This window comes from Mesorhizobium sp. M1295 (assembly GCF_040318135.1).
Classification (GTDB): domain Bacteria; phylum Pseudomonadota; class Alphaproteobacteria; order Rhizobiales; family Rhizobiaceae; genus Mesorhizobium.
In genome coordinates this window covers 55,713-109,527 of sequence record NZ_JAMYLU010000010.1, presented here as the reverse complement: position 1 = coordinate 109,527, position 53,815 = coordinate 55,713, and the positions used below count along the sequence as shown (strand labels likewise).

At 62.5% G+C, this 53,815-nt stretch carries 61 protein-coding genes (2 of these 61 only partly in view); 38 read left to right on the top strand and 23 right to left on the bottom strand.

From position 1 onward, the window contains the following. The 5 genes from NKH29_RS16140 to NKH29_RS16115 all read right to left on the bottom strand — a co-directional run. A protein-coding gene (locus NKH29_RS16140) for an acyl-CoA thioesterase (RefSeq protein ID WP_023678380.1) crosses the window boundary here: on the bottom strand, positions 1-309 show its 5' portion. It extends 87 nt beyond the left edge of the window; 309 of the gene's 396 nt are visible here — the first part of the coding sequence; it begins with the start codon at positions 307-309; its stop codon lies beyond the left edge, outside the window. Positions 310-466: 157 nt separating this feature from the next. Then, positions 467-1,438, bottom strand: a complete 972-nt coding sequence (locus tag NKH29_RS16135; protein WP_353000105.1) for an MBL fold metallo-hydrolase — start codon at positions 1,436-1,438, stop codon at positions 467-469. Positions 1,439-2,024: 586 nt separating this feature from the next. Beyond that, on the bottom strand, positions 2,025-2,477 hold the full coding sequence (locus tag NKH29_RS16125; protein ID WP_352483117.1) for a nuclear transport factor 2 family protein: 453 nt from the start codon (positions 2,475-2,477) through the stop codon (positions 2,025-2,027). A 39-nt stretch (positions 2,478-2,516) separates the two neighbouring features. Further along, positions 2,517-3,158: a hypothetical protein gene (locus tag NKH29_RS16120; protein ID WP_353000103.1), complete on the bottom strand. Its 642-nt coding sequence runs from the start codon at positions 3,156-3,158 to the stop codon at positions 2,517-2,519. A 130-nt stretch (positions 3,159-3,288) separates the two neighbouring features. Then, the gene (locus NKH29_RS16115; RefSeq protein WP_353000102.1) at positions 3,289-4,575 is read right to left on the bottom strand and encodes a LuxR C-terminal-related transcriptional regulator; all 1,287 of its coding nucleotides are present in this window, start codon (positions 4,573-4,575) and stop codon (positions 3,289-3,291) included. Here NKH29_RS16115 and NKH29_RS16110 point away from each other — a divergent pair. After that, on the top strand, positions 4,564-4,866 hold the full coding sequence (locus tag NKH29_RS16110) for a hypothetical protein (protein WP_352856857.1): 303 nt from the start codon (positions 4,564-4,566) through the stop codon (positions 4,864-4,866). The genes NKH29_RS16115 and NKH29_RS16110 overlap by 12 nt on opposite strands. Before the next feature lie 317 nt (positions 4,867-5,183). On the opposite strand, the gene NKH29_RS16105 is transcribed toward NKH29_RS16110, so the two are convergent. Next, on the bottom strand, positions 5,184-6,119 hold the full coding sequence (locus NKH29_RS16105; RefSeq protein WP_352483113.1) for a LysR family transcriptional regulator: 936 nt from the start codon (positions 6,117-6,119) through the stop codon (positions 5,184-5,186). A gap of 105 nt (positions 6,120-6,224) precedes the next feature. On the opposite strand from NKH29_RS16105, the gene NKH29_RS16100 reads away from it, so the two are divergent. Next, a complete protein-coding gene (locus NKH29_RS16100; RefSeq protein ID WP_023719150.1) occupies positions 6,225-7,016 on the top strand; it encodes an alpha/beta fold hydrolase in 792 nt (263 codons plus the stop codon). Positions 7,017-7,122: 106 nt separating this feature from the next. Further along, positions 7,123-7,707, top strand: a complete 585-nt coding sequence (locus tag NKH29_RS16095) for a GNAT family N-acetyltransferase (protein WP_036244776.1) — start codon at positions 7,123-7,125, stop codon at positions 7,705-7,707. A 16-nt stretch (positions 7,708-7,723) separates the two neighbouring features. Here NKH29_RS16095 and NKH29_RS16090 read toward each other — a convergent pair whose 3' ends face one another. Then, positions 7,724-8,404, bottom strand: coding sequence for a hypothetical protein (locus NKH29_RS16090; RefSeq protein ID WP_023719152.1), 681 nt, complete (start codon positions 8,402-8,404; stop codon positions 7,724-7,726). A gap of 322 nt (positions 8,405-8,726) precedes the next feature. On the opposite strand from NKH29_RS16090, the gene NKH29_RS16085 reads away from it, so the two are divergent. From NKH29_RS16085 to NKH29_RS16075, 3 genes are all read left to right on the top strand, one after another. Further along, complete coding sequence (locus tag NKH29_RS16085; protein WP_352483111.1) at positions 8,727-9,329, top strand: SMI1/KNR4 family protein; 603 nt, start codon at positions 8,727-8,729, stop codon at positions 9,327-9,329. Between the two features lie 142 nt (positions 9,330-9,471). Next, positions 9,472-11,088 (top strand): GMC family oxidoreductase, encoded by a 1,617-nt coding sequence (locus NKH29_RS16080; protein WP_023719153.1) that lies wholly within the window; start codon positions 9,472-9,474, stop codon positions 11,086-11,088. After that, the gene (locus NKH29_RS16075) at positions 11,085-12,296 is read left to right on the top strand and encodes a mandelate racemase/muconate lactonizing enzyme family protein (protein ID WP_353000101.1); all 1,212 of its coding nucleotides are present in this window, start codon (positions 11,085-11,087) and stop codon (positions 12,294-12,296) included. Before NKH29_RS16080 ends, NKH29_RS16075 begins: the two co-directional genes overlap by 4 nt. Before the next feature lie 105 nt (positions 12,297-12,401). Here the strand turns inward: NKH29_RS16075 and NKH29_RS16070 are convergent, their stop codons facing one another. Then, the gene (locus tag NKH29_RS16070) at positions 12,402-13,340 is read right to left on the bottom strand and encodes a diacylglycerol/lipid kinase family protein (protein ID WP_352815448.1); all 939 of its coding nucleotides are present in this window, start codon (positions 13,338-13,340) and stop codon (positions 12,402-12,404) included. A gap of 212 nt (positions 13,341-13,552) precedes the next feature. Between NKH29_RS16070 and NKH29_RS16065 the strand changes: the two genes are divergently transcribed. The 5 genes from NKH29_RS16065 to NKH29_RS16045 all read left to right on the top strand — a co-directional run bounded on the left by NKH29_RS16065 (position 13,553) and on the right by NKH29_RS16045 (position 17,762). Next, positions 13,553-14,011 (top strand): carboxymuconolactone decarboxylase family protein, encoded by a 459-nt coding sequence (locus NKH29_RS16065; protein WP_352815446.1) that lies wholly within the window; start codon positions 13,553-13,555, stop codon positions 14,009-14,011. Continuing rightward, positions 14,011-14,886, top strand: coding sequence for a sigma-70 family RNA polymerase sigma factor (locus tag NKH29_RS16060; RefSeq protein WP_353000099.1), 876 nt, complete (start codon positions 14,011-14,013; stop codon positions 14,884-14,886). Before NKH29_RS16065 ends, NKH29_RS16060 begins: the two co-directional genes overlap by 1 nt. Positions 14,887-15,514: 628 nt before the next feature. Beyond that, a complete protein-coding gene (locus NKH29_RS16055) occupies positions 15,515-15,949 on the top strand; it encodes a DUF4383 domain-containing protein (RefSeq protein WP_023719157.1) in 435 nt (144 codons plus the stop codon). A 6-nt stretch (positions 15,950-15,955) separates the two neighbouring features. Continuing rightward, a complete protein-coding gene (locus NKH29_RS16050; protein WP_353000097.1) occupies positions 15,956-17,086 on the top strand; it encodes a hypothetical protein in 1,131 nt (376 codons plus the stop codon). A 160-nt stretch (positions 17,087-17,246) separates the two neighbouring features. Further along, positions 17,247-17,762, top strand: coding sequence for a hypothetical protein (locus NKH29_RS16045; RefSeq protein WP_023719159.1), 516 nt, complete (start codon positions 17,247-17,249; stop codon positions 17,760-17,762). An 8-nt stretch (positions 17,763-17,770) separates the two neighbouring features. On the opposite strand, the gene NKH29_RS16040 is transcribed toward NKH29_RS16045, so the two are convergent. Further along, positions 17,771-19,393 (bottom strand): FAD-binding oxidoreductase, encoded by a 1,623-nt coding sequence (locus NKH29_RS16040; RefSeq protein WP_352483104.1) that lies wholly within the window; start codon positions 19,391-19,393, stop codon positions 17,771-17,773. A gap of 118 nt (positions 19,394-19,511) precedes the next feature. On the opposite strand from NKH29_RS16040, the gene NKH29_RS16035 reads away from it, so the two are divergent. After that, a complete protein-coding gene (locus tag NKH29_RS16035) occupies positions 19,512-20,009 on the top strand; it encodes a YegJ family protein (protein WP_023719161.1) in 498 nt (165 codons plus the stop codon). Positions 20,010-20,024: 15 nt separating this feature from the next. Here NKH29_RS16035 and NKH29_RS16030 read toward each other — a convergent pair whose 3' ends face one another. Both NKH29_RS16030 and NKH29_RS16025 read right to left on the bottom strand, forming a co-directional pair. Further along, positions 20,025-20,996 carry a hypothetical protein gene (locus NKH29_RS16030; RefSeq protein ID WP_352640800.1) on the bottom strand — a complete coding sequence of 324 codons (972 nt, stop codon included), beginning with the start codon at positions 20,994-20,996 and terminating at the stop codon, positions 20,025-20,027. A gap of 73 nt (positions 20,997-21,069) precedes the next feature. Then, entirely contained in the window at positions 21,070-22,107 is a 1,038-nt protein-coding gene (locus tag NKH29_RS16025; RefSeq protein ID WP_352963764.1) for a CapA family protein, read from the bottom strand. 141 nt (positions 22,108-22,248) lie between these two features. Here NKH29_RS16025 and NKH29_RS16020 point away from each other — a divergent pair, with 141 nt between their 5' ends. The 7 genes from NKH29_RS16020 (at position 22,249) to NKH29_RS15990 (ending at position 30,420) form a co-directional block, all read left to right on the top strand. Beyond that, positions 22,249-23,502, top strand: a complete 1,254-nt coding sequence (locus tag NKH29_RS16020) for a hypothetical protein (protein ID WP_353000096.1) — start codon at positions 22,249-22,251, stop codon at positions 23,500-23,502. 113 nt (positions 23,503-23,615) lie between these two features. After that, positions 23,616-26,786, top strand: a complete 3,171-nt coding sequence (uvrB, locus tag NKH29_RS16015; RefSeq protein WP_352483097.1) for an excinuclease ABC subunit UvrB — start codon at positions 23,616-23,618, stop codon at positions 26,784-26,786. Positions 26,787-26,855: 69 nt separating this feature from the next. Further along, positions 26,856-27,341, top strand: coding sequence for a hypothetical protein (locus NKH29_RS16010; protein WP_023719166.1), 486 nt, complete (start codon positions 26,856-26,858; stop codon positions 27,339-27,341). Positions 27,342-27,630: 289 nt separating this feature from the next. Further along, the gene (locus NKH29_RS16005; RefSeq protein ID WP_352963759.1) at positions 27,631-29,160 is read left to right on the top strand and encodes an ABC-F family ATP-binding cassette domain-containing protein; all 1,530 of its coding nucleotides are present in this window, start codon (positions 27,631-27,633) and stop codon (positions 29,158-29,160) included. Between the two features lie 104 nt (positions 29,161-29,264). Beyond that, entirely contained in the window at positions 29,265-29,438 is a 174-nt protein-coding gene (locus NKH29_RS16000) for a hypothetical protein (protein ID WP_023719167.1), read from the top strand. 128 nt (positions 29,439-29,566) lie between these two features. Then, positions 29,567-29,995, top strand: coding sequence for a VOC family protein (locus tag NKH29_RS15995; protein WP_352591766.1), 429 nt, complete (start codon positions 29,567-29,569; stop codon positions 29,993-29,995). Positions 29,996-30,066: 71 nt separating this feature from the next. Further along, positions 30,067-30,420, top strand: a complete 354-nt coding sequence (locus NKH29_RS15990) for a DUF1428 domain-containing protein (RefSeq protein WP_352591762.1) — start codon at positions 30,067-30,069, stop codon at positions 30,418-30,420. Between the two features lie 119 nt (positions 30,421-30,539). On the opposite strand, the gene NKH29_RS15985 is transcribed toward NKH29_RS15990, so the two are convergent. The 3 genes from NKH29_RS15985 to NKH29_RS15975 all read right to left on the bottom strand — a co-directional run bounded on the left by NKH29_RS15985 (position 30,540) and on the right by NKH29_RS15975 (position 32,805). Then, a complete protein-coding gene (locus NKH29_RS15985) occupies positions 30,540-32,174 on the bottom strand; it encodes a tetratricopeptide repeat-containing sulfotransferase family protein (RefSeq protein WP_352483092.1) in 1,635 nt (544 codons plus the stop codon). 172 nt (positions 32,175-32,346) lie between these two features. Next, the gene (locus NKH29_RS15980; RefSeq protein WP_023719171.1) at positions 32,347-32,613 is read right to left on the bottom strand and encodes a DUF1488 family protein; all 267 of its coding nucleotides are present in this window, start codon (positions 32,611-32,613) and stop codon (positions 32,347-32,349) included. A gap of 9 nt (positions 32,614-32,622) precedes the next feature. Next, entirely contained in the window at positions 32,623-32,805 is a 183-nt protein-coding gene (locus NKH29_RS15975; RefSeq protein WP_023719172.1) for a hypothetical protein, read from the bottom strand. Positions 32,806-33,139: 334 nt separating this feature from the next. Here NKH29_RS15975 and NKH29_RS15970 point away from each other — a divergent pair, with 334 nt between their 5' ends. The 4 genes from NKH29_RS15970 to NKH29_RS15955 are packed head-to-tail and all read left to right on the top strand — an operon-like array spanning position 33,140 to position 34,084. Continuing rightward, positions 33,140-33,406, top strand: a complete 267-nt coding sequence (locus NKH29_RS15970) for a hypothetical protein (protein WP_023719173.1) — start codon at positions 33,140-33,142, stop codon at positions 33,404-33,406. Beyond that, positions 33,403-33,648 (top strand): hypothetical protein, encoded by a 246-nt coding sequence (locus tag NKH29_RS15965; RefSeq protein ID WP_023719174.1) that lies wholly within the window; start codon positions 33,403-33,405, stop codon positions 33,646-33,648. Before NKH29_RS15970 ends, NKH29_RS15965 begins: the two co-directional genes overlap by 4 nt. A gap of 38 nt (positions 33,649-33,686) precedes the next feature. Then, complete coding sequence (locus NKH29_RS15960) at positions 33,687-33,824, top strand: hypothetical protein (protein WP_023719175.1); 138 nt, start codon at positions 33,687-33,689, stop codon at positions 33,822-33,824. A 35-nt stretch (positions 33,825-33,859) separates the two neighbouring features. Further along, the gene (locus NKH29_RS15955) at positions 33,860-34,084 is read left to right on the top strand and encodes a hypothetical protein (protein WP_254819206.1); all 225 of its coding nucleotides are present in this window, start codon (positions 33,860-33,862) and stop codon (positions 34,082-34,084) included. Between the two features lie 10 nt (positions 34,085-34,094). Here NKH29_RS15955 and NKH29_RS15950 read toward each other — a convergent pair whose 3' ends face one another. Further along, a complete protein-coding gene (locus NKH29_RS15950) occupies positions 34,095-34,490 on the bottom strand; it encodes a Kazal-type serine protease inhibitor family protein (protein WP_352483091.1) in 396 nt (131 codons plus the stop codon). Between the two features lie 506 nt (positions 34,491-34,996). Between NKH29_RS15950 and NKH29_RS15945 the strand changes: the two genes are divergently transcribed. From NKH29_RS15945 to NKH29_RS15935, 3 genes are all read left to right on the top strand, one after another. Further along, positions 34,997-35,209 (top strand): cold-shock protein, encoded by a 213-nt coding sequence (locus NKH29_RS15945; RefSeq protein WP_006202520.1) that lies wholly within the window; start codon positions 34,997-34,999, stop codon positions 35,207-35,209. 229 nt (positions 35,210-35,438) lie between these two features. Continuing rightward, positions 35,439-35,651 (top strand): cold-shock protein, encoded by a 213-nt coding sequence (locus NKH29_RS15940; RefSeq protein WP_006202521.1) that lies wholly within the window; start codon positions 35,439-35,441, stop codon positions 35,649-35,651. Between the two features lie 191 nt (positions 35,652-35,842). Next, positions 35,843-36,253 carry a BA14K family protein gene (locus NKH29_RS15935; protein ID WP_023719178.1) on the top strand — a complete coding sequence of 137 codons (411 nt, stop codon included), beginning with the start codon at positions 35,843-35,845 and terminating at the stop codon, positions 36,251-36,253. An 80-nt stretch (positions 36,254-36,333) separates the two neighbouring features. On the opposite strand, the gene NKH29_RS15930 is transcribed toward NKH29_RS15935, so the two are convergent. The 3 genes from NKH29_RS15930 to NKH29_RS15920 all read right to left on the bottom strand — a co-directional run bounded on the left by NKH29_RS15930 (position 36,334) and on the right by NKH29_RS15920 (position 38,510). After that, positions 36,334-36,975, bottom strand: a complete 642-nt coding sequence (locus NKH29_RS15930) for an MBL fold metallo-hydrolase (RefSeq protein ID WP_023719179.1) — start codon at positions 36,973-36,975, stop codon at positions 36,334-36,336. A 181-nt stretch (positions 36,976-37,156) separates the two neighbouring features. Next, complete coding sequence (locus NKH29_RS15925) at positions 37,157-37,471, bottom strand: hypothetical protein (protein ID WP_353000093.1); 315 nt, start codon at positions 37,469-37,471, stop codon at positions 37,157-37,159. A gap of 145 nt (positions 37,472-37,616) precedes the next feature. Beyond that, positions 37,617-38,510 (bottom strand): branched-chain amino acid aminotransferase, encoded by an 894-nt coding sequence (locus NKH29_RS15920; RefSeq protein ID WP_352483089.1) that lies wholly within the window; start codon positions 38,508-38,510, stop codon positions 37,617-37,619. A gap of 249 nt (positions 38,511-38,759) precedes the next feature. Here NKH29_RS15920 and NKH29_RS15915 point away from each other — a divergent pair, with 249 nt between their 5' ends. The 4 genes from NKH29_RS15915 to NKH29_RS15900 all read left to right on the top strand — a co-directional run bounded on the left by NKH29_RS15915 (position 38,760) and on the right by NKH29_RS15900 (position 42,687). Further along, a complete protein-coding gene (locus NKH29_RS15915; protein ID WP_353000092.1) occupies positions 38,760-39,287 on the top strand; it encodes a MarR family winged helix-turn-helix transcriptional regulator in 528 nt (175 codons plus the stop codon). Continuing rightward, on the top strand, positions 39,274-39,993 hold the full coding sequence (locus tag NKH29_RS15910; protein WP_023719183.1) for a response regulator: 720 nt from the start codon (positions 39,274-39,276) through the stop codon (positions 39,991-39,993). The genes NKH29_RS15915 and NKH29_RS15910 overlap by 14 nt, the downstream gene beginning before the upstream one ends. Positions 39,994-40,044: 51 nt before the next feature. Beyond that, positions 40,045-41,460 (top strand): ATP-binding protein, encoded by a 1,416-nt coding sequence (locus NKH29_RS15905; RefSeq protein ID WP_023719184.1) that lies wholly within the window; start codon positions 40,045-40,047, stop codon positions 41,458-41,460. A 204-nt stretch (positions 41,461-41,664) separates the two neighbouring features. After that, positions 41,665-42,687, top strand: a complete 1,023-nt coding sequence (locus NKH29_RS15900) for a glycosyltransferase family 4 protein (protein WP_023719185.1) — start codon at positions 41,665-41,667, stop codon at positions 42,685-42,687. An 11-nt stretch (positions 42,688-42,698) separates the two neighbouring features. Here the strand turns inward: NKH29_RS15900 and NKH29_RS15895 are convergent, their stop codons facing one another. The 3 genes from NKH29_RS15895 to NKH29_RS15885 form a co-directional block, all read right to left on the bottom strand. Then, the gene (locus NKH29_RS15895; protein WP_352483084.1) at positions 42,699-43,058 is read right to left on the bottom strand and encodes a tRNA-binding protein; all 360 of its coding nucleotides are present in this window, start codon (positions 43,056-43,058) and stop codon (positions 42,699-42,701) included. Between the two features lie 6 nt (positions 43,059-43,064). Beyond that, positions 43,065-43,565, bottom strand: coding sequence for a type III secretion system chaperone family protein (locus NKH29_RS15890; RefSeq protein WP_023678420.1), 501 nt, complete (start codon positions 43,563-43,565; stop codon positions 43,065-43,067). A 330-nt stretch (positions 43,566-43,895) separates the two neighbouring features. After that, positions 43,896-44,198, bottom strand: coding sequence for an accessory factor UbiK family protein (locus tag NKH29_RS15885; protein WP_023719187.1), 303 nt, complete (start codon positions 44,196-44,198; stop codon positions 43,896-43,898). A 130-nt stretch (positions 44,199-44,328) separates the two neighbouring features. Here NKH29_RS15885 and lgt point away from each other — a divergent pair, with 130 nt between their 5' ends. From lgt to NKH29_RS15855, 6 genes are all read left to right on the top strand, one after another. Next, positions 44,329-45,180, top strand: a complete 852-nt coding sequence (lgt, locus tag NKH29_RS15880; protein WP_352483082.1) for a prolipoprotein diacylglyceryl transferase — start codon at positions 44,329-44,331, stop codon at positions 45,178-45,180. Further along, positions 45,177-46,265: a class I SAM-dependent methyltransferase gene (locus tag NKH29_RS15875; protein ID WP_353000090.1), complete on the top strand. Its 1,089-nt coding sequence runs from the start codon at positions 45,177-45,179 to the stop codon at positions 46,263-46,265. The genes lgt and NKH29_RS15875 overlap by 4 nt, the downstream gene beginning before the upstream one ends. A 169-nt stretch (positions 46,266-46,434) precedes the next feature. Next, positions 46,435-47,223 carry a peptidoglycan editing factor PgeF gene (gene pgeF / locus NKH29_RS15870; RefSeq protein ID WP_352910508.1) on the top strand — a complete coding sequence of 263 codons (789 nt, stop codon included), beginning with the start codon at positions 46,435-46,437 and terminating at the stop codon, positions 47,221-47,223. Next, positions 47,223-48,374 (top strand): M24 family metallopeptidase, encoded by a 1,152-nt coding sequence (locus NKH29_RS15865; RefSeq protein WP_023678425.1) that lies wholly within the window; start codon positions 47,223-47,225, stop codon positions 48,372-48,374. Before pgeF ends, NKH29_RS15865 begins: the two co-directional genes overlap by 1 nt. A gap of 54 nt (positions 48,375-48,428) precedes the next feature. Beyond that, positions 48,429-49,049: a hypothetical protein gene (locus NKH29_RS15860; protein WP_352591747.1), complete on the top strand. Its 621-nt coding sequence runs from the start codon at positions 48,429-48,431 to the stop codon at positions 49,047-49,049. Positions 49,050-49,302: 253 nt separating this feature from the next. Continuing rightward, entirely contained in the window at positions 49,303-50,238 is a 936-nt protein-coding gene (locus NKH29_RS15855) for a ribose-phosphate pyrophosphokinase (RefSeq protein WP_023678427.1), read from the top strand. Positions 50,239-50,337: 99 nt separating this feature from the next. On the opposite strand, the gene NKH29_RS15850 is transcribed toward NKH29_RS15855, so the two are convergent. Continuing rightward, the gene (locus tag NKH29_RS15850; RefSeq protein WP_023719192.1) at positions 50,338-51,219 is read right to left on the bottom strand and encodes an AraC family transcriptional regulator; all 882 of its coding nucleotides are present in this window, start codon (positions 51,217-51,219) and stop codon (positions 50,338-50,340) included. A 129-nt stretch (positions 51,220-51,348) separates the two neighbouring features. Here NKH29_RS15850 and NKH29_RS15845 point away from each other — a divergent pair, with 129 nt between their 5' ends. After that, positions 51,349-52,590 carry an MFS transporter gene (locus NKH29_RS15845; RefSeq protein ID WP_353000088.1) on the top strand — a complete coding sequence of 414 codons (1,242 nt, stop codon included), beginning with the start codon at positions 51,349-51,351 and terminating at the stop codon, positions 52,588-52,590. Between the two features lie 100 nt (positions 52,591-52,690). Here the strand turns inward: NKH29_RS15845 and NKH29_RS15840 are convergent, their stop codons facing one another. After that, positions 52,691-53,368 (bottom strand): ArsR/SmtB family transcription factor, encoded by a 678-nt coding sequence (locus tag NKH29_RS15840; RefSeq protein WP_352787744.1) that lies wholly within the window; start codon positions 53,366-53,368, stop codon positions 52,691-52,693. A 94-nt stretch (positions 53,369-53,462) separates the two neighbouring features. Between NKH29_RS15840 and NKH29_RS15835 the strand changes: the two genes are divergently transcribed. Beyond that, positions 53,463-53,815 carry the 5' portion of a DUF2938 domain-containing protein gene (locus NKH29_RS15835; RefSeq protein WP_023719195.1) on the top strand. It continues 142 nt past the right edge of the window, so only the first 353 of its 495 coding nucleotides appear in the window; its start codon is at positions 53,463-53,465; the stop codon falls past the right edge of the window.

The window sequence follows — 53,815 nt, the reverse complement described above, 5'->3', positions numbered from 1 at the left end:
GTCGGAGAGATAGCGCTGCGCCCAGGCCTCGACCTTGAGCGTCATCGAGGTGCGGCCGACCCGTTCGACATGCGTATAGATGCACAGCGTGTCGCCGATCTTCATCGGCTTGGCGAAGGACATTTCCTTCACCGCCGCCGTCACCACGCGGCCCTTGGCGCGCTCGGCGGCGCGGATGCCGCAGGCGAGATCCATCTGCGCCATCACCCAGCCGCCAAAGATATCGCCCGCCGCATTGGCATCGGAAGGCATGGCCAGCGTCCTGAGCGTCAGATCGCCGATCGGCCGCCCGTCCGCGTAATGCACCATTTGGCCAATCCTCTCGAAGCCGATCGTCCGATCCCGTATCGTCATGGCACGGACAGGTCAACGCCACTGAATAGTGTCGCGGCCTGACGTTCGGCGATGCACTCTATGGCCGAGGTGAGAAAGCTGGCGCGCCCGAGCGCTTACCAATAGGTGCGCTTTACAAAGCGGGCCACGGCGTCGGGACGTAGGCGTAGGCGTTGCCTTCGCGGATCACATGACCGATGCCTGGGAAGGGCAGGTGCATGCCTGCGACGAGCAGGCCATCCGCTGACACCATGTCGAGCACCTTCTTGCGTGTGGCGATTGCGGCCTCCTGGTCCACGTCGAAGGCGATTGCCCATTCCGGATGCGCAAATTGCAGCGCGGAGGCGTGGATTACGTCAGTGAAGAGCAGCAGGTTGGCATCACCAGAGCCAATCCGAAGCGCGAGATGCCCCGGCGTATGTCCGGGCGCAGGCAATGCCCTGATTCCGGGCGCGATCTCGACCTCGCCTTCGATCTTCCTGACTTTGCCATCGTAAGGCACCAGCGATTTGCGCGCTATTTCGAAGTACGGCTTCATCTGGTCGGGCGCCTTGGACCGGATCCCGTCATCGTGCCAGAAAGCGAATTCCGGCGCGGCAACCACGACCTCCGCTGCCGGGAAGGCGGCCTTGCCGCCAATCCCGACAAGGCCGTTGGCATGGTCGGGATGGAGGTGGGTGATGATTACCCTGTCGATTTCTTCCGGCCTGACGCCGGCGGCGGCGAGCGCCTCAGGTATATGTCCCAGTATAGGCCCCATCGCCGATGCCGTGCCGGTATCGATCAGCACCCGCCTGTCGCCCCTGGTGACAAGGTAAGCGTTGACCGAGGTCGGGAGTGCCTTTGGCAGGAATGCCTTTGCCAAAAGCGCTTCAGCGGCAGCCGGATCGGCGGAAGGGAAGAGTTCAAGGCCGAGATTGAGATAGCCGTCGCTCAGTGCTGTGATTTCGAGGTCGCCGAGCATGAACCTGTGGGCACTCGCAAGCGAAGCCGGAGACGGGGCGGCGATAGCCGCAGCGTTGCTCCCAAAGAAGCTGATCGGGGAAAGTAGCAGGGCGCCGGCACTAAAGGTCCCGAGGCCGAACGTTCGACGGTCGATATTCATGGTCTTGTCCTTCGAATTGCAGATGAAGCTAGTCCCAGACTACGTCGTCGCTGCCAGTGCGGATGCCGACCCCTCGGACCACTCTTCGAGCGGGGTCGGCGCGGGTCATGGCGAACTCTTTGCGACATCAATAATGCGCCTCACAAGCAGCTGGAATAGCGACGGGATGCAGTTCACTGCTGCAAATTATGCAGCAATCAATTTAGGCGGGTAAGGCCGCTCGTTTGGCCGTCCGCTGAACGGCCTGGCCGAGCCCCGGCTTTGCCTACTGGACAGGCTTCCGAGGCTCGAGCGCTCGACGCAACGTCGGCGCCTCTTGCTCGATATGATCCCACAGACGGTTGGAGATCGGCCCGTGCGGCCGGTCGCGGCGGCGCGCCACCGCGAACTCCTCGGTACGGCCTGGCAGATGACGGCCGGACGCTCCACGCGAACGCAAGGAATGGCCGGATTGCTGGACTAGCTGGACGTTGAATGTGGATCAATTCGGGCTGAAAAGAAGCAAAGTTCTGGCTCCATGACGGCGGCAGAGCCGATGGTCCCGCCAGCGCAATTCCTTTCCCTGCCCGTTTCGGACCGACGCTTTTCAGAACGCGAAATCCGCGGACTGAACGACATCGGCTGGGAGCCAGGTTTCATGAACCTGCAAGATCTCGGGCCCGCGGCTGTAGCCGCGATCGCGGACCACCATCGTCGTGACCCGGCCATTGTTCGGTTCATCGGAGTCCTTCGCGTCGCGTTGCCATTCGTGGTAGTTCACGACCGCCAGGTCGGCGCTTTGATGGCTGATCCGGATGTCGCGTATTTTGATACGGAAGGCCGGATTCGATCCGTAGATGCTCTTCATGTAACCTGCGAAGTCTTTTTTCCCGAACGCCCTGCCGCCTGGCATGATGGCGACCAGATCGTCGCTGATCCGGTCGAGCGCGTTCTTCTTGAACGTCGCGTCGTCGCCAGGGCATCGGCCCGCCACCCAGTCGGTGAAGAATTCGTGGATGTCGTGGATCGTCGCCTCGATTTCCTTCGTTTGAAGGGACATTTTTTCCTCCTGTCTCAAGATGATGCTGGATCAGGCGCTTTACGCCGTGGCTTGCCCCGACCGGACGCTGCTTGAGGACAGCCCGTACCACGCGAGCCACAGGCACATGAGAAGCGAGGAAACCAGCCAGATCGGACCCCCGATGCCGATCCCGAGCTGCTCACCGAGTGTCCACCCGGTTGCCGAAAGGATACCGAACGCCGAGCCGACGATCGCGGCCCATCGGGGCAGTATCCCGACGTTATCGCGGGCGTCGTGATACGCGACAAGCGCTGTCGCCAAGGCCAGCGCCCAGAATCCGTTACCCATGCCGCCGGAAAACGCCCACCAGGTCATGAAGGCGTTGGTGTCACCCCGGTCGGCCACGACCGCGACCACCGATGCCTCGGCGACTGCGGTGGAGAACGTGGTCAGGGCGCCGAGAGCCATCACCATCCAGGCGGAACTCAGCATCGGCGAATGCCGGACCCGGGGATTGAGCGCCAGGTTCAGGAACGAAGCGCCGGCGATCAGGAACAGCGCCGCTGCCGCCGTCCAATGGACCGTAGCCCATCGCCCATGGCCCTCGGCGATATTCTGCATCTGAACAGACAAATCCGCGTCCGGTGGCCCGTGAAAGACGAGCGCAGCCGCCAGCAGCAGCGTTCCGGTGGCGAGCCAGACACCGCCGGGCCCGCTCATGCTGTTATTATTCGTTTGCATCGGGAAAACCTCCTGTGGCCTTTGCCACGCCATGAAGTTTAGACCCGCGCCACGGTTGCCCGCTTCGGCGTAAATACCCACGCAGCGAGAAATTTTGGCTTGGGTAGGATTACCCAGATACGCCCATGCCGATCAGGCCGTGCTCGACCGCAAAGGCCGTGGCTGCCGCGCGCGTGCGCACGTTCAGCCGCGTCAGGATATCGCTAACGTGACGGTCTACCGTCCGCTGGCTCAGACTGAGCTCGCCGGCAATTTCCGGGTTGGTCAGGCCTGACGCGATCAGGCGCAGAACCTGCGTCTGTCTGGGGGTGAGAGCTTCGCTGCCTGTCGCCGTCATGATAGCCCGCAGCTTGCCGGCAACGGCTTCGTCGGGGCGCGCGCCGAGCTCGCGGAAAAGTCTTATCGCTTCGTCCAGTTCGGTCTGCGCCGCTTCAGTATCGCCGGTTGCGAGACAGGCCCGCGCTGTCAGCACCCGCATCCGGGCAAGATGATAGGGCGCCCGAAGGTCCCAGAGGATCTCCACTGCGCGCCGGATATGGGCCAATGCCTCCGCGGCTCGACCAGCATGGATCAGCACCCGCGCGGTAGCCTCGGCGGCTGCGGCGCGGACTGCATCCGCGGAATATTGGCGCGCGCAGTCGCGCAGTGTTTCGCACAGTTCCCAGGCGTCATCGGCCGAACCGACAGCGAGAGTGATTTCCACCGCAGCCGGCAAGAGGCGGAGTTTGCCCGGCATGTCATCGACCGACTGCAGTGCGGGGCGGATCGCCGAAAGGGCCGGCTGCTCGTGCCCCTGCTGCAATCGCATAAGCGCCAGCCCCGGCTGCGGATCGAACCCGAGCCTGCTCGCTGCGCGATAAGCGGCATCGGCCTCGTCCCATTGGCCGCGGAGGCGAAAGACCTCGCCCTTCTGGTAGAATGCCGGACCGGCGTGGTGCTTCAAGGGCCCCTGCTGAAGACGGATGCTGGCGACACTGGCCTCGCGGCCGGCCTCGTCCCAGTGGCCGTCGAGGATCAGGATTTCGGCCCGGTGGATCAGGCATCGGCCGGTGAAGGCAACGATGTCGGGCTGTCCCGCGCACCATCCGATCAGCGCCGATGTCCATTCCCTCGCCCGGCTCGTGGCATGAAATTTCTGACAGGTCTCGATCACGCTGCAGTAGACCAGCCCGGTAACGATCGGTGAGAGCCGGCCCGAGGTGACCGAAACCATCGCTTCGTCCAGCAGTTCGAAGCCTCGCACATAGTCGCCGCGCACGATCAATATCCGACCCTGAAGGTGGCGCGCGATAGCCAAGAGGTCCGGATCTTCGCAGCGCTGTCCGATCTCCGCGGCACGTGTTGCGTGGGTGAATGCTTCGTCCGGACTGTCGGCGGCGAGGCATTGTTCGACCATTGGGAGCTGAAGGTAACCTTGTTCTGCACATTCCGGCACATGATCCGCGACCAACCGGTTGGCGCGGGTCAGCCATCCGCTGCCTTGGGCGAATTCGCCGCGAAACATCAGGGTGAGCCCGATCCAGAAGCCGCAACGCGCTGCGGATCGTTCGCGTCCGTTCCGGAGATGCTCTTCGAAAGCCCTCTCGTAGTCCCGAACGAATTCCTCCTCGCGCCCAAGCATGTAGGCGGCTTCCCCGAGGCGCTGGAGCTCGGCGCCGCCAAGTTCACTGCGGCGGTCTCTGTCTGACAGTTCGCGGTGAAGCCTGGACCAATCTCCGCGATTGGCTAGCTCCGCATACGGATCCGATGCAACTGCACCGTCTTCCGGCGACTTGTCGGGTGATCGGTCGGAGGGCGCGGGCATATCCTCAGAATAGCACATATCTTGCTGAGGAGGTGGCGGCAGGTTACCGACATGGCAGAAGTTCGTTTCGGGCTCAATCGAGCCGTTCATCGCGTCCGCCGCCGAGGACCGGGAAGGGTCGCACCCTGCCGTCTGCAAGGTGTTTGTCCAGCGACTGTTGTGTGGCGAAACCGGCTAAAATCCCAGTCGTGTGAAACTTGTCATGGCCGCTTAGGTGTCATTTCGCCCTCTACCGGAACCGCCCCCAACGTCGGCGCCTCTTGCTCGATATGATCCCACAGACGGTTCGAGATCGGCCCGTGCGGCCGGTCGCGGCGGCGCGCCACCACCAACTCCTCGGTGCGGCCTGGCAGATGACGACCGGCAATGGATTGCAGGCGTCCGTCGCGCAGTTCTTCCTCGATCAGGAAGCGGGGCATGTGGCCCCATCCGAGGCCTTGCAGGATGATTTCCTTCTTCATGCCCTGATCGGCCACCATGCATTGAGGCGCACCCTCGATCATGAAGTAGTCTTGTTGCGGTGAATGGCGGGCCGTGTCGCGCATGACACATTGGGTGAACGCGTGCATCTGATCCGGCGTGATGGGGTGCTTGATGCGCTCCGGCAGAAAGCCCGAAGCCACCACGGGAACGAATGGCACCTTGCACAGATCGATCCATTCCACCCGCGGATCGCTCTTGTCGATCCAGTGCAGGATCAAATCGGCTTCGTCATCGAAGAGGCGCTCCCACGGGCCGCCCACCGCCTCGAAATGCAGGTGCAGGCGTGTGCCCGGACACTGGGCGAAGAACCGTCCGAGCATGCCCAGTGCCTGCGGGCGCGGGCAAAGATCGCCGATCACCACATGGATCTCGCTTTCTTCGCCCATTGACAGCTGAGCAGCATGAAGCCGCAAGCCCTCGAGCTCGCGCAGCAGCGATTGTGCCCTGCGATGGAACGACAGCCCTGCCTCGGTGGGGCGCACGCGATAGCCGCTGCGATCCAAGAGAACGAGGTCGAGTTGCCGCTCCAGCTTTGCAACGGCTGCGAACACCGCCGGGTGCGAGCGATGCAGCATGGCCGCCGCAGGCTGAAAGCCGCCGCAGCGGACCACGGCATCGAAGCATTGCAGGTCGTGCAAGGTGAATTCGGCCATGTCAGCTTACATTACAGAGATTATCCCATCTTTGTAATATCATCAAAAGCGTGCCGCCGCTAGGCTTTGCCACGTTCAACGCTCCAAAAGGAAGGTGTATTCACCATGAATGAGCTGGATTTCGTGACCGTCGGCGATGGCACGCGCATCGCCTACCGCATCGACGGCGACGCCGGGCAGCCTGTGTTGGTGCTGTCGAATTCCATCGCCACCACGCTGCGGATGTGGGACATGCAGGTCGACGAGCTGTCGAAGCATTTCCGTGTTCTGCGCTATGATTTTCGCGGCCACGGAGGGTCGAGCGTTCCGGCCGGCGCTTATTCGCTCGACCGGCTTGGCCGCGACGTGATCGAGTTGCTCGACGCCCTGGGCATTGAACGCGTACACTTCCTCGGTCTGTCGTTGGGCGGCTTCGTCGGGCAGTGGCTCGGCATCCACGCGCCCGAGCGGATCGAGCGCTTGATCCTGAGCAACTCCTCATCCTACCTCGGACCGGCAAAGCAGTTTGACGAGCGGATTGCCGCCGTGCTGCAGGCGCCGGATATGCCCGAAACCGCCGAGATGTTCCTGGGCAACTGGTTTCCTGCGCGTATGCTGGCGGCCAACGAGCCCGTCATCGAAGAATTTCGCGCCATGCTGCTGGCTATCGACCGGCAAGGCTTGGCTGGCTTGTTCGCGGCGGTTCGCGATGCGGACCTTCGCCGAACCATAGCGCTGATTTCCAGGCCAACGCTGGTAATCGCCGGCCGGCACGACACTGTGACAGCCGCCAGCCATAGCGAGCTGATCGCGGCGACGGTGCCCGGCGCGAAACTGGTTGTCCTGCCCGCGGTTCACTTGTCGAACGTCGAGTACCCCGTAGAATTCATGCAGGCCGTGCTTGGTTTTCTGCGCTGAGATGGAGCACTGAGTGAAACCCCGTTTTCGAACATCCCCCGCATGGACCGCAACCTATGATGCACTAACACGTAGCTCAGGCTAGACTGGGCAAGGTAGGTAGCGGATGACGGCTGACATGGAACTTGGCTTTCGCCCTCTGACGCCCGATCTGTGGCCGGCGCTCGAGGACCTGTTCGGTGACAGCGCCGTCTGCAGTCGCTGTTGGTGTATGCACGGACGGATCGGTCGTTCTTACCGAAAGAGACCCGGCGAGGAAAACAAGGCCGCGTTCCGGCAGGACGTCCAGCATGGTCCGCCTCCAGGCGTACTTGCTTTCGACGGCGATACGGCTGTCGGATGGTGTCAGGTGACACCGCGAGATGCCCTGCCCTGGCTCGATCGGCTGTGGCAGCTCAAGCGTGTGGATGATGCGCCGGTCTGGTCCTTGTCCTGCCTCTACGTGCGAAAACGATACCGCAGGCGGGGCGTAACATTCCAGCTGATTGCGGAAGCACTGGAAGTCGCAAGGCGCGCAAATGCTCCTGTGCTCGAAGCCTATCCTTTCGACGCCGACGTATCGCCGAGCGCTTCCGGCAGCGGATATGCCTCCACCTTCGCGCGCGCCGGGTTCAGGGTCGTCGCTCGCAGAACGCCGGCCCGCCCGATCATGCGCTATGATTTCAAGCAGATTGCCGATCATCGCCTGTGATCGCAGCTTGAAGTTGTCATCCAGCCGCTATTGCGCCCGCTTCTCTTCTCGCTTTTGCGAGGATGGTCGTCTCCGGCGCAACGGCAAATTGCTCACAAAATGCATCGATGTGATGCTGGCCCCGACCCGCGTCTCCAACGGCAACAAGGGCCAAGCCCCAGGCGAGGTCTGTTTGCACATAGTTTTCCAACGAAAAACGTCGAAATTTCATCTTGGATCGTCGTTCGAAACTAGCAGCAACGTCCTTTAGTGCGGTGATTCTGGACCAGTCCTGCTGGGCAGCATTGAGCGCCGCCAAAGCTGCGCGTTCAACCTGATAGGAGCTATCGCTACTATAGAATGAGCACCAGTTGGGAATCCGGCCCGATGAATCTATCGGGTCAATGCAAAGGTCAAAATTCGCTGACTTCGCCGTCCTTTTCCACCGGAGGCTTCCGCCTCTGAAAAGTGGCACAAAGTCGATCGAGACGCCCCAACAGGCGGAGAAGGTCATGCCTTTCAACATCTGAAATTTCAGCAGATAGCGTATGTGATCTGTTGGACGGCCAACCCAGAACAAATCCCCTACTCGTTGAAAATCGGATGCCAAGCCGCCTTCCAATGCTCCAGCGGCAATGTCGCCCAACGCTTTACCACGCTGAGGCGCACGACGGAGGTCTGGCTGCCGACGAAATCTTTCGATCAAGCGGGAGAACATCTAACCTCTTCAACGGCAATCGTAAATGTTGAGAGTCACCGGCGAACATTACTGAACGCAAACAGATTAATCAAAGCCGTAGCGAGGCTCACCGACATTGCAACAGCAAGACTAGACTTCGGTAGCGGATCGCAGCTTGGCAAGTCTCACGTCTCCGGCCGAACGAACTGGCTGGCGACCTTAGGTTGTAGGCGCGAAAGTCACCGTCGGGCGTGATTACCAACTCTGTGGTGTTCGCCCGTTGTTTTCGATGTGATAGATCAGGTTGACAAGGTAGACCCTAGAACCCGTCAAAAGTGGGTAAATGGAGCTATTAGGGACAATGCGTTCGCAGGAAGAATGGTCAAGCAATGAAGACGCTCGTGCATACAGAGAGCTCCGAACCCTAGTCGATAAATGGAAACGCCTTGGGACGAAGACCTATCCGGATGGAACGGAGTGGATCGGACATACGCCAGATCGGGCTCCTGAAGCATATTTGCACCAGCTGTATGCTCCGCTTGGCGCCGTCGGAGTTGGGCAGATGGAGTCTGAAATTTCGTGCCGACTTCCAGATAATTTCCGTTGCTTTCTCATGCTCCACAACGGGATAGGTCTGTTTGCGAATTATATAAGCGTCTATGGGCTGCGACGTAGCTGGTCACGCACGAATTTGGTGGAGGCGGGTCAACAACCCTTCTCCATACTGGAACCAAATATAAAGAGACGACCAGGCAATGCACCAGACGATGTTCTCTTTATTGGTGCGCTAGGGGACAATGACGATTTAATTGGCATGAATCCGGACGGGAGGGTCTTTCGCTGGGAGAGTGATGATCCTCTGTCCGGTTCGATTAAGTCCTACACGAGCGTGTTCACCTTCCTGCTGGAAGAAGCCAATGAGGTGGCGGCCCTGTTCGACCCGGATGGGCGCGAACACGACTGAACTCGGGCAGCAGGCGACAGGCTGACATTCAAACCGAATATCACCAGTCGCTTTTTTCACATCGGATGCCGGAAGACCCGGCGACGCCGCGTCGCGCCCAAGCCTAGGTTAGAGCCGAATTCCGGAGCCAGCCGCAGCCACCATGCAAACCTATGACTTCATCATCGTCGGTTCCGGCTCGGCCGGCTCGGTCCTGGCCGAAAGGCTGTCGGCTTCCGGCCGCTTCTCGGTGCTGGTGCTCGAGGCCGGCGGCAGCGACCGTCGCTTCTACGTCCAGATGCCGCTCGGCTACGGCAAGACCTTCTTCGACCCGGCGGTCAACTGGAACTACAAGGCCGAGCCGGATCCGGGTCTGGCCGGCAATGTCGACCACTGGCCGCGCGGCAAGCTGCTCGGCGGCTCGAGCTCGATCAACGCCATGGTCTGGATCAGGGGCGCGCGCGAGGATTTCGACGCTTGGGCAGCGGCCGGCAATCCCGGCTGGGGCTTCGATGACCTGCTGCCCGCCTTCAAGGCGCTGGAGGATAACCAGGCCGGCGCCGACCAATGGCGCGGCGTCGGCGGGCCGCTGCATATCACCGACTGCTCGACCTCCGTCCATCCGCTCACCAAGCGCTATCTCGCCGCCGCCAACCAAGCCGGCCTGCCGCTCAACCCGGATTTCAACGGCGCCTCGCAGGAAGGCGCCGGCGTCTACCAGATCACCACCAGGAACGGCCGCCGCATGTCGGCGGCGCGCGCCTTCCTGCGCCCGGCGATGAAGCGTAAAAACGTCCGCGTCGAGATCAACGCCCTGGCGACAAAAATCCTGTTCGAGGGCAAACGCGCCGTCGGCATCGAATATCTCCAGAATGGCGCGACGAAAACCGCCCGCGCCGGCCGCGAGATCATCCTGTCGGGCGGTTCGGTCAATTCGCCTCAACTTCTCCAGCTTTCCGGTGTCGGCCCGTCGGCGCTTCTTGGCGCGCTCGGCATTCCCGTCGTTCACGCCAACGAGAATGTCGGGGCAAACCTGCAGGACCACGTCGGCATCAACTACACGTTCAAGGGCAGGCTGCCGACGCTCAACCAGATCCTGCGCCCGTGGTGGGGCAAACTGCTGGTCGGCATGCAGTACGTGTTTTTGCGCTCGGGCCCGCTGTCGCTGTCGATGAACAATGCCGGCGGCTTCTTTCGCACCGATCCGGCCACGGCACGGCCCAACATGCAGCTCTATTTCCAGGCGTTTTCAACCGTCATTCCGAAGAGCGGCGAACGCCCGATCCTGACGCCCGATCCATGGCCGGGCTTTTCCATCGGGCTGTCCAATTGCCGTCCGTCGAGCCGCGGCGAAATCATGATCCGTTCCGCCAATCCGCGCGATTATCCCAAAATCGTCGCCAATGCCTTTTCGACCGAGGCGGACGTCGCTGAAATGCTGGCGGCGGTGAAATTCGTCAGGAAGATCGCCTCGATGCCGGCGATGGCCGAGATCATCGAGGAAGAGGTTTTGCCCGGTCCCTCGATCACCTCCGACGCGGATCTCATTCAGGATTTCAGGAAGCGCTCGGGCACCGTCTATCACCCGGTCTCGACCTGCCGCATGGGGCCGGACGCGGCGCACGCCGTCGTCGATCCGCGCCTCAAGGTACACGGCCTCGAGGCGTTGCGCGTTATCGACGCCTCGATCTTTCCCGACAACATAACCGGCAACACCAACGCCGCCGCGATCATGACCGGATGGAAGGGCGCCGAACTGGTTCTGGAGGATCAGAAATGAAAATCACCGACGTCAAGACCTGGGTGGTCGGCAATCCGCCGCCCGGCATCGGCGGCAAGTATTTCATCTTCGTCAAGCTCACCACCGATGGCGGCGTCGTCGGCTATGGCGAGGCCTACAACGCCACCTTCTCGGCTCATGTCACGGCGAAAATGGTCGAGGACATGGCCGAGCGTTATCTGATCGGCCGCGACCCGCACGATATCGAGACCTTCTTCCGCCGCGCCTATTCGTCCGGCTTCACCCAGAGGCCCGACGTGTCGGGCATGGGCTGTTTCTCGGCGCTGGAAATCGCCTGCTGGGACATTATCGGCAAAGAGGCCGGCAAGCCGGTCTACAAGTTGCTCGGCGGCCAGGTGCATGAAACGCTGCGTTCCTATACCTACCTCTACCCGCACAGCGGCAGCGTCCACACCGAGGACGCCCGCGGCAAGAACGTCTACAACGACCCCGATCTGGCCGCCGCCTGCGCGCTCGAATATGTCGAGCAGGGTTTTGATGCGGTCAAGCTCGACCCGGCCGGCCCCTACACCGCCTTTGACGGCCACCAGCCGCGCCTCGTCGACATCGACCTCTCCGCCCGCATGGTCAAGGCGATCCGCGAGGCGGTCGGCACGCGCGCCGATATCCTGTTCGGCACCCACGGCCAGTTCACAGCTTCGGGTGCGCTGCGCCTCGCCCGCGCCATCGAACCCTACGATCCGCTGTGGTTCGAGGAGCCGGTGCCGCCCGACATGCCCGAGGTCATGGCTCAGGTGGCGCGCGGCACGTCTATCCCGATTGCCACCGGCGAGCGGCTGACCACCAAGTTCGAATTTGCCCGCGTTATCGAGAACCGTGCGGCGACCATTCTGCAGCCCGACCTCGGCCGCTCCGGCGGCATTCTCGAAACCAAGAAGATCGCCGCCATGGCCGAAGCCTATCACATCCAGGTCGCGCCACACTGCTATTGCGGGCCGATCGTCGGCGCCGCCAACATCCAGCTCGCGGTGACGCTGCCCAACTTCCTCATTCTGGAATCGCTGAAGCAGTGGGGCGGCTTCCACGAAAAGCTGCTGAAGAAGAAGATCGAATGGCAGGACGGCAACGTCATCCCGTCGAAGGAGCCAGGCCTCGGTGTCGAACTCGACGAAGCCGTCTGCGAGGCGCATCCCTGGACCGGCAAGGACCTGCATTTGCAGATGATGCAGACGCCGCTGATGCCGTGAGTTGTCCAGCGGGACCTACCAACAATGTCACGCGATTTCAACGTGTTGGACCTAGGATCGGAATCACCGCCGAAACAACTTGAATCAATCCCTCAACGGCTTGATTCAATATCTCAGCGTCAATGCGCCGGGCAGGATCTCGAAGGTCGCCGGTATGCGACCCGGCGATTCGCCGTCTATGTCGATCAGCGCGGCGTTCTTTTGCACATCGCCGAGCGGCTCGACAACCACTTTCTTGCCGCGCAGGATGGTGATCGCCGGATGGTTGCGGTGCCGCCCGCCATAGAGCAGGCGGATGTCCCAGATCAGCTTCAGCTTGCCGGCGGCGCGCAGGATAACGATGTCGAACTCGCCGTCGTTAAGCTCGGCGTCGGGCGCGATCATCATGCCGCCGCCAAAGAATTTTCCGTTTGCCACCGCCACCAGCGCCATGCGCGCCTCGACCGGGGCACCGTCGTCGACAGTGATCGCAACCTCCTGGAAGCGGTAGCGGAGGAACTCCCAGACCGTGCGCCAATAGAACAACGCCTTGGCCGAAACCTTGCCCTTGCGCTTGTCGGCATTGACCGCGCGGTCGGCGGCGCCGGAAAGCCCGAGGCTGGCGATGTTGATGAAATGGCGGCTGGCCAGCGCGCCATGGTCGTCGACATAGCTGATGCACCCGGCATCGACCTTGCGCCCCTTGGCCTCGGCAATCCGCTTCAGTGTCAGGTCGACATTGTCCGACAGGCCGAGCCCGCGGGCGAAGTCGATGCCGGTGCCGCAAGGCAGCAGCCCGAGTTCGGCCGTCCGGCCGCTTTCCCGGAAAGCCTTCAGCAGCCCGTCGGCGACCTCGCTGGCGGTGCCGTCGCCGCCGGCCGCGATCACCAGCTCGAAGCCGATGGCGGCAAGGTCGAGCGCCAGCCGTTCGGCATCGCCCTCGGCCTGCGTTTCACGCAGCTCGAAATCGCCGAAATGTCTTTTCAGCGAAGCCGCAACCTCGGGCCAATGCCGCTTGAGCCTGCCGCCGCCGGCGATCGGATTGAGAACCACCGCGACCTTCAAGCCTGCCTCCCCAAGGCCATCGAACACGCCTTCCACTCATTTGCCGGCATTGAAGCCCGCGCCGGCCCGCGGGGCAAGATCGAATGTCTGACAATGCGATCGAGCATGAAAAGCGATTTCGGCTGAGACTTGGCTGAAAAAGAGTCCGGCCCATGTCACATTCGGCAAATCCAACTCGTCATGTCTCCGGAAACCCTTGAAAGGAGATCACGATGGCACCCAGGCTAAACCCCTTTACCGCCAGCCCCGCGGCAATGCGGCCGTGGATCGAGCTGGGAAAAACAATTCAGACCAGCGGTCTCGAGCCCTTGTTGAGGGAACTTGTCATGACGCGGGCATCACAGATCAACGGATGCGCCTTCTGCATCCACCATCACGTTGAAGATGCCCGCAAGTACGGAGAGACCGAGGACCGGCTCCATCTTCTCAGCGCCTGGCGCGAGTCCGCGCTATATTCCGACCGCGAGCGAGCCGCGCTGGGCTGGACCGAGGCGCTGACGCTGGTGTCGGAGACCCGTGCGCCTGAGGATGCCTACCAGGCGCTGCGCCAGCATTTTACCGAGGACGAGCAGGTGAGGCTCACCTTGCTGATCGCGCAAGTCAACGCCTGGAACCGGATCAGGATCGGCTTTCGTTCCGTCCACGCGGCTGAGGAACGGCAGGCCGCCTGATGGCACCCGCATCGGGCCAGGACGCCGCTGTCGTCTTCGATCCCCTACGTCCGACCCTTGTCCGCGTTGCATATGGAATGCTGGGCTCGATCGCGGACGCGGAGGACGTTCTCCAGGACGCTTTCTTGCGCTGGCTCGATGTCGACCGAAACGCGGTGCGCGAACCGGAAGCTTTTCTGCGCCGGGTCGTCACGCGTTTGTGCCTGGACCGGCTCAAGTCGGTGCGGCGTCGGCGCGAGACCTATGTCGGCCCGTGGCTGCCTGAGCCGGTTATGGAATCGGCTGAGGACGAGACCGATGACGTAACCTTGCCCTTGCTGATGGCGCTGGAGCGCCTGTCGCCGCTGGAGCGCGCTGCCTTCCTGCTTCATGACGTGTTCGGCCTCGACTTCGCCGAGGTCGCGGCCACGATCGGCCGCGAGCCCGCCACCTGTCGCCAGCTCGCCAGCCGGGCGAGAGCCCACGTCCGCGCCGACCGCCCTCGCTATCCCGTGCCGCGGGAACAGGGCCTGGAGATCGCCGAAGCCTTCTTCGCCGCGTCCCGCGACGGCAAGCTGGACAGCCTGCGCGCACTGCTCGCGGCGGACGTCACGCTCTACGCCGATGGTGGCGGCAAGGCACCGGCGCGAAAGGCGCCGGCCATTGGGCTCGATGATGTCATGCGCCAGTACGCGACGTTCGCGTCTGTCTATGCGGTGAGCCGATCTCGCCTGCTGCGCTATGGCTTTATCAACGGCCTGCCGGGGTTCATCACCATCGAGCGAGGCGACATTCTCCAAACGACTGCGCTGGAGATTGAGGATGGCCGCGTCGTCGCCATCTATGTCGCGCGCAACCCCGATAAGCTCAGGCACATGGCTGACACCCTGCATTGACGGCCTGGCAGGCGGGCACCGCCAATCAACTGCCCACGAACCCCTCTGCGAATACGCGCCTTAGTCCCCGATAATCCCGCTATCCACAGGCGCGCGGCAGTTTCGCCAAACGCTTATCCGGCGTACATTAAACCCATCTCAGGCGGCTACCGATCGCCACGCCGAAAGGCAAAGCGGAACGGCGGATTTCCTGAGGCCCGTACGGCCCTGAACGAGAACAGGCTTGCTTGTTGGAGGGATGGAAGCCGAGACCTACGGGGCCGCGGAAAGCGTGCGAACGCCAACGGCGGACCGATGCTGCCATGAAGGACGGCAAAAACCTTCGATGGCGCGCTGGGCAAAGCTCGCAAGAGTGGACACCGGCGTGGTCCGGAACGGACGCTGCCCTCGGGTGGCGACTGGCAGGACCGTCAAAATCAAGGCCGGCATGGCGCGACATCTTTCGGGAGTTGCCGCCGCGACCGTGTCCTGATCTGACAGGGAGGCGCTGGGAGAAATCCCGGCGCCGACTGTCTTTGTGGCTCCGCCTGACGATTTTGCCGGCGACGCTTCACCCTGCGCCAAAATCAGCTACTATCCATTAGCCGTCGGGGGCCGTTTGAGAAGGCTGACGGCAGGGGGATACTTCATGACGCTCATCCAGAAGCTTGCTGTTGCCTATGCTTTCCTGTTCTTCGGTGTTGTTGCGATCGGCTATGTGCCGGCCTTCAACGATGCCGGCGGCAATCTGTTCGGCCTGTTCTCGCTGCAATGGTATGACGATTTGCTGCACGCCTTCTCCGGCGTCTGGGCGCTGGCCGCCGCCTTCATCTCGCACCGCCAGGCGGTGTTCTATTTCAAGCTGTTCGGCTCGGTCTATCTGTTCGACGGCGTGCTCGGCCTGGTCACCGGTTCCGGCTGCCTCGATGGCGGCATTTTCATCAACGGCTTCCGCTCCTTGAACGACATCGAATTCCCGGCCCGCTTTTTCGCCAACCTGCCGCACATCGTCATCGGCGGCTTCGCCGTCTATGTCGGGTTCTGGCTGTCGAAACGCGTGTACGACCATTTCGCCACGGCCTGACCGGCCATGTTCCTGTTCCGCTGGCTGAAGCGCATCATCAAGGCGATCCTCTGGCTTGTCGTCATTGTCGTGTTGATCCCGATCGCCGGGCTGGCCTACGGCTTTCTCACAACGCCGTCGCTGGACACAACACCATTGCCGGGGATCGCCGAGGGTGCCCCGCCAAAGGCGCTGGCCGACAAGGTACGTGCCGAGATCCCCGGCTACCAGCGGCCGGAGGAATCGACCTTTCTGACCTATCCGGAATGGGCCATCGTCTACGCCGCCCGCGAATATGCCGGCTTCGTCGACAAGAACCAGCCGAGCGGTTTTCCCTATCTCTCCTATATCGGCCGCTTCTGGCAGGACTATGCGATGGTGGTCCGCGCCAGCTCCGCCTACAAGTTCAACCTCGACAACCACCAGATGCTGGTGATCATCGGCACCAGCCACACGATCGAGCACGCCATCCAGTGGGCCTATGAAAATACGGTCGGCCGCATTACCGAAGCGACGGCCGGCAAGCGCACCGCCGTCGACATCTACCAGGCCGAGGTGGCGGCGGAGTATGCCGGTTTTCTCGACCAGGTGCCGTGGTACCAGTTTCCCTATGCCGAAAAGCGTGCCGGCCTGTTTGCCGTCCAGCCGGCAGCGGACGACAGCGCCGTCCGCACCAGCGAACGCAAGCTCGCCTTCGGCCTCGCCTACACCATCAAGCAGGGTTACGCCGATCTGATCAAGTCGGCGCTCGCCGCCACCACCGACCCGGCCTTGCTCGACATCCACGTCTGGGCCAAGGGTCCGGTCAGCGAGGTGACCCGCAACGAGCCCGACACCTTGCTGGAGCGCGATCTCGGCGCCGACGGCACGGTCTTCGTCACCAGGCGCTATCAGGTGTTCACCGACATGATCCCGCGCCTGATCGGCAAGGGCGTCTCCTTCGTCGAGATCGGCGGCAATGACGAGATCATGGTCACCATGCTTTCCAATGACGAGATCAATGTTCCCCAAGGCGCACGCACCTTGTTCAGCTACCCGCTTCCGGCGGAGCCTTCGACGCGCCGCACCGGCCTGACCGTCGCCGTGCGCAAGCTGCACATCGTGCTGCCGGCGCTGATGACGGCAGGCGCCAGGCTCGAGCACGTCTACGACTACTGAGGCCTTTCGGTCACAGCCGGCCTCGGCAAGACGTTGCGTGATGCTCCGCCACGCTCATTCCACAATCGCGGCCAAATCCCGCCTTGTTCCGCAACGATTGATGATGCCGTAGCACTTTGATCTTGCGCACATGCGCCGGGCAATTCGGAGGGACAAGACCGTGATCAAGACCGCCCTTGTCGCCATGACCATCGTCGGCTGCGACTGCGACGCCAGGCTTTGCGAATATATCGGCGAGACGCCCGCCAAGTGGTCGACCATCGCTGAATGCGAAGCGGCGATGAAAAGCCAGATGCTGCACGAGCGCAATTTCGATTATCCGCTGGTCTCGGGCATCTGCCGGACACAGAACTCGTCTTCGTCATCGCAGCTCGCGGCGACCACTTCGGAGCCCGAATTGACGACGGCCAGTACGGCCGCGACAGAGCCGCTGCCAGCAGAACTGAGCCATCGGCCCAGTGCAGCGGTCGGAACGCAGGCGACGGCGACGGAAACAGAAGCCGTCCGGCCGGTCGCCTACGAAGCGGCGGTCGATGGCGGCAGCGCCCTGCTCTACCGCACGAAGACCGGTTACGCCGTGGTCAAGACCGATCTCGGCCGCGCCGCGTCGGCAACGATCGGCATCGCCAGGCGCTCGGCGAACTGGCTGGCGGCGAAGCTGCCTGACGGTCTGTAACCGGCACTTCAGGCCGTGCCGATCAGTGCCTTGATGGCGCGGTAAAAAGTCGAGGAAAACAGCTCCCCCGGATCGTATTGCCGCTTCTTCGCCAGGAAGGACGGCAGTTCCGGATAGGAGGCAAGCAGCTCCTTGCCCGTGTAGTGGAGTTGGTAGGGCAGGAAAAAACGCCCGCCATGCTTGATCGTCACGTCGATCAGCGCCCTTGTCAGTGCCCGCATCCTGGCATTGCCGTCGGCGTCGGTCGGCTGATTGATGTAGAGCACCAGCGAATAGGCCGGCTCCGGCGCATAATTCAGCGCCACATCCTCCTTGTGGACGATGCGTACCGACGCGTTGAGCACCGGCAGGCTCTGGTTGCGCAGGATCTCGCGCGCTTCCGCGATGAACGGGTTATAGGCCGCCCGCGGGATGAAATATTCGTGCAGTATGTCGGTCTCGTCGAGCAGGTCGTTGAACAGATAGGGCACTGAATCGTGCATCGGGTTGTTGCGCGTGACCAGGCAGGCCTCGCCCTCGGCCATTGCCGTCGTCCGCGCCACCGTGCAGCTCTCGAATTGCGGCTCCAGCGTCTTTTCGGTGAACCATTTCAGCTCCTGGAACAGGCTGCCCCATTTCGCCAGGTTGATGATCACCCGCTTGAGCCCAACCGAGCCCGGTTCACCGATTGCCGGCTGGTCGGCCGGCGGCTGGTCGGCGACCTTGTCATAGCGATAGACGATCATATCCTCGAGGAAATTGCCCGGCGCAGTCGACAGATGCCCATAAAACAGACCAATCGCCCTGTTTGGCTCCAGCACCTCGGCGAAGAACGTCGGGAAATCGTCCGATTTGATGATCTCGCGCGAGGTGCGGTAGACGGCGTTGTCGACGATGTCGAGTGTCGCCTCCAGCACCACGCCGAACAGGCCGTAGCCGCCGACGACGTGGCGGAACAGCTCGGTGTTTTCGGCCGGTGAGCAGGTCGTCACCGAACCGTCGGCCAGCATCACCCGCATCGAACGGATCGAGCCGGCGACCGAGCCGGCCTGATGGTCCATGCCATGCGCGTTGACCGACAGCGAGCCGCCGACCGAAAAGATGTCGGTCGACTGCATCGCCTTCACCGCGAAGCGCGGGTGCAAAAGGTTCTGGATGTCGTGCCAGCGCGCGCCCGGCTGCAAGGTCATCGCCTTCGCCGCCGCATCGACGCTGATCTTGTTGAATTTGCGCATGTCGAGGACCAGTGCGTTATCGTCGAAGGCGTGGCCGCCCATCGAGTGGCGCACCGCCGCGACCGAGACCTTCAGGCCATTGGTGCGGGCAAAGGCCAACGCGCTCGCAATGTGGTTTTCCTCGCTGACTTCGATAACGCCGTAGACCGGCGTCATCGAAAGGCCGCTGGCATCGTTGATGTCGCCGCCCTTGGTCAGCCATGGCAGCGACGGATCGTAGGCTGGCGCGTTCTCCAGCGGCTTCAGCGCCAGGTCGATGCCGTCAATGTCGGCAATGCGCCCGGAATTCTTCTGCGCCGACGGGCCGCGGGCCAGCCGCGCCACGGTCGTGCCGCCCCAGACCATCGCGCCGCCGACCACCGCCGCACCCAGCAGCAACCGCCGCGACAGGCGAAACCCCTTGCGTTCCTCGATCATAGCCCCACCCCACTGTCCCAGGAATAGCGCCGGATGGAGACAAAAACCAGTTGCCAATCAGACGTTCGGCGAATGATGATCCGGTTTGTCTGGCGGAAATGTCGAAAGCAGTCTCACCATGAAGCTTGCAGCCCGTACCGCACTTGCCATGTTGCTCGCGTTTGCTCCGGCATCATCAGCCGGCGCGCAGACTCCTGGTCAAGGCGACGACAAGGTCGTCAGCGTAGCTGGCGACGATCCGGAGATGGCGGCCGCTATCGAGCAGGCGCGTGCCGGTCTCGACGACTTCCTGGCATTGGCCGACGCGCCGCCATCCGGAACGGCCGACTTCCAATTGAAAGTCATGGTCAGGGATGGGGACGCCACTGAACATTTCTGGGTCATTCCCTTCCACCGTACGGCGGCCGGATTTGCGGGAACCTTGGACAACGAGCCGCAGACCGTTCACAACGTCGTGGCAGGCCAGGAGATCGAATTCAGCCGGGACGATATTTCCGACTGGGGCTATATGAAGAACGGCCGCCGGGTGGGAAGTTTCACTGTCTGCGTTCTCTTCAAAAAGATGTCGAAGGATGACGCCGACTATTATCGCCAGAACTATGGCTTCGATTGTTGACGGCTGAATTCCAGTTCAACCGGCTTCTACATCCTTCACGCCGATCTTTCGTACCAGTGCCGCGGTCGCCAGGATCGCGCCCATGTCGGCGATCATCGGCGCGACGTGTTTGGTGTAGTCGAGACGCGTGGAGATATCCGGCAGCTCGAAGAAATTCCTTTCCTGCGGCAGCAGCAGGAAACCGTCACTGCCGCTGAGCGCAACGCGTGCCGGATCGTTCGGCCGGGTTTCGCCTAGCCATTGCAGCGCCTGCGCCAGCCGGCCGGTCACCAGCGGCCGCGCCGCCTCGATATTGTCGGTGCGGAACTCGTAGGCGGCATCGAGCTCCGGCACGCCGCTGGACAATTCCTGCATCTTGCTGCCGAAGATGCCGCGGAAGAAGCCGACGACCTTGTTGGTCCGGCGCGCGGCGACCAATGTGCCGGGGAACGGCACGATCGTCTCGAAGGCGACGATGACGCCCTTGAACACTGCCGTCGTGCTCTTGCCCGTCCCTTCCCGGAGATCTGCTTCGTAAAGCTCGAACGGAAACCCTTCATAGCGGCCGGAAAAAACATCGTCGAAAGACTGCCGGTTGAACGGGCCAACCGTCTCGCGCGGCAGCCGGTCGAACGAATTCGGCTTGATATTGTGCCGGTACCGCATGTCCTCGATGAAGCCGAAGACGATCGGCAGCAGCGTGCTGCGGAACGACTGCTGCAATTTGCCCGCCGGCTTGATCGCCTGGAAATAGAGCAGGATCGCCGCCAGGAAGCCGCCGATATAGAGGAACACATGCGGGGTCGAGAACCACTGCTCGTTCGGGTCGGCAACCCCGTTGAAAAGCCAGGCCACAAGCGCCACGAACACCAGCAGCAGTCCGATGAACATCGGCACCCGCCAGCGCGTCTGGCGATGGGCCGAAGCTCTTTCGGCCTCGTAGGCCTCGATGTTCTTCCTGATGCCGGCGATCACCGCTTCGCTCGGCATGAAATCCGCTGTTTCCATCGCCCACCCGCCGCCACAAGCCTGCCCGCGTAGCGCATGATAGCCGGTTTTGTGGACCGCGTCAGCGCAGCCGTCAGCGCGCGGCGAAGATCGCATCAAGGCGGGCCAGAACCCTTTGCCTCGATTTTCCCGCCAGCGCTTCAACCGGCACCAGCCGCTCATGATCGCCGGTGCGCAGCCGCATGAAGGCATGCAGCCGGTAGGCGGCGATGGCCCCGCACGTGCCGGGATCGGCGCTGATGTCGACGACGAGAATGGCGCCGATACGGCTCGGCCATGGCTGGCGCGCGAAGGCGGTGCCGAAGAAATCGCCGAGCCCATAGGCGACGAGCGTCTTGCCGAGCCGCTCGATCGGCTGCACGACATGGGCATGATGTCCGGCGACCAGGCCGACGCCATGTTCGGCCAGAAGCCGCGCCAGTGCCCGCGTCTTCGCACGTGGAAAATGCCGGAATTCCCAATCCCAATGCGGTACCGCGCAGAGGAGGTCGACACTCTCAACTGTATCGCGTGGCCATTGTCCCGGATCGCTTGCCATCGAGACACGGCCCGCGAACTGGACCGCGTCGGCATTGCGCCACAAGGTAAAGGCGGCAAGGCCGATGGTCAGTTCCCCGACTGCAAACCGCTCGACTGGAGCCCCAGCACCGATCGTGCGGATGCCGAGCCGCGCCAGCGCGGCAACGGTCTCGTCGAAGCCGGCAATGCCCTGGTCGAGCACATGGTTGTTGGCCAGCGACAGCACCAGTCTTTCCGGCGAAATGCCGGCGGCGGCCAGCGCCTCAGCAAGAAACCGCTCGCTCATCGCATGGTGCGTGCCAAGCCTTGTGCCCCAAACAGCGCTCGGCCGTTCCACCACCGGGCTTTCGCAATTGCCGACTACCAGATCGGCCGAGGCGAGCAGCGCCGCGATCGCCGGATCGCATTCCGGCGCGCTGCGATTGGCCACCGCCGAGATGTCGCCGACGAAAGCCAGCCGTACCGTCCGCACCGGCGCCGGTTCGAGCAGGGTTGCCGCCATCGGAGCGAAGCCGCGAGCCGCGCCGCCGAGCGAAGGCCGGAGGAAACGGGGAAGCCAGGACAGTTTGTAGGAAAGCGGATAATTCGACACGCGACGCCCAATCGTTTGCTCTGTGTAGACCGTCCGCCGGATTGATTGAAGCTTCGACTGTTATCGGTGAACCACAGGGCTACAGGCGCGCGAACCAAATGCGTGTATGATCCACTGCGGAGCGACGAAGGGGCGATCACGATGACGCGTTTTTCCAGGCTGGTGGCATGCGCCATCGTTCTTCTCCTGCCGCTGTCCGCGGCCAGCACCGCAGCTCCCGAACCGGCGGCCCTGTTCGAGGCAAAAACCGTGGCCGAGCGCGACAGCGCGCTAGCCGCGCTGGAAGCCGCCGCGCCCGGCGATCCTGCATCGGCCTACGCCACCGGCGCCGGTGAATTCTTCACCGCGCTGGAGATCCTGGCCGGCGGTCTGTACCGCCACGGTTTCGAAAGCCCGCAATCGTTCATGCTGCCGCTGATGCGGCTGCCGGTGCCGGACAATGCCGATCCCGAGCCGCTGACCTACGAACAATTCCGCGCCATTCTCGTCGCCTTCCGCGACCGGTTGGAGAAATCCGCAGCCACGCTGGGCTCGGTACCCGCCGACGCCGACATCGGCATGGTCATCGACCTGACCTGTCTCGGCATCGACCTCAACGAGGACGGCCAGATCGCGCCGGACGAAAGTGCCGCCGCGGTCATGGCGTCTCTGTCACGCGGCGGCGGTGCGCCAGACGCGGCCGCACCCGCCCTCACCTTCCGCTTCGACCGCGCCGACGGCTACTGGCTACAGGGCTATTCCGAATTCCTGATGGCGCAGGCCGATTTCTGGCTGGCGCATGACTTCAGCAACACCTTCGACGGTTCGTTCCATGTGCTGTTCCCGCGCGCCAACCTGCCGCTGCAGGACACGCTCGTTCCGCCGGACGGCGGCATGAGCGGCGGCATGTTGTCGTCCGAATGGCGCATCGCCGATTTCATCTCGCTGGTCCATCTCGTCAACTGGCAAGTGGTCGAGCCGGAGCGCCGGCAATCGGCGCGCCGCCATCTCATGGAAATGATCCGGCTGTCGCGCGAGGACTGGAAAGCCATCCGCGCCGAAACCGACAATGACCGTGAATGGCTGCCCGGGCCGCAGCAAAAAGGCGCCAGCCCGCTCACCGGCCTCGACGTCGGCGAGCAGCAGGTGCAGGCCTGGCTCGCCGCCTTGGCCATGGCCGAGGATCTTCTGGAAGGCCGCACCTTGCTGCCGCATTTCCGCATCGCCGACAAGGGCATCAACATGAAGCGCTTCTTCGACGAGCCGAAGCCCTTCGACCTGGTGCTGTCGATCACCGGCCCGGCCATCGCGCCCTATCTCGAGCGCGGGAAGATTCTCACCAGCGAGGAGTTCGACCAGATCCAGCGCCAATTCGGCGGCGCCGGGTTTCTGACGTTCGCGTTGTGGTTTAATTGAGCGGGAAGCTTGGAGGATGCTCCTGACACCCTGCTGTCAGCAGCCAAATTGCGCGCAGCACCCCTCACCACTCCGCTCTTTCCATTTTGGCCGATACCTCCCATATTCGGGCCATGGCCAGACTCTCTGACAAGAAAACGCCGCCGCCGGCGAATGACGATCGCGCTTCGCCGCCCAAGCGGCGCAGCCCGCTGACCGATTTCCTCGATGCCTCGGAGCCACTGCACGGCTTTGCCGAAGCGCCGCAGGCCGAGTTCACCGGCGCGCCGCTAACCGGCTCGATCGCCGACTGGGCCGAGCAGATCGAGCAGGAAGCCGAGAAGGAAGGGCGCGTTTCCGGCAAAGTCGGCGGCAAATTAGCGAAGCCGGCGAAAAAGATCCCCGAGCGCTCGTCTTCCCCCGGCCGTACGGCACGCGGCACGTCGATGGGCGGCGCGGCTTCGGCGCGGGAGCGCACCGCGGCCGGTCTCAATCCTGTCGCCGGCCTCGATGTCTCACTGGAAGAGGCCGAGACCATGGCTTCGGGCGGCGTCACCGCCACCGTCGCGGCGCTGTCGGCGCTGATCGAATCCGGCAATCCGCTGCACAAGGACGGCGTGCTGTGGACGCCGCACCGCCCTGCCCGACCGGAGAAATCCGAAGGCGGCATCGCCATCAAGATGGTCTCGGATTTCGAGCCGGCCGGCGACCAGCCGACGGCGATCAAGGATCTGGTCGAGGGCGTCAACAGCAACGACCGCACCCAGGTTTTGCTCGGCGTCACCGGCTCCGGCAAGACTTTCACCATGGCCAAGGTGATCGAGGAGACGCAGCGCCCTGCTCTGATCCTGGCCCCCAACAAGACGCTTGCCGCGCAGCTCTATTCCGAGTTCAAGAAATTCTTCCCGGAAAACGCCGTCGAGTATTTTGTCAGCTACTACGACTATTACCAGCCTGAGGCCTATGTGCCCCGGACCGACACCTACATCGAGAAGGAATCCTCGATCAACGAGCAGATCGATCGCATGCGCCACTCGGCGACGCGCTCGCTGCTCGAGCGTGACGACGTCATCATCGTCGCCTCGGTCTCCTGCATCTACGGTATCGGCTCGGTCGAGACCTATACGGCGATGACCTTCCAGATGCAGATCGGCGACCGCCTAGACCAGCGCGCGTTGCTCGCCGACCTCGTCGCCCAGCAATACAAGCGCCAGGACATAAACTTCGTCCGCGGCTCGTTCCGGGTGCGCGGCGACACGATCGAGATCTTCCCGGCCCACTTGGAAGACCGCGCCTGGCGCATCTCGCTGTTCGGCGACGAGATCGAAGCGATCACCGAATTCGATCCGCTGACCGGCCAGAAAACCGGCGAGCTGAAGAGCGTCAAGATCTACGCCAATTCGCACTATGTGACGCCGCGCCCGACCTTGAACCAGGCCATCAAGTCGATCAAGGAAGAACTCAAGCATAGGCTGGTCGAACTCGAACGGGCCGGTCGGTTGCTGGAGGCGCAGCGGCTGGAGCAGCGCACCCGCTTCGACCTGGAGATGCTTGAGGCGACCGGCTCCTGCGCCGGCATCGAGAATTACTCGCGCTATCTGACCGGCCGCCAGCCGGGCGATCCGCCGCCGACCTTGTTCGAATACATCCCCGACAATGCGTTGGTCTTTGTCGACGAAAGCCACGTCACCGTACCGCAGATCGGCGGCATGTATCGCGGCGACTTTCGCCGCAAGGCGACGCTGGCCGAGTACGGGTTCCGCCTGCCGTCCTGCATGGACAACCGGCCGCTGCGCTTCGAGGAGTGGGACGCCATGCGCCCGCTGTCCGTCGCGGTTTCGGCAACGCCCGGCGGCTGGGAGATGGAGCAGTCCGGCGGCGTCTTCGCCGAACAGGTCATCCGCCCGACCGGCCTGATCGACCCGCCGGTCGAAGTGCGCCCGGCCAAGAGCCAGGTCGACGACGTTGTCGGCGAAATCCGCGAGACCACCAAGGCCGGCTACCGCACGCTGGTCACCGTGCTGACCAAACGCATGGCCGAGGATTTGACCGAATATCTGCATGAGCAAGGCATTCGCGTGCGCTACATGCACTCCGACATCGACACGCTGGAGCGTATCGAGATCCTGCGCGACCTGCGCCTCGGCGCCTTCGACGTGCTGGTCGGTATCAACCTGTTGCGCGAAGGCCTCGACATTCCCGAATGCGGCTTCGTCGCCATTCTCGATGCCGACAAGGAAGGTTTTCTGCGCTCCGAGACATCGCTGATCCAGACCATCGGCCGCGCCGCCAGAAACGTCGACGGCAAGGTCATCCTCTATGCCGACCAGATCACCGGCTCAATGGAGCGGGCGATGGCCGAGACCAACCGCCGTCGCGAAAAGCAGATGGAGTGGAACGCGGCCAACGGCATCACCCCGGAATCGGTCAAGTCGCGCATTTCGGACATCCTGGACTCGGTTTACGAGAAGGACCATGTCCGCGCCGACATCTCGCAGTTCACCGACAGCGCCGGCGCGATGATGGGCAACAATCTGAAAGCCCATCTCGACGCGATGGACAAGCAGATGCGCGACGCCGCCGCCAACCTCGATTTCGAGAAGGCGGCCCGCATCCGCGACGAGATCAAGCGGCTGCGCGAGATGGAGCTGTCCATCTCCGACGACCCGCTGGCCAAATATGCCGACATGGAAAGCCCGGTTTCGGGCCGCGAAAAGGGCAAGCACAACAAGGGCGTGGCCAAACATCGTACATCAGAGGAGCGGGAGCGTTTCCGCAGGCTCGACGAAGCACATGCCGCTGAAGAAGCGGCCAAGGCTGCCCGGCCCAACCTCTTCCGCAAGCCGGCGCTGGACGAGATGGGCGCCGACGGTGCCGTGCCGGTGAAGAAGCCGCTATTCGCCAAACCCTCGCTCGACGCCATGGGACCGGGCACCGACATGCCGACGCTGGCCGGCGCGGTGTCGCGCTCGCTGTTCAAGAAGCAGTCGGCATCGGAAGCACACGGCTCCGACTTCGGCATCCCGGGCGAGCCAAACAAGCCGCTGTTCAAGAAGAATTCGCTGGACGAAATGACGGTGCGGCGGACGGAAAAACCGGTCGAAGGAAAAGTGCCGGCCAAGCCACAGCCGATCTCCCCCCTTGTGGGGGAGATGCCCGGCAGGGCAGAGGGGGGCGCGAAGGATCGCGACGATTCCGTCAAGCCAGTCGTTCGTCAGCGCGCCGGCATCGGCTCCTACGAAGATCCAGGCGACGCCCACCGCGAAAAGCGTCGTCCTGGCAAGACTGGCAGACCAGGGAAATAGCAGCGGTTCTACCCATGGCGCTCCTCAAGCGACACATGTAACTTCACGCCACCGCTTGGGCGGCTACAGATGATGACGCGTCGTTTCTTTGGACTTCTCGCCGCCGTTGCCGCAGCCTTCCTGCCGTCACGCGCGACGTCTCAAACAACGAGCGCGCCGCGGCGCTTGCAGGACGACATTCCGGTCGCCGCGCAATGGATATCCAGCGCATTGCAAAGTTCGGGCTATCGCGTCGATTTCACGCCACGGAGCATATCGGAGGTAGAACGGTTCTTTCGCGAGCAGACGAAGGATGGAGAACCCATCTCTGGCGGGTTGATTTCACAAGATGTCGGGCCACGCCTGTTTGCGTTGGGATGTTACTGCGGTGAGGTGCTCCGCAAGGAACTCGGTGGGCATTGGCTGACGGATGACAACGATCCCGAAGGGGAAATCAACGCGGCCCTCGAAGTTGCAAGTGGAGTGACCTGCTGGCCCATGCAACGGGTCATGAAGCGGCTGCGCAGCAGCGAGGAGGACTTGGTGGCCTGGGCCGAAGGGATCAGGCGAGGCTGACACCCCGCATTCCACCCCTCCCTTGCCATCCGCCCTGCCTTTGGTGTAATCGCTTCCCCTCACTCAAACTTCTTGAAAGGAGGGCTGCGTGTCTTTCGACCACCATCGTCAGCGTGGCCCGATTTCTGCCCTGCGAGCTTGCTTGCAGGGCTGACCAGGGACGGTCCGGGTTTTCCCGCTTCGATTTTTTGGTCTGCCCTTCGTGGTGCCGCAACGCCGAGCCTGATGGCCAGCACGCGCACCGTCAAAGTGCATTGAGCCGGACTCCGGCAAGACCAGAGAAATCAAAATGGCCCTGATCAGCCTCAAGTCCCTCGGCGTCACCATGAGTGCGCCGCTCTTCTCCAACCTTGATCTCACCATCGGCGCCGGCGACCGGCTCGGCATCGTCGCCGCCAACGGCCGCGGCAAATCTACCTTGCTGAAGTGCGTGGCCGGCGAGATGGAGCCGACATCAGGCGACATCACCCGCACGCGCGGCCTGCGCGTCGGTTATGTCGAGCAGGTCATTCCCGCAGCGCTGGCCGGGCGCAGCTTTCATGAGGTGGTGGCCGACGCCTTGCCAGCCGAGCACGCCGAAAGCGAGCTGTGGCGCGTCGATGTGGTCCTCGATTCGCTCGACGTACCCGAGCCGATGCGCGAGCGGCCGATGCGGGCATTGAGCGGCGGCTGGCAAAGGCTGGCGCTGATCGCCCGCGTCTGGGTCACCGATCCCGACGTCCTGCTTCTCGACGAGCCGACCAACCATCTCGACCTCGGCAAGATCAGCCAGCTCGAGACCTGGCTGAACGCGCTGCCGCGTGAGGTGCCCGTGGTGATCGCCAGCCACGACAGGGCGTTCCTCGACGCGACGACCAACCGCACGCTGTTCCTGCGCCCCGAACAGTCGCCGGTGTTTTCGCTGCCCTATTCGCGGGCGAGGCTTGCGCTGGACGAGGTCGACGCTTCGACCGAGCGCAAATTCCAGCGCGACATGAAAGTGGCGCAGCAGCTGCGCCGGCAGGCGGCCAAACTCAACAATATCGGCATCAATTCCGGCAGCGACCTTTTGACGGTCAAGACCAAGCAGCTCAACCAGCGGGCAGAGCGCCTGGAAGAAGCGGCGGCGCCGGCACACCGCGAAAGATTGGCGGGCACGATCAAGCTCACCAATCGCGGCAGCCATGCCAAGGTGCTGATCACGCTGGATGATCTGGTGGTCGGAACGCCTGACGGCACGGTTCTGTTCAGCACCGGCAAGCGCCACATCTGCCAAGGCGACCGCATCGTCCTGCTCGGCCGTAACGGCGTCGGCAAATCACGGCTGATCGGCCTGATCCGGAACGCCATCGTCGAGCCGGAAATGGCGGCGCAAAGCCTGAAGGTGACGCCGTCGACGGTGCTCGGCTATAGCGACCAGGCATTGTCGGGCATCAGCGGCGACGACACGCCGCTGGCGATGCTCTCGCACAGATTCGACGTTGGCGAGCAGCGCGCCCGCTCGCTGCTCGCGGGCGCCGGCGTCAGCATCGACATGCAGGAGCGCAGGATTGGCGTGCTGTCGGGCGGACAGAAGGCGCGGCTGATGATGCTGGCGCTCAGGCTCGCCAATCCCAATTTCTATTTACTCGACGAGCCGACTAACCACCTCGACATCGACGGCCAGGAGGCACTGGACGCGGAATTGCTGGAACATCAAGCAAGCTGCCTGCTTGCCTCGCACGACCGCTCCTTCATCCGCGCGGTTGGCAACCGCTTCTGGCTGATCGAGAAACGGCGGCTGACCGAGGTCGACGACCCGGAAGCTTTCTTCCGGGAGGTTGCCGAGGCCGACGGTTGAAAAATTGTGGAAAAAAATTCCGGCGCTCTGTCGGATGATGATCGCATGCCACGTCCTTGGGTTGCCGACACGGTGATGCCGGCGCCAATCGAGGAGAAAGCATCATGTCTATTCTGTCATCCATAGGTCACGCCGTGACGCGTTACTCGGCGGCTCGCGCCCGTTATCGCAGCGAACGCGCCATCCTTTCATTGCCGATCGAGTTGCGCAAAGATATCGGCTGGCCGGAAATCGTCGTCGACGCGCAAAACAGCCCGCGGATTCGCATCGAAGGTTGAAAGGTGGCAGTTGGCCGTTGCGGCAGGCGCCATTTCGAATCCAAAAAACCATCGGCCGTGTAGGATCGTCGCCGTTCCGTTCGTCCTGTGGTTCGCAAAGGCAAATCAGACGCAAAGAGGAGCATGACATGAATGACCAGGCGCAGACCCAGCCCGCCGCCAAGGTGCTTGGCGGATTGACGCCCTACCTTCAGCTGGACGGCGCTTTCAAAGCCTCCGAATTTTACCAAAAAGCCTTCGGTGCCGAGCAGGTCTTTGCCTATCCGCCGGACGAACAGGGCCGTACCATGCATATCCATCTCCACATCAACGGTTCGACGCTGATGCTTTCCGACTTCTATCCCGAGCATGGAATGCCCGCTGTGAAGCCGCAGGGCTACACCATGCAGCTCCATCTCGGCAGCGACGACATCGACGCCTGGTGGAAGCGGGCCATCGAGGCTGGCTGCGAGGAAGTCGTGCCGTTGCAGGTGATGTTCTGGGGCGACCGCTGGGGCAATATGCGTGATCCGTTCGGCGTCGAATGGGCAATGAACGCGCCGGTGAAAGCGGCTTAGGATCCCCACACAGGTATGTACCGGAAATCACCGCTCAAGAGGGCGGAAAACAATCGCATGGAGGAAATCAGATGTCTTATGTCGATGGTTTCGTACTTGCCGTGCCGAAGGCAAAGCTCGATGCCTACAAGAAGCTGGCGGAAACCGCCGGCGCCGTCTGGAAGGAGCACGGTGCACTTGCCTATGTCGAATGCGTCGGCGACGACGTCCCTTATGGCGAGCTCACCTCGTTCCCGCGCGCCGTACAGGCCAAGGACGACGAGGTCGTCATCTTCTCATGGGTGGTCTATGAATCGCGGCAGAGCCGCGACGCGGTGATGGCCAAGGTGATGGCCGACCCACGCCTCAAGTCGGACTGGTCGACGATGCCGTTCGACGGCAAGCGCATGATCTTCGGCGGCTTTCAGCCGTTTATGGAGCTTTGATGCATGTCGCGCAAAAGGGCGCAGCGGTTTTACGATAACGACATGCATAAAAACAAGGATCTAAAGCGCGTCGCATGAGGCCGATCGAGCGCGACGCGCTTTTAAGGCCCAGCGGCGCTCTAAGCCAGCCTGTCGAGCAGCGGCTTCAGCCGGTCGCCATAGCGCTTCCACAGATCGACCGAGCCCTGATACATCGGCTGCCGCACTTGCGCGGCGGACGCCGTGCGCACCGGCCGGTCGGTCCGGTGAAACGACAGCACGGCGTCATCCCATGGCAGGCCGAGATGGGCGATCAGTGCTCGCGACTGGCCTTCCTGGTCGGCGACGAAATCCTCGTAGCGAACGTCGTGCACGACATCAGGCAGCACGGCGTGCCAGTGCGCCATGATGTCGGTGTAGAGATTGTGGAAATCGGCGAGTTCGCCGAGATCGTAGCCGTAGCGGTGGCTGTCGCCGCGGAAGTGCACCTTGTAGATCGACAGGCAGGTCGCTGCCGCATCGCGCGCGCAATGGATGATCTTGGCCTGCGGCAGCATCATGTGGATGAAACCGACCAACAGGAAATTGCCGGGCATCTTATCGGTGACGTGCCGGAACCCGGGATAGCGGGCGTGCAGCATATCGAGATAGGCCTGGCCGGCCTCGGCATAGGCCTTATCGGACATGTCGGCGATGCCCCAGGGAAAGCCGCCCTTCATGCTGAGCGGAAACTGCTTGCCGACCGCCGTCTTCAATATGCTGAGCTCGCCAGCGCCATAGACTTGCGGGTGGCTGGCGATGATCTGCTCGACCAGCGTGGTACCGGAACGAGGCATGCCGACAATGAAGATCGGCGTGTCGTCGGTAATCCCGCTCGGCCTGTGCTTTTCAAAAAAGGCCTTGTCGAACACCGCCTTCATCGCCTCGAACTCGCCGCGCGTCTTGTCGGCGTCGTAGTCGATGCCCTGGCGGCGGATCGCGTTGCCTTCGGCGAAATAGTCGAAGGCGCGACCATAATCCCTGAGGTCGTCATTGGCCTTGCCGAGGCCGAAGGAAAGCTGCATGCGCGGCAGGCTGCCTTGCGGCGCCCTGGCGTGCTCCGCCTCCATCCGGGCAAGCTCGGCGTCGCGCTCCTTCTGGCGCTTGACCTGGGTGAGCATTAGCCAGGCCCTTGCCATGCCGGGATCCACCGCCAGCGCCTGCCTGAAAAGATCCGCAGCCTCGTCGAGACTGCCCTTTTCCATCAGCCCGACACCCAGGCCATGCAAAAGATCGGCATCCTTCGGCCGGATCGTCAGCGCCTCGCGAAAAACAGCTAATGCCTCATCCAGCCGGCCCGCTTCCTGCAGCGTCTCGGCAAGCCCGACACGGGCGCGGACATGGAACGGGTTGCGGCCGATCGTACCGCGATAAATATCCTCGGCGCCTTCGAATTGGCCGAGCTGCTTCAGCGACGAGCCGAGATTGTCGCGCGCCGCCAGTTGGTCCGGCCTGGTTGCCACCACTTTGCGGAAGAGATCGGCTGCGGCCGCGACCCGGCCGAGGTCGCGCAGCACGGTGCCGAGATTGTTGAGGAAATCCGGATTGTTCGGCTGCAGCCGAACCGATTGTTCGATCAGCGCCAGCCCCTCGGCGCTGCGCCCGGTCTGGTGCAGCAGAAGCCCGAGGAAATGCGCGGCGGCCGAGTGGTTAGCCTTTTGCGCCAGCACCTGACGGTAAAGCGCCTCGGCCTCCTGCCGGCGCCCCGCCTGGTGCAGCTGCAGCGCCTGCTGCACGTACTGGTCAAGCCCCAGCGGCGGCTGCCCGCCTGAGCCGTAACGTGCGCCTGCCGGTTGTCTCGGATTTCTGTTGATGGGAAACCTGCCGTGTTGTCCGCCTGCCGCGATCTAGGCCATCGCTGCGGCGCGTGCAAGAGCAGACGACGGGCACTATGGAGCAAACCCCAAACTAGCGGAAGTCGGCCGGCGTCAGCACATACATGTTCCTGCGGCCATGCGAGTAGGCTTCGCGCGCAATATCGTGGATCGACGAACGCTTGGCGTCGAAGGCGCTGAGAAATTCGGCTTCGGCTCCGCTTGCGGCCGGGTTTGCCGCCGAAAGTGCCGCAACCTCGACGAAGAACGGGACTTCGAACATGCCGTCATGGCCGACGAAACGAATGCGCTTGGCCGCCGCGTCGTAGGAACGGCTGGGATTGGGAAAATTGAGTGTCATGGCTGCGCGTCAAATCAGGCGGTTGCTTTCGGCAAGCTGGCGCGCCCGCCGCACCGTGCCATCGGTGTCGGCAAGCCTTCGCCTTGCCGCCTCGTCGCTTCTTATCGTGAGGCGCGGCGACATAACCTTTATCGGCTTTGCGACGGGATTGACTGCAACTGTCGGGACATCCGGTGTTCTTGCGGAATTCATGACTCTCTTCCTTTCATACCTAAATAAATACAAATGCCGGAGGAATTTTTCCGGAAGTTCTTCAAACAATTTTTGAGGTGCACCGGGATCGTATCATCGTTCTGCAAATAACTATAGAAAAGTAATTTTGCGTTGGTAGGGGTAAGAGGCCGGAATCTTCTTGAATAAGCCGCATTTTCGGACTAATGGTATGAAACCGTTTTTGGGTCATGCTTGGGCCCTCGCGGCGTCAGGGTTCTCGGCCCGCCAAACTGATCCAAATCGCCGACACCTGGTACCGCAATGCAGGCTCCGCTTTCGGAGCCAGGCCGGAAAGAAACTTCAAGGCACGAGAATGTCTGCCCGCACCACTCATTCCATCGCGCATTTCGCGGCACCTTTCGTGCTTGGCGGCCTGGATGGCATGCAGCCGGCCGGCGACTATGACATCGACCACGACGAGGAACTGATCGACGGCATGTCGTGGCTTGCCTGGCGCCGCGTCGCCACCTTCATCCATCTGCCGGCAAGGACGGTGAAAAGCCCAACCGGCCGGCTTGTCGCCGTCGACCACGCCGAACTCGAAGCAGCGCTTCGGCACGACCAGGAGAATGCCACATGATCCGCTTCCAGCAGAGTGCGCGGCGCACGGACACGCCCTCGCATATCTTCACCGTCGGCCAGACTGTTCGCATGAAGAGCCGCACCGGCCTTGCCCAAAAGACCGCGGAGCTGTTCCAGATAAAGAGCCGGCTGCCGGTCAAGGACGGCTCGCCGCAATATCGCATTCGCAGCGATCAGGAGACCTATGAGCGGGTCACCACGGAAGACAATCTCGAACCGGTCGACAACCCGGCCAACTGAGCCGAAAGCAATCCGCAACACGTATAAGGGATCAGAAAATGGCCAAGGGTCAACAGCGCAGCAATCGCGAGACACGCAAGCCCAAGAAGGACAAGGTGGCGGCAAAACCGGCCTCGCCCTTCGGCTCGGCGGTCAAGCAGGCGGAGACCGCTGTGAAACCCAAGTCCAAAGGCTAGGGTTCGATCGCACGACAATCTGCCTGGAGGCGTGCTTGAACTTCGTCATCGAGTTCTACCGCTCGCGCGATGCCGACGAAGCGACACTCGATCGAGTGTCGCTGGAGGCACCGAACCTGCGCGCCGCCCTGCAAGGCGCCGCCACGCTGCTTCACACGCTGATGATGCCGCAGATCCCCGATCGCCTGCGCATCTCCAACGAGGACGGCGCCGAGCTCTACGTCGGCCCCGCCGATGGTGCCTATCCGGACGAACAGTGAGGCCGGTGCGCTAGCACGGCCCATCATCGACGACCCGATAATCCGCCGCGCGGGCCTCGCATTCATTGGGGAACGTGCGCAGTTCGCCATGGCGACGGGCACAGACCGGGCGGTATTCGCGGGTACAGAATGTCTGCTCCCCGCCGCCGCCACCGCCACGGCACTCGCCTTCACGGATGATGCGGTATCCGGCCCGTTCGGCAAGGCAGGCATTGGCGAAGGTCTGGCGGTCGCCGCCGCGCCTGGCGCAGACCGGGTCATATTGCCTGGTGCAGAATTGCGGCCCCGGCCGTGGCGGGCGCGGCCCTGGCCCCTCATCGACCACGACGGTGCAGGCCGCAAGAATTGCCGACAGGAACAAGATGGAAAAACCCTGCCGCGAGAAGATTGCCGCAAGAAGCCGCATAAATATTCCCTCCCTCGAAACTCCCGCCCCCGCGTAATCGCGCCTGCATCGGGCCGATCTTCGTCAATCTCGCCATTCTGCTGCGAAATGCAACCCCGTTTGCAGCCTGGCGCATGCAAACCAAGGCGGTATGCCGGCGCAAGTCCAAAACAGCACCGGCCCAGCTTGCTGGACCATGCCTGGGTTGCGTCTGGCCGATGACCGCGCGGAGAACCAGTTCTATCGGTGCGATGCGTCGGGATGCGCCTGTTGGGCCGCCCGCGGCTCTATCTTGCAAGCATCACGTTTCCGTGCGATAAATTTTGTGTTCGGGCATTTGCGACCCGGAGAGCGGAACGTTTTGGACGACCTTTCCCCGATACTGTGAATCTCTGACAGCCCCGTTTTCGGCGGGGGGTTTTACCATGCGCCAATGCATGACTGCCGAAGCAACCACCGGGACTTGCCCACGGCGCCAGGCGGCGGGCGGAACCACCAAGACTGACACGGGTGAAGGAGTTTCCCCAATGGCCCAGACCGGCACCGTTAAATTCTTCAACGCTACCAAAGGCTTCGGCTTCATTACGCCCGATGGCGGCGCCAAGGATGTATTCGTCCACATCTCGGCGATAGAGGCTTCCGGGCTGCGCACGCTCGTCGACGGTCAGAAGGTCACCTTCGATGTCGAGCCCGACCGTATGGGTAAGGGTCCGAAAGCGGTCAATCTCCGCGCCGCCTGAACGGCGGCGTGCCGCGCGTCCTTTCGGGTGTGTGAGGATGCTGCAAGGCTTTTGGTGTGAACTCGAATTTTATAAAGGCGCGGCGGTTTTCGTCGGGCCTTTTGTGTTCCGGGATGCTTGCCGGCACCCGCAAAACTTTCTCTTGCCGATGGCACTAAAATAAAGGACAAATTTCCGTCCGGGCATTTGCCGGCCCGAGACTGGACTTGTGGGATCAAAGGAGCTTCCCATGCCGCAGACCGGCACCGTCAAATTCTTCAATCACGCCAAGGGCTTCGGCTTCATCACGCCGGACGACGGGGCAAAGGATGTCTTCGTCCATATTTCGGCCGTGCAGGCGTCGGGTCTTCCCGGTCTTGAGGATGGGCAGAAAGTGACATTCGACACCGAGCCGGACAAGCGCGGCAAGGGTCCGAAAGCCGTCAACCTGTCGATCGGCTGAACCAGCCCCGGACAGAATGGACGTGGGCCGGTCTGGCCTGCGGTGTTTGCCGCATGTTTGAACCCCAGTTAAATGAACCGCTTGGTCAAATTTCGTTCAGCCCCCGTTCAGCCACGGTCGCATATTAATCTTCGTTAAAGCCGGACCGCATCCCCCCGAAAACGACCCGGGCCGGCACGAAGGAGACCGACATGAACGGAATTTTCAAGACTGCCATCCTGTCCGCCGCGGTCGTTGCGACCACGCTTGCGACCTTGCCTGCGGCCAGTGCCGATGAATGGCGCCATCACCGCCGCCACCACGGCCACGGCGACGCCGTTGCGGCCGGCGTCCTTGGTCTTGCGGCCGGTGCCTTGATCGGCGGTGCCCTCGCCAGCCCGCAGCCCCGCTATTACGACCCGGCCTATGATGATGAATACTACCGGCCTGCCCCGGTGCGCCGTTATTACGTGCAGCCGCGAGTAGCCTATGCCGAAAGCTATGCGGAGCCGTGGACCCGCGGCTGGTACGAATACTGCTCGGACCGCTACCAGAGCTTCAACGCGCGTACCGGCACGTTCACTGGCTATGACGGCGAACAGCATTTTTGCACCGCCAATTAAGACAGTTTTCCTGTCCTGAACAAAAGCGCTGCCCGGTGGGTGGCGCTTTTTGTTTTTCGCGGTTTCAGACCAGGCCGGCTTTAGACCAAATAAGGATTGCTCCGCCGCTCCTCACCAAAACGGCCGCCGGGACCATGGCCACAGATGAAGCCGATGTCGTCGCCCAACGGCAACAGCTTCTCCTTGATCGAGGCGATCAGCGCGGCGTGGTCGCCGCCCGGCAGGTCGGTGCGGCCGACCGAACCGCGGAACAGCACGTCGCCGACATGGGCGAACTTCGCCGCCCGGTTATAGTAGACGATGTGGCCGGGTGCGTGGCCCGGACAATGGAATACCTCAAACACCTGTGAGCCAAACGAAACGGTCTCGCCCTCGGCGAGGAACCGGTCGGGGACACAGTTGCGCACGGGATCGGTGATGCCGTAGCGCTTTGCCTGGTTCTGGAGATTGGCGAGCAGCGGACGGTCGGCGGCATGCGGGCCGATGATCTCGATATCGAGCGCCTCCTTCAGTTCCATGGCCCCGCCGGCATGGTCGATATGGCCATGCGTGATCCAGATCGCGCCGGCAGTGATCGCATTGTCCTTGAGCGCCGCCAGCACCTTGTCGATGTCGCCGCCCGGATCGACGACGACGCCCTGTCTGTCGTCCATGTCGAAGAGGATGGTGCAGTTCTGTTGGAACGGCGTGACCGGCACGATGCCGGCGTTGAGCTGACCCATATTTGTCCTTTCACACTGTCGGAGCTCCGCGCGTCCCCTCGAACGCGTCAGGAAAGCTCTAACCTTGTTGAATCAGGCCCTGATGTAGAGACACACGCGGACGGCGTCCACCGCTCCCGCAAACGGCAAACGAAATGGGCGGCCGAAGCCGCCCATTTGAAAAGCCTGAAACGTCGAAAGCTTATTTCTTCATCGCGTTCATGACCGCACCGATGATGCCGGTCAGGATGGCGCCGCCGCCGGCACCGCCAACGATGTTGGGAATGTTCAACGCGCTGCCGGCCCCTGCCGCCGTGGCGGCTGTTGCCGGATCGACCGCCCCACCGCCCAGCAGGCTGCTGAGGATGGCCGCCCCGCCGACGCCGCCAACAGCGCCGCCCAGGATTTTGGGAAGCTGACCCATCGCCGCCGTCTTGATAGCCGCGCCCACCGCCTGACCACCGATGATACCCGTAATCACCTGAATAATGATCGGAAGAAGCGTGTTCATATCCATATTTCCAATCCCTCCATAGCTGCCAGCCTCCCGGGCCGACGCCATCATGAGACGCCGAATTGGACGAAAGTCAAATGCGCAAACGCTTAAATAAAAGGGGCGGCCCGAAAACCGCCCCTACTTGATAAAAAAGCTGTGACTTTCGTTATTCTGCAGCAATCGCGTGGTTGGGTTGAACGGCTGCAGAATAGTCATTCATCAGCGTCTTGGCGATCTCACCGACCTCGAATCGGTACGGGCCGATCTCCGAAACCGGCGTCACCTCGGCCGCTGTCCCGGTGAGGAAGCACTGCTGGAAGCCTTCAAGCTCTTCCGGCATGATGGCGCGCTCGATCACCTCCAAACCGCGGTCCTTGGCAAGGCCGATGACCGTGCGGCGGGTGATGCCGTCGAGGAAGCAATCGGGCTTGGGCGTATGGATCTTGCCGTCCTTGACGAAGAAGATGTTGGCGCCTGTCGCTTCCGCCACCTGGCCACGCCAGTCGAGCATCATGGCGTCGGCATAGCCCTTGGCCTCGGCGGCATGCTTGGACATGGTGCAGATCATGTAGAGGCCGGCCGCCTTCGATTTCGACGGTGCGGTGCGCGGGTCGGGGCGGCGCCATTCGGCCATGTCGAGGCGGATGCCCTTCAGCTTCTGCGCCGGGTCGAAATAACTCGGCCACTGCCAGATGGCGATGGCGCAGTTGATCCGGCTGTTCTGCGCCGAAACGCCCATTTGTTCGCTGCCGCGCCACGCGATCGGCCGGACATAGGCGTCCTGGAAACCTTGCTTCTTCAACAGCGTGCGGCAGGCGTCGTCGATCATGGCGACCGAGTAGGGTATCTTGAAGCCAAGCAGGCGCGCCGACTCATGCAGGCGTTCGGTGTGGTCGGTCAGCTTGAAAATTTCGCCGCCATAGGCGCGCTCGCCCTCGAATACCGCGCTGGCGTAGTGCAGCCCGTGGGTCAAGACGTGGATCTTGGCGGCGGCCCATTTGACGAATTCGCCGTTCATCCAGATAAAGCCGTCCAGTTGGTCGAAGGGAACGGATGCCATGGTAACCTCCCGCGGGCGGCAGCCCGCACATCATTGTGTCGTTGCGTGTTTCGCCTCGGCCGCCGCGGGCGGCCATTGTCTCAAAGCGTAGGCGGATATTTAAGGTCTGGCAAACTCAGGAAGTTCCGGAAAAAAGGGCTTCGTTTGCCTTTTCGTTCGCAATCCGCCGAAAAGCTTGCCAAAAATTACCATCGCGCGGAAAATACGTCAATAGTGCTGACATAATTTCCTGCTTCACACGGAGAAAAGATGACGAGCCACGCAGCCGCAGAGCCGATCAGGACGGCGATCACCGACGAGGATGGCATCGATTTCGCCATCATCGAGTTGTTCTTCTTCGCCTATCGCGACTTTACCTCCGATCCGGACCAGATCCTGGCCGACTACGCTTTTGGCCGTGCTCATCACCGGGTTCTGCATTTTGTCAATCGCCGGCCCGGCCTGACGGTCGCCGAGCTCCTCGACGTGCTCAAGATCACCAAGCAGAGCCTGGCGCGCGTGCTCAAGCAACTGATCGACACCGACCATATCGTGCAATTGCAGGGCCCTCGCGACCGCCGCCAGCGCGAGCTTTATCCGACGGCCAAGGGCCGTGCGCTGGCGCTGGCACTGGCGCGGCCACAGTCGCGCCGCATCCATGCTGCATTGGAGGATTCCGGAGCCACCGAACGCGCCGTTATCGAACGGTTCCTTGAGGCGATGGTCAATCCGGAACTAAGGGCGCAGATCGACATTGTGCCCGCAAAGATGTCAGGGAAAAGCCATGGAGACCATTGAGAGGGTTGATCATCCGACAGCACCGGAAGACGACGCGCCGCATCTGCTGGTGGTCGACGACGACACCCGAATCCGCAATCTTCTGAAACAGTATCTGACCGAAAACGGTTTTCGCGTCACCGTTGCCGGAAATTCCGGCGAGGCGCGGCGCAAGCTCACCGGCCTCGATTTCGATCTGATCGTGCTCGACGTCATGATGCCGGGTGAAAGCGGCGTCGATCTCACCAAGGCGCTGCGGGCGGAAAAAAACGTACCGATCCTGATGCTCACCGCACTGTCCGAAACCGACAGCCGGATCACCGGGCTCGAGGCCGGCGCCGACGACTATCTGCCAAAACCGTTCGACCCGCGCGAGCTGATCCTGCGCATCAACAATATCTTGCGCCGCGGCGGCCCCGCGACGACGCCCAAGGTCGAACAGCTGGTCTTCGGCCCCTATACCTTCCAGATCGCCAGGCGTGAGCTGAAGCGCGGCGGCGAGGCGCTCAAGCTGACGGACCGCGAGCAGGAAATCCTGGCGATCTTCGCTGCGCGTGCCGGCGAAACGATACCGCGGCATGAGCTTGTCGGCGACGAGTCCGAGGTCGGCGAGCGCACGATCGACGTCCAGATCAACCGGCTGCGCCGCAAGATCGAACGCGATCCGTCCAATCCGGTCTGGCTGCAGACCGTGCGCGGTATTGGGTATCGGCTCAGCGTGGAATAGAATGCCGCCGACAGCGGTCCTTTGCTGGGCCGCCGGTGAGCGAAAAGACGAATGGCGACCACGCAACTCGAACGGCCGGAAGATGGCGGCTTGAGCGCCCGCGCGACGCGGGCGCTGAAGGCCGTGCCGCGCGCTTGGAACCGTTTCTGGCGCCTGGTGTCGCTTTACATGCCGAAGCGGCTCTATGCCCGCTCGCTGATCATCGTCATCGCGCCAATGATCATGCTGCAGTCGGTCGTCGCCTTTGTCTTCATGGAGCGCCATTGGCAGACCGTGACGCAGCGCCTGTCGCAGGCCACGGTGCGCGACATCGCCGCCATCATCGACCTGATAGAGACCTATCCGCACGACGCCGACTACGCCAACGTCATCCGCATCGCCCAGGATCGCATGCAGTTGAAGGTCGACCTCCTGCCGCCAGACCCACTGCCGCCACCCGGGCCAAAGCCGTTCTTCTCGATCCTCGACGAGATCCTTTCGTCCGAGATCACCCGCCAGATCAACCGTCCGTTCTGGATCGATACGGTCGGCAATTCAAATATCGTCGAGGTCCGCGTCCAGCTCGAGAACAAGGTGCTGCGGGTCTTCGTGCGCCGCAGCCAGGCCTATGCATCGAACACCCATATTTTCCTGATCTGGATGGTCGGCACCTCACTGGTGCTGCTGATGATCGCCATTCCCTTCCTGCGCAACCAGATCCGGCCGATTCTGACGCTGGCCGAGGCGGCCGAGAGCTTCGGCAAAGGCCGGCCGATGCCTCGCGATTTTCGCCCGCGCGGCGCCGAGGAAGTCCGCCGCGCCGGCTTTGCCTTCATCCAGATGCGCGAACGCATCGAACGCCAGCTCGAGCAGCGCACCGCCATGCTGAGCGGCGTCAGCCACGATCTGAGGACCATCCTCACCCGCTTCAAGCTGCAATTGGCGCTGGCCGGGACCAAGGCGGCCGACACCCAGGCACTCGACCAGGATATCGACGACATGCAGTCGATGCTGGAAGGCTACCTTGCCTTTGCACGCGGCGAAGCATCGGAAGACGCCGGCCGGTTCGACCTCGAAGCCTTCTTCGACAAGCTTCGCGAGGAAGCCGCGCTGCGCAAGCGCAAGCTGTCGACCGTGCTTGCCGGCGATCCGCATGTCCATGTGCGCCCCAATGCCTTTGCCCGGCTGCTGTCCAACGTCGTCGGCAATGCATTCCGCTATGCCAAGACGGTGGAGATCAATGCCAATCATGGACGCGGTTCGCTGCTCGTCACTATCGACGATGACGGTCCGGGCATTCCGCCCGAAAAGCGGGAGGATGTATTCAAGCCTTTCGTGCGGTTGGACGAGGCCCGCAACCTCGACGCCAGCGGCACCGGCCTTGGCCTTTCCATCGCACGCGACATTGCCCGCAGCCATGGCGGCGACATCGTCCTCGAACGCAGCCCGCTCGGCGGCCTGCGGGCGGTGATCAAGGTTCCGGCTTGACGGGAGCGAGGCCGGCCTTCATCCGCCCGTCATGAAACCATGGTGAAGAGCGCCAATGAAGCGCGCGATCCTGATTGATTCGGCCCTGCGGCCTCATTTCGACCCCGCGCCTGCCCGGGTGCGCTGGTGCGAGGCCAGAGCGGCGGCGTGGTCGCCGTTCAGGCATCGCGGCAAAGCAATCAAGCTCTCCGCCAAGGGACCGCCATGCGCATCCTGATGGTCACCGATGCCTGGCGCCCGCAAGTCAACGGCGTCGTCCACACGCTGGAGCGCCTCTCGGAGACTTTGAAATCCTTCGATGTCGAGACGGACTTCCTGACGCCGAACATCTTTCGCACCCTGCCTCTGCCGACCTATCCCGACATCAGGCTGGCGCTGACGACGCCGCACCGCGTGGCGCAGCTGATCGAGGCACGCAAGGCGGATCACATCCATATCGTCACCGAAGGACCGCTCGGCATTATGGCGCGGCGCTACTGCCGCAACGCCGGCCGTCCGTTCACGACCAGCTATCACACACGTTTTCCGGAATATCTGAGCGCGCGTCTGCCGGTGCCAGAAGCATGGGCCTATCGCTGGCTGCGCGATTTCCATAATTCAGGACAGGGCACGCTGGTCGCCACCCAGTCGCTTGCCGACGATCTTGCGGCACGCGGCTTCACCAAGCTTCGGCCATGGACGCGTGGCGTCGATACCGATCATTTTCGGCCGGATAAAAGAAAGGACCTGGGGCTTCCGGGACCGATCTTCCTCTGCGTCGGCCGCGTCGCGATCGAGAAGAACCTGCCGGCTTTCCTCGACCTGGACCTGCCCGGCAGCAAGGTGGTTGTCGGCGAAGGGCCGGAATTGGCGAAGCTGAAGGCCAGATATCCCGATACCCATTTTCTCGGCCATCGCCCGAACGACGAACTGGCCGAGATCTACGCCTCGGCCGACGTCTTCGTCTTCCCCAGCCGCACCGACACATTCGGCAACGTCATTATCGAGTCGTTGGCCAGCGGCACGCCTGTCGCAGCCTATCCCGTCACCGGGCCGATCGATATTGTGGGCGACGGCATAGGCGGCGCAGTCTCGCAAGAGCTGAGGCAAGCAGCGCTCGCCGCGCTTCTCGTCGACCGCACCGAGGCGCGGCAACGTGCTATGCGCTACAGCTGGAAGGCCTGTGCAGAAATGTTCATGGAAACGGTCGAAGGAGCACTGGGTACCACGCGAAAACTGGCCGCCTGAGCAAACCGCAGTTAGAATAACCTGCCGCCGTCCGGCACCTTGTGCTCGATCGCGCCGAGGACGACGGCGCCCTCTTCATCGGGAAAACCGAGCGTCAGCACTTCCGACATGAATGGCCCGATTTGACGCGGCGGGAAATTGACCACCGCGAACACCTGCCGGCCGATCAGGCTTTCAGGTGTATAGTATTTCGTGATCTGGGCCGAGGATTTCTTCACCCCGATCACGGGACCGAAATCGATTTTCAACTTGATCGCCGGCTTGCGCGCCTCGGGAAAAGGCTCGGCCTCGACGATCGTGCCGGCGCGGATGTCGACGCGGTCGAAATCGGCGAAGCTGATCTCGGTTTTTCTCGCGTTGCTCGAACCCATCGACGGTCAGGCGTTTCCGTAGGTTTCGAACAGCACGCCGGCCAGCGCGTCCTTGGCCGAAGTCCCCGACCAGACGACGAACTGGAAGGCCTGAAAATAGCATTCGCAGGCTTCCAGCGCCGACGACAGCAGCACCTCGACCTGCTGGCTCGACGGCTCAACCCCACCGGCCAGCAGCAGCGACTGGCGGAACATGATGGCGCCTTCCTGCTCCCAGAGGTCGAAATGCCCAAACAGCATCTGTTCGTTGATCAGCGAAAGCAGCCGCATCACCTCGAGCGCGCGCGCCTCAGGCACCTTGATGTCGAAAGCGCAGGCCAGGTGCAGCGCCTCGTAGTCCTCCATCCAGGAGAATGAAACGTGGTAGTCGGTCCAGCTTCCGGCGACCGAGATCGAGATCTCGTCATCGCCGGCCCGCTCGAAGGACCAATCGTTGTTGTGCGCCACCTGCTCGATAACATCCACCGGATGGATTTCGCGGGAGAATTCGAGTTCGAGAAGTTCCATGAAATGCTTCCTGTCGTTCTGGGAGCGCCACCACACGCTCCGCGGGAGAGGCACACTCGAACAATTCTGCCTAGAACTCGGACGGCCAGGACTTCGTCAACGCAAAGACCCCGGACCGGACCCCACCGCCCGGCGCATGACCCTGCTCCGAATCATGCAACAAATTCAGTCTATTGATCGGGAGTCGCGTGACCAGCCCAATTTTTCGCACTGCGTCATTCGCATGTGGAAAGGCGCTGTCGGAAAGATCCACGCAGTACCGGTAAGCGATTCACGACAAAGCGCTTTTTGCGATCCGGCTTTGTGGAAAAGTTTAACGAATATTTTTTGTTATTTTTTTGCACGCGGCTTTGCCGAAGCCGCAGGCGCTGCCTGACCGGTCATTTCGGCAAGCTTGGCCTCGAGCGCTTCGATGCGAGCAGCGAGGCGGGTGTTTTCTTCCCTGGCCTTCGCCGCCATGTCGCGAGCGGCCTCGAATTCCTCGCGCTGCACGACGTCCATGGAGTTGAGTATCCGCTCGGCCTGGCCCCTGAAGGCGGTCTCCACCTCGCGCCGCACGCCTTGCGCGGCACCGGCTGCGTCGGTCATCAGCTTGGCGAATTCATCGAGAATGCGGTTCGGTCCGGTCGCCATGGCAAATCCTCGCTTGGTCGAATTGACGTAGTGGCGCACGATGCGGAATGCAAGCATATGCTCGCCTTGACCCTGCCAAAACCCTGCCGCATGGTCCGCGCCCGAACCTGACCGGAACCGGGAGACCCTGTTGAGCGAATATTTGCTGCCGCTGGCTGCCCTGCCCTTCCCCAACATCGATCCGGTCATCGTCCGGATCGGACCGCTGGCGGTGCATTGGTACGGCGTCGGCTACATCGTCGGCATCCTGTTCGCCTGGTGGTATGCCAAGCGCCTCGTCACCAACCCGAAACTCTGGCCCGACGGCACCCTGCCGATGAAGCCCGTGGATCTCGACGACTTCATCGTCTGGGCGGCCATCGGCGTGGTGCTCGGCGGACGCACCGGCTACGTGTTGTTCTACGACCTGCCGCGTTACATCGCCAATCCGCTCGATGTCGTCGCCGTCTGGCAGGGCGGCATGTCGTTTCATGGCGGCCTGCTCGGCGTCATTCTCGCCATGACGCTGTTTTCCCGGGCGCGTGGCATCCGCACATGGTCGCTGTTCGACGTTGTTGCCGCCGGCGTGCCGGTGGGGCTTGGCCTCGTTCGCCTGGCAAACTTCATCAATTCCGAACTATGGGGCCGGCCGACCGACGTTCCATGGGCATTCGAATTCCCCAATGGCGGCCCATTTGCACGCCATCCGAGCCAGATCTACGAGGCGCTGCTCGAAGGGCTGGTGTTGTTCCTTGTCCTGCGCTTTCTCACTCATTCGCGGCTCAAGCTGAAGACGCCGCGCTTCGTCGGCGGCGCCTTCATTGCCGGCTATGGCGCCTCGCGCGTCTTCGTCGAATTCTTCCGCGAGCCCGACCAGCAGCTCGGCTATCTCCTTGGCACGAGCTGGCTCACCATGGGCATGGTGCTGTCGCTGCCGATGGTGCTGGCCGGCATCTGGGCGATGGCTACAGCCAAGCCGGTGACAAAACCGCAGCCCGCATGACGCCGCTGAAGACACGCATCGCCGAGCTGATCGGTGCGGTGGGACCGATCCCCATCAGCGAATACATGGCGCTCTGCCTGTTCGATCCGCAGGACGGCTATTATACGACACGCGAGCCGTTCGGCGCCGCCGGCGACTTCGTCACCGCGCCGGAGATCAGCCAGATGTTTGGCGAGCTGGTCGCCGTCTGGCTCTACCAGGCATGGCTGGCGATCGGCCGGCCGACGCCGGTCGCCATCGCCGAAATAGGCCCCGGCCGCGGCACGCTGATGAGAGATATGCTGCGCACGCTTTCGCGGCTCGATCCGACGCTTACCGCCAGCGCATCATTCGCCTTGATCGAGACCAGTCCGCGGTTGACCGAGGTCCAGAAACGGACGCTTGCCGGGACGTCGGCCACCATCGCCTGGAATGAAACCATCGACACACTACCGCAGGGGCAGCTTCTGATTGTTGGCAACGAGCTGTTTGACGCGGTGCCTATTCGCCAGTTCGTCCGCGCCGGAGCCGGCTGGCGCGAACGGATGATCGGTCTCGACGATGCGAACCGGCTGCGCTTTTTCGTCGGCGCCGGCTCGCTCGATCCGATGCTGCTGCCGGAGGGTGCCGAGAATGCGCCGCAAGGTGCGATCGTCGAGGTGGCGCCGGCCCGCGCCGCTCTGATGGCGGCCATCGCCGGGCGACTTGCCGGATTTGGCGGCGCCGGCCTGTTTCTCGACTACGGTCACCTCCAGCCCGGCATCGGCGACACCTTGCAGGCCTTGCGCAAGCACGATCATGAGGACGTGCTGGCCAATCCGGGGGAGGCCGATCTCACCGCCCATGTCGATTTCGCTGCCCTCGCGGCAACCGTTCGGGCACACAGCCTCGATGCCCACCTCTCCACGCAAGGTGAATTCCTGCTCAAAATGGGGCTTCTCGAACGAGCTGGCCGGCTCGGCGCCAATGCCGATCAGGCAGCTCGTGAAAAGATCGCGGCCGACGTCGAGCGCCTCGCCGGTCAGCAGGCCATGGGCGAGCTCTTCAAGGTGCTTGCCATCCTTCCTTCCGGCATTGCCGTTCCGCCGTTCGCAAGCGCGGATTGACTTTTCGCTGTCGCCTCTACCACTCTCCCCTCTCCGGCTGCGCCCGACATCAACTGCACTCGCCTTCAACTGCGCCCGCCTTCAACTCGCCTACCTTCAACTTGCCTACCTTCAACTCGCCGCCTTCAACGCGCTTGACGAAATCGCCCATACGGACAACAAAGCCGCCATGCTGAATCAGACCAAACCGGATCCCGTTCGGTCGCCCTTGCTGGAAACGGCGCAAGGCATCCGCCACGGCTACTTCACACGCGTCGGCGGCATTTCCAGCGGCATCTACCGGGGCCTCAACATCGGCACCGGATCGAGCGACGCCCAGACGCTGGTGCGCGAGAATCGCCGCCGCGTCGCCGAATGGATGGGCGTGGCGGCAAGCCATCTGCTGACTGCTCATCAGGTTCATTCGCCGGACGTCGTCATCGCCAGGGAACCTTTTGCCGGCGAGCGTCCCAAGGCCGACGCCATCGTCACCGACCGGCCGGGCATTGCCATCGGGGCCTCGACCGCCGATTGCGGACCGGTCCTCTTCGCTGACGCCGAGGCGTGCATTATCGGAGCCGCCCATGCCGGCTGGAAAGGCGCTTTCACGGGAGTGCTGGAAAACACCATCGCGGCAATGGAAAGCCTCGGCGCCCGGCGTGACCGCATCGTCGCAGTGCTCGGTCCTTCCATCGGCCCACAGAATTACGAAGTCGGACCGGAATTCGTCGCCCGCTTCGTCGACGCCGATGCCGGTAATGCCCGCTATTTCGCGCCCTCCGCAAATGCCGGACACGCGATGTTCGATCTCAACCGCTACACGGTCGACCGGCTGACCAAGGCTGGCGTCAATGCCGAAGGGCTCGGCCGCTGCACCTATGCCGAGGAAGAGCTTTTCTACTCCTATCGGCGCAGCACGCATCGCAACGAGCCCGACTACGGACGGCAGGTTTCGGCAATCGTTTTGGAGACTGACTGATGGCGCTGCATTTCGAACGCTCGGAATTCGACGCGCGGCGCGATCGACTGATGATCGAGATCGCCGAAAAGAAGCTCGACGCCGTCCTGCTGTTTGCGCAGGAAAGCATGTATTGGCTAACCGGCTACGACACGTTCGGCTTCTGCTTTTTCCAGTGCCTGGTGGTCAAGGCCGACGGCTCGATGGTACTGCTGACGCGTTCGGCCGATTTGCGCCAGGCACGCCACACCTCGATCATCGACAACATCGTTTTGTGGACGGATCGCAACGGCGCCAATCCGGCGGTCGACCTGCGCAATTTGCTCAACGAGCTTGACCTGCTCGGCGCCCGCATCGGCGTCGAATACGACACCCACGGCCTGACGGCATATAATGGCCGGCGCCTCGACGAGCAGTTGCAGACCTTCGGGCAGATCGCAGATGCCTCTGGCATTGTCAGCCGGCTGCGGCTGTTCAAGAGCCCGGCCGAAATCGCCAAGGCGGAAAAAGCCGCAAATCTGGCCGACGACGCGCTGGACGCAGCACTGCCGCTGATCAAGCAGGGCGGCGATGAGGCGCTGATCCTCGCCGCCATGCAAGGCGCGATCTTTGCCGGCGGCGGCGATTATCCGGCCAACGAGTTCATCATCGGCTCGGGCGTCGACGCCCTGCTCTGCCGCTACAAGGCCGGTCGCCGCAAGCTCACCAAGAACGACCAGCTGACACTCGAATGGGCCGGTGTCTTCCATCACTACCATGCGGCAATGATGCGCACGGTGTTGACCGGCAAGGTATCGAAACGCCACCAGGAATTGTTCGATGCCGCCCGCGCCGCGCTACTTGCAGTCGAGAAGGCGATGACACCTGGTAATACGTTCGGCGACGTGTTCGACGCCCATGCCCGCACGCTCGAAGCCCACAATTTGACCAAGCACCGGCTCAATGCCTGCGGTTATTCGCTCGGCGCCCGCTTCACCCCGTCCTGGATGGATATGCCGATGTTCTATCAGGGTAATCCCGAACCGATTGCGCCGAACATGACGCTGTTCGCCCATATGATCATCATGGACTCCGAAACCGAAACGGCGATGACGCTTGGCCGCACCTACCTGACGACCGAATCCCAGCCGAAGCCGCTGTCCCGCCATGATCTCGACTTGATCGTGCAGTGAATCCATAATGGAAAAAGTGTGAGGGGCGTTCGTCGCCAAGGAGTTTTCAGGCTAATGAGACGATCGCATGTGACGACCGTGTCATTGCTCGCGGCGCTGGCGCTGGCGGCTTGCACCAATGCGAAGGACGTTCTCGAACCCTCGGCCATCGCCCCGCAATCGACCCAATCCCTGCCCGGAGCCGGCGGCGCCGCAACGCCCCCCTCAACTGCGGCGCCGTCTTCCGGCACCGCGCCAACTGCAGATACAGCGCAGCCTCCGGCGGCAGCAGCCGTGCCGCCCGCCAAAAGCGCCGCTGCCATTGCGCGAACCCGGCTGCAGGTGGCGCCGATCGTCGGCGCCTCGGTAGAAGCCGCGACACCGCTGACCGCCGAGCTTCAGACACGCGCCAGGCAGCGTGGCATCACCTTGGCCGGTAGCACCGACCAGACCCCAACGCACGTGCTCAAGGGCTATTTCTCGACCATGACGGAAGGCAAGGACACCACCGTCATCTATGTCTGGGACATCTATGACCCGGCCGGCAACCGGCTGCATCGCATCAACGGCCAGCAGAAGGCGCCCTCCGTCGGTGGCGGCGAAGGCTGGGCGGCGGTCGCGCCGGCGACCATGCAGGCGATTGCCGACCAGACAATCGACCAGTTCGCCACCTGGCTTGGCGGCGGCGCCGGCTGACCTGGAGCATGATTCCGAAAAGTGGAATCCGGTTTTCGGAAAAGAGCATGCTCAGACTGAAAGATAGAAGCTATCCCGATTCTGTCGGCATCGAAGTGGACCTATCGCCGCATCGTCAAGCCGTAAGCGATTATTGAGATTAGCCGGCGGATTCCCATTCACGACGCTTGCAATACCGGCGCGGGCCGCTAAAAGCCCGACTAAGAGGCTGGAGTGCTATCGGAGTCTCTCAATCCTTCGCCAGGAACGGTGCATGAAGCTCTTCGCGGGCAATTCCAACAGGGTGCTGGCCGAATCAGTCGCCCGCTACCTCAACATTCCGCTGGGCAAGGCCAGCGTCAGGCGCTTCGCTGACCAGGAAATCTTCGTCGAGATCCAGGAGAACGTGCGAGGCGAGGACGTCTTCATCCTGCAGTCCACCTCGTTCCCGACCAACGATCATCTGATGGAACTGCTCATCATGATCGACGCCTTCATGCGCTCCTCGGCCAAGCGTATCACTGCGGTTATTCCTTATTTCGGCTATGCCAGGCAGGACCGCCGCGCCTCCGGCCGCACACCGATCTCGGCCAAGCTGGTAGCCAACATGATCACGCGGGCGGGCGTCAACCGGGTGCTGACGCTGGATCTGCATGCCGGGCAAATTCAGGGCTTCTTCGACATCCCGACCGACAATCTGTTTTCCGTGCCGGTGATGGCGCGTGACGTGAAGGCGAAATACAAGCAGCTCGCCAATGTCATGGTGGTGTCGCCGGATGTCGGCGGCGTGGTCCGCGCCCGTGCCCTCGCCAAGCGCATCGATGCCCAGTTGGCCATCGTCGACAAGCGTCGCGAGCGCCCCGGCGAATCGGAAGTCATGAACGTCATCGGTGACGTGCGCGGCAAGGATTGCCTGTTGATCGACGACATCATTGATTCGGGCGGCACGCTATGCAATGCGGCCGATGCGCTGCTTGCCGACGGCGCCACCAGTGTCACCGCCTATACTACCCATGGCGTTTTGTCCGGCGGCGCCATCGCCCGCATCGGCGCCTCGAAACTGCAGGAACTGGTCATCACCGATTCCATCCAGCCGACCCAGGCAGTGCTGGACGCCGCCAATATCCGCGTCATCTCCATCGCCGAACTGATGGGCGAGGCGATCTCCCGCACGGCAACCGAGGAATCGGTGTCGAGCCTGTTCGATTAATACATGTCGCGCAAAAGTGAGCAGCGGTTTTGCGACAACGACATGCATAAAACAAGACCCTAAAGCGCGTCGCATGAGACCGGTCGAACGCGACGCGCTTTAGGGCTGCGACTCAGGCCGAGCCGGACCGCTTATTCGCCGCACACCTTCACCAGCATCACGGGCGCCGCGCATGTAACCGCGTGGCGAGGCTCCCAGCATGCGCTTGAACATGGTGATGAACGCCGGCACGCTGTCATAGCCGAGATCGAGCGCCACCCTTGTGATCGGCTCGCCGTCGGCCAGCCGTGGCAGCGCCGCGAACAGACAGGCCTGCTGGCGCCAAGTCGACAGCGACAATCCGGTCTGGCGATGAAAGGCGCGGGTGAAAGAGCGGCGGCTCATGCCGACGATAGCGGCCCATTCATCGATCGTCGCGTGCGGTGACGGTGCCGAGACGAAGCGCCGGCACAGCGCTGCCAGCCTTGCGTCGGACGGGAACGGCAGTCCGAGTGGCCGTTGCGGCAGGTTCGGGATTTCGTGCAGCAGGAGCTTCATGATCAGCCCGCCCCGCCCCTCCAGCTCGGCGCCCTGCGGCAGCTTTTCCGATTCCACGATCAGGCTGTGCATCAGGTCGGTGATGCCGACGACGCGCAACCCGTCCGGCAGGCCGGGAATGGCCTCCGGCATCACATAGACGGAGCGCATGCTGACGTCGCCCAGCATCTCAACCGAGTGTTCGGTGCCGGCTGGGATCCACATCGCGTGGTCGGGGGGCACCATCCAGCGCCCATGCCGCGTCGTCACCAGCACGACACCGACCAGCGCGTGCAGCAACTGGCTGCGGCTGTGATGGTGCCGCGGCACGTGATAGCCGTCCGGATATTCGGTCGGCAGCGCCACCGCCGGCCCGACGGCCTGCTCCAGCCATTGCCAGCGACGCTCATGCAACAGCCCAAGATCGGTATCGCCCGCTCTGAACATTTCCCTGCCATGCGGCATCAGCTATGGCCCACTTGCGAAACTATTGGACCAAACCACGAAAGAAGTCGCATGACAAGCAACGTATAAGGCAGCCGGCCCATAAGACCGCCTGCGGGAGCGCCCGCCAAAAAGACCACGGAGCCTGCCTTGACCGATACCACAGCAACCGCCGACGCCAAGCCGGCAGCGGCCAGCCACATTTCAGCTCAGGCGACGGCCTTCACCGTCATCCTGGCGGTGAGCTTCTGCCATTGCATCAACGACATCATGCAGTCGCTGCTGTCGGCGATCTATCCGCTGCTGAAGGACAATTACGGTCTCGATTTCTGGCAGATCGGCCTTTTGACTTTCACCTTCCAGGTGACGGCATCCTTGCTGCAGCCGGTGATCGGCATGATTACCGACAAGCGGCCGATGCCGTATTCGCTGCCCTACGGCATGGCCTCTTCGTTGATCGGCCTGGTCGTGCTGGCCTATGCTGGACATTACTCGCTGCTCCTCATCGGCGCCTCGCTGATTGGCATTGGCTCGGCGATCTTCCACCCGGAATCCTCGCGCATCGCGCGCTTCGCCTCTGGTGGCAGGTTCGGCCTGGCACAGTCGCTGTTCCAGGTCGGCGGCAATTTCGGCCAGGCCATGGGGCCGCTGCTGGCAGCCTTCATCGTCGTGCCCTTCGGCCAGACCAGCATCGCCTGGTTCGCCGGCGGCTCGCTGATCGGCATCATCGTGCTGTGGCAGGTCGGCGGCTGGTACAGCCGCCTGCGTGCCGCGCAGAGCACCCGCAAGACGGCAGGCTTCGTCTCGCCCTTCCCGCGCCGCAAGGTGATGGGAGCGCTGCTGGTGCTGACGCTGCTGGTACTGACCAAGAACGCCTATATTTCCAGCCTTGCCAGCTATTATACCTTCTATTCCATCCATAAATTCGGCGTTTCAGTCCAGATGTCGCAAGTCATGCTGTTCCTGTTCCTCGGCGCCTCGGCCCTGGGCATCCTGCTCGGCGGCCCGTTCGGCGACCGCTACGGGCAGAAGGCGATGATCTGGTTCTCGATCGTCGGCGTGCTGCCCTTCACCCTGGCCCTGCCCTATGCCAATTTCGAGTGGACGATGGTTCTCACCGTGCTGATTGGCCTGATCCTGTCCTCGGCCTTCTCGAACATCGTCGTCTTCGCGCAGGAACTCGTGCCCGGCCGGGTCGGCATGATCGCCGGCATCTTTTTCGGCTTCGCCTTCGGCATGGGCGGCATCGCGGCCGCCGTGCTTGGCGTCGTCGCCGACATGAAAGGCATCGATTTCGTCTTCCAGGTCTGCTCGTATTTGCCGCTACTCGGGCTGCTGACGGTTTTTCTGCCTAACATGAAGGAAGCGAGGAAGGTGACCACGGTCGGGTGAAGCCCGGGTTCGGTTTCTAAGCGAATCCCCTCTTCCGACGCGCCCGTCCAGCCGCCTGCGGTTATTTGGGCCAGGCCCGGCGACGCCGATTTGGCGGCCGTCAGCCGCTTTCGTAGTTCGTTCCCTCTACACCCAGGCCTGCAGCTGCCCACTCGGGCAAGCCGCCTTCGAACCGGCGCGAGGCCCAGCCTCGTGCCCTCAGGATTGCCAAAGCGTCGGCCGACAGAACGCACTGGACCCCACGACAATAGGCGACAACGACCTTCTCTCGTGGAAGCTCCGCAAGCCGCTGCTCCAGCTCATCAGCGGGAATGTTGATCGCACCCGGCAAATGCCCCGTCGCGAATTCGTTCTGCGGCCTGACATCGAGCAGCACGACTTCGTCGTTTCGCATGCGGCGCACGAGTTCCTCGCGCGAGATGTTTTCCAGCCTGTCCGGCTGGCTAATGCTGTCGTTGATAAACTCACGGATCTGCTCGCGTCTATGGTTTGCAAGGCTTCGCAGCGCCGCGAACACGTTTTCGATTGGGCCATCTGCAAGCCGGTACAGAACGCGTTTTCCGTCTCGCCGGGTCTGCACCAGGCCCGCTCGCTTGAGATGTTGAAGATGCTGCGACGTATTCGCCAATGCGATCCCCGAAAGCTGCGTCAGCTGCTCGACGGCCAGTTCGCCATCGGCAATGTGACGCAGCAGAACCAGCCGGTGGGCATGCCCCAAGGTGCGGGCGAGATCCGCTACTTCGTCGAAGATCGGGTGGTGAACGTCCGTGCTTTTCATATGACTTGGCTAGCATTAATCAATCAATCAATCAATATGTTGAATGATTGATTCTAATTGGTTAATGTCTGACGGGTGAAACAGGAGAGCAAAAATGTTGGAGTTCGTTGTCCGTGCGGCCGTCATTGGTATCGGCGCGACAGCCCTGATGGACCTTTGGGGATGGTTTCTGAAGCGAATGCTCGCGATTCCATCGCTTGATTACGCCTGGGTCGGCCGCTGGATCGGACACTTTCCGCGTGGCCGTTTCGCGCACGCGAATATCGCGCAAGCTGCTCGCGTTCGCGGCGAAACCGCCATTGGATGGAGCGCACATTACGCGACCGGCATCGTATTTGCCGCGGCGCTGATTGGAGTGTGGAGCCTCGACTGGGCACGGCACCCGACAGTGCTTCCGGCCCTGTTGGTCGGCGTCTGCACCATCGTCGCCCCGTTCTTCGTGATGCA

What these genes read in the sequence shown, in the direction of transcription:
- NKH29_RS16000 (WP_023719167.1), top strand. Translation starts at nt 29,265, where the DNA reads ATGTCTATTCTGTCATCCATAGGTCACGCCGTGACGCGTTACTCGGCG.
- NKH29_RS15940 (WP_006202521.1), top strand. Translation starts at nt 35,439, where the DNA reads ATGCCGCAGACCGGCACCGTCAAATTCTTCAATCACGCCAAGGGCTTC.
- NKH29_RS15915 (WP_353000092.1), top strand. Translation starts at nt 38,760, where the DNA reads ATGACGAGCCACGCAGCCGCAGAGCCGATCAGGACGGCGATCACCGAC.
- NKH29_RS15920 (WP_352483089.1), bottom strand. Translation starts at nt 38,510, where the DNA reads ATGGCATCCGTTCCCTTCGACCAACTGGACGGCTTTATCTGGATGAAC.
- NKH29_RS15865 (WP_023678425.1), top strand. Translation starts at nt 47,223, where the DNA reads ATGGCGCTGCATTTCGAACGCTCGGAATTCGACGCGCGGCGCGATCGA.
- NKH29_RS15860 (WP_352591747.1), top strand. Translation starts at nt 48,429, where the DNA reads ATGAGACGATCGCATGTGACGACCGTGTCATTGCTCGCGGCGCTGGCG.
- NKH29_RS16120 (WP_353000103.1), bottom strand. Translation starts at nt 3,158, where the DNA reads ATGAGCGGGCCCGGCGGTGTCTGGCTCGCCACCGGAACGCTGCTGCTG.
- NKH29_RS15925 (WP_353000093.1), bottom strand. Translation starts at nt 37,471, where the DNA reads ATGGATATGAACACGCTTCTTCCGATCATTATTCAGGTGATTACGGGT.
- NKH29_RS16005 (WP_352963759.1), top strand. Translation starts at nt 27,631, where the DNA reads ATGGCCCTGATCAGCCTCAAGTCCCTCGGCGTCACCATGAGTGCGCCG.
- NKH29_RS15970 (WP_023719173.1), top strand. Translation starts at nt 33,140, where the DNA reads ATGTCTGCCCGCACCACTCATTCCATCGCGCATTTCGCGGCACCTTTC.
- NKH29_RS15890 (WP_023678420.1), bottom strand. Translation starts at nt 43,565, where the DNA reads ATGGAACTTCTCGAACTCGAATTCTCCCGCGAAATCCATCCGGTGGAT.
- NKH29_RS15950 (WP_352483091.1), bottom strand. Translation starts at nt 34,490, where the DNA reads ATGCGGCTTCTTGCGGCAATCTTCTCGCGGCAGGGTTTTTCCATCTTG.
- NKH29_RS15900 (WP_023719185.1), top strand. Translation starts at nt 41,665, where the DNA reads ATGCGCATCCTGATGGTCACCGATGCCTGGCGCCCGCAAGTCAACGGC.
- NKH29_RS16100 (WP_023719150.1), top strand. Translation starts at nt 6,225, where the DNA reads ATGAATGAGCTGGATTTCGTGACCGTCGGCGATGGCACGCGCATCGCC.
- NKH29_RS16060 (WP_353000099.1), top strand. Translation starts at nt 14,011, where the DNA reads ATGGCACCCGCATCGGGCCAGGACGCCGCTGTCGTCTTCGATCCCCTA.
- NKH29_RS15990 (WP_352591762.1), top strand. Translation starts at nt 30,067, where the DNA reads ATGTCTTATGTCGATGGTTTCGTACTTGCCGTGCCGAAGGCAAAGCTC.
- uvrB (WP_352483097.1), top strand. Translation starts at nt 23,616, where the DNA reads ATGGCCAGACTCTCTGACAAGAAAACGCCGCCGCCGGCGAATGACGAT.
- NKH29_RS15905 (WP_023719184.1), top strand. Translation starts at nt 40,045, where the DNA reads ATGGCGACCACGCAACTCGAACGGCCGGAAGATGGCGGCTTGAGCGCC.
- NKH29_RS15930 (WP_023719179.1), bottom strand. Translation starts at nt 36,975, where the DNA reads ATGGGTCAGCTCAACGCCGGCATCGTGCCGGTCACGCCGTTCCAACAG.
- NKH29_RS16105 (WP_352483113.1), bottom strand. Translation starts at nt 6,119, where the DNA reads ATGGCCGAATTCACCTTGCACGACCTGCAATGCTTCGATGCCGTGGTC.
- NKH29_RS16035 (WP_023719161.1), top strand. Translation starts at nt 19,512, where the DNA reads ATGAAGCTTGCAGCCCGTACCGCACTTGCCATGTTGCTCGCGTTTGCT.
- NKH29_RS15975 (WP_023719172.1), bottom strand. Translation starts at nt 32,805, where the DNA reads ATGAATTCCGCAAGAACACCGGATGTCCCGACAGTTGCAGTCAATCCC.
- pgeF (WP_352910508.1), top strand. Translation starts at nt 46,435, where the DNA reads ATGCTGAATCAGACCAAACCGGATCCCGTTCGGTCGCCCTTGCTGGAA.
- NKH29_RS16030 (WP_352640800.1), bottom strand. Translation starts at nt 20,996, where the DNA reads ATGGAAACAGCGGATTTCATGCCGAGCGAAGCGGTGATCGCCGGCATC.
- NKH29_RS16135 (WP_353000105.1), bottom strand. Translation starts at nt 1,438, where the DNA reads ATGAATATCGACCGTCGAACGTTCGGCCTCGGGACCTTTAGTGCCGGC.
- NKH29_RS15840 (WP_352787744.1), bottom strand. Translation starts at nt 53,368, where the DNA reads ATGAAAAGCACGGACGTTCACCACCCGATCTTCGACGAAGTAGCGGAT.
- NKH29_RS16065 (WP_352815446.1), top strand. Translation starts at nt 13,553, where the DNA reads ATGGCACCCAGGCTAAACCCCTTTACCGCCAGCCCCGCGGCAATGCGG.
- NKH29_RS15980 (WP_023719171.1), bottom strand. Translation starts at nt 32,613, where the DNA reads ATGACACTCAATTTTCCCAATCCCAGCCGTTCCTACGACGCGGCGGCC.
- NKH29_RS15885 (WP_023719187.1), bottom strand. Translation starts at nt 44,198, where the DNA reads ATGGCGACCGGACCGAACCGCATTCTCGATGAATTCGCCAAGCTGATG.
- NKH29_RS16125 (WP_352483117.1), bottom strand. Translation starts at nt 2,477, where the DNA reads ATGTCCCTTCAAACGAAGGAAATCGAGGCGACGATCCACGACATCCAC.
- NKH29_RS16115 (WP_353000102.1), bottom strand. Translation starts at nt 4,575, where the DNA reads ATGGTCGAACAATGCCTCGCCGCCGACAGTCCGGACGAAGCATTCACC.
- NKH29_RS15960 (WP_023719175.1), top strand. Translation starts at nt 33,687, where the DNA reads ATGGCCAAGGGTCAACAGCGCAGCAATCGCGAGACACGCAAGCCCAAG.
- NKH29_RS15895 (WP_352483084.1), bottom strand. Translation starts at nt 43,058, where the DNA reads ATGGGTTCGAGCAACGCGAGAAAAACCGAGATCAGCTTCGCCGATTTC.
- NKH29_RS15965 (WP_023719174.1), top strand. Translation starts at nt 33,403, where the DNA reads ATGATCCGCTTCCAGCAGAGTGCGCGGCGCACGGACACGCCCTCGCAT.
- NKH29_RS15850 (WP_023719192.1), bottom strand. Translation starts at nt 51,219, where the DNA reads ATGCCGCATGGCAGGGAAATGTTCAGAGCGGGCGATACCGATCTTGGG.
- NKH29_RS15935 (WP_023719178.1), top strand. Translation starts at nt 35,843, where the DNA reads ATGAACGGAATTTTCAAGACTGCCATCCTGTCCGCCGCGGTCGTTGCG.
- NKH29_RS16040 (WP_352483104.1), bottom strand. Translation starts at nt 19,393, where the DNA reads ATGATCGAGGAACGCAAGGGGTTTCGCCTGTCGCGGCGGTTGCTGCTG.
- NKH29_RS16095 (WP_036244776.1), top strand. Translation starts at nt 7,123, where the DNA reads ATGACGGCTGACATGGAACTTGGCTTTCGCCCTCTGACGCCCGATCTG.
- NKH29_RS16080 (WP_023719153.1), top strand. Translation starts at nt 9,472, where the DNA reads ATGCAAACCTATGACTTCATCATCGTCGGTTCCGGCTCGGCCGGCTCG.
- NKH29_RS16075 (WP_353000101.1), top strand. Translation starts at nt 11,085, where the DNA reads ATGAAAATCACCGACGTCAAGACCTGGGTGGTCGGCAATCCGCCGCCC.
- NKH29_RS16055 (WP_023719157.1), top strand. Translation starts at nt 15,515, where the DNA reads ATGACGCTCATCCAGAAGCTTGCTGTTGCCTATGCTTTCCTGTTCTTC.
- NKH29_RS15945 (WP_006202520.1), top strand. Translation starts at nt 34,997, where the DNA reads ATGGCCCAGACCGGCACCGTTAAATTCTTCAACGCTACCAAAGGCTTC.
- NKH29_RS15875 (WP_353000090.1), top strand. Translation starts at nt 45,177, where the DNA reads ATGACGCCGCTGAAGACACGCATCGCCGAGCTGATCGGTGCGGTGGGA.
- NKH29_RS16085 (WP_352483111.1), top strand. Translation starts at nt 8,727, where the DNA reads ATGCGTTCGCAGGAAGAATGGTCAAGCAATGAAGACGCTCGTGCATAC.
- NKH29_RS16050 (WP_353000097.1), top strand. Translation starts at nt 15,956, where the DNA reads ATGTTCCTGTTCCGCTGGCTGAAGCGCATCATCAAGGCGATCCTCTGG.
- NKH29_RS15910 (WP_023719183.1), top strand. Translation starts at nt 39,274, where the DNA reads ATGGAGACCATTGAGAGGGTTGATCATCCGACAGCACCGGAAGACGAC.
- NKH29_RS16090 (WP_023719152.1), bottom strand. Translation starts at nt 8,404, where the DNA reads ATGTTCTCCCGCTTGATCGAAAGATTTCGTCGGCAGCCAGACCTCCGT.
- NKH29_RS15995 (WP_352591766.1), top strand. Translation starts at nt 29,567, where the DNA reads ATGAATGACCAGGCGCAGACCCAGCCCGCCGCCAAGGTGCTTGGCGGA.
- NKH29_RS16010 (WP_023719166.1), top strand. Translation starts at nt 26,856, where the DNA reads ATGATGACGCGTCGTTTCTTTGGACTTCTCGCCGCCGTTGCCGCAGCC.
- NKH29_RS16020 (WP_353000096.1), top strand. Translation starts at nt 22,249, where the DNA reads ATGACGCGTTTTTCCAGGCTGGTGGCATGCGCCATCGTTCTTCTCCTG.
- NKH29_RS15855 (WP_023678427.1), top strand. Translation starts at nt 49,303, where the DNA reads ATGAAGCTCTTCGCGGGCAATTCCAACAGGGTGCTGGCCGAATCAGTC.